Raw genomic sequence first — 57,671 nt, 5'->3', positions numbered from 1 at the left:
GCAGGATGTCGCGCACGACAGCAACATGGTTGCCATACAGGCGGGCGGCCTCCACAACATCGACGCGAGCTGCCTCGTCCGCTGCGGCCTCCCAGGCATCCTGAAGAGCGGGAAGCACTGCCGCCAGACTGCTCCGGGCAGCGTCCTCAGCGCCTGCATGGGCCTGCATGGCAGCCACCGCCTGCGCCAATTGCATGGCGCGGCTGAGCGGGTCGTTGATGCCTGATGCCAGGGTGCCCGCTTCTTCGAGCTGTTGCCGGGCGGCGCTGGTCAGTCCGGCATCAACGTGGATCTCAGCCAGGCGGCTGAGCACGTCGACGCGCACCTGGTCGGGCACCATGCCGGCGGCGGCGCGAGCATTGACGGTGTCGGCGCAGCTGCTGATGCGATCAGCGGCCAGAGCATCGTCACCCAGTTGCAATGACAAGATGGCGGCGCGAATACAGCCACGCTCGAACATCTGTTCGGCACGACGTTGGCTGGTGGTGCCGGTGGCTTCAGCGGCATCAAGAAAGGCATCGCTCTGGCTCAGGGACCAGGCGCGGTCGGCCAGCAGCCGAGCCGTGTCGAACTCTTCATTGTCCAGAGCCAGAGAGAACAGATTGCGAGTGCCAATCACCCGGTCCTTGAGGCCGGTATAGGTCGGTCGGTTTCCCACACCGTTACCGGAGTGGGTGTAGGCGTTCATCAGCTCTACCGGCGAGCTGATATCATGGGTCAGTGTGTCCATGGCGCCATCGAAGTCGCCTTCGACAATCTGGTTGCGCACCACAAAAATCAGCGCTGCGTTACGCACTTCAGTGCGGTAGTGATCAGTAAACAGCAGATCGAGCATCTCTTGATAGGCGTCATCCAGACCGTAGGTCGGGTAAACCGGTGCGATGAACTTCGCATAGGCACTCATGGAAATGAGTGCAGTGGTTGCCATGGGGCCTTCGTGGCAACCGCGGCTGGTGAAATAGCTGGCAAAGTTGTCTGTCGCCTGGATGGCGTCCTGCGCCAGGCCGAGACGCCGGTAATGATCGCCGTACATGGCGGTGTATTGCGATGCAAGCAGGCAGGAGGCCACCATAGATGAGCCGACACCGGGGAAATTGTCGGTCAGGTCCTGCAGAAGGTTCACGGCGGCGACGGCCTGTTGTTGAGCCAGGCCGGTCAGGCCGGCATTTTCGGCGGCGGTGACCCGTTCGTTGGCCAGATTGAGCACCGCAGACGTCAAGGTGCTGTAGTTGCCATTGAAGGGCTTTTGCTGGCCGCCCTGGGCCAGGATGAAGTCGCTGATCGGGGCCAGCGCCTGCTCGGCGCGTTCCGTTTCACCGGCATTGCTGAAATCTGTGCTCAGGCTGCGTAACAAAAAGGTTTCGTTGGATCCGATATTGGACAGGCCAATGGCGTCGATATGTGCTTCAGTAATCGCCAGTACTTCATCAAGCAGGGCGAGACCACGCTCGCGTGCTTCGAAGGTCTGAGTCAGGGCGGCAAGGCCGGCAGCCCGGAACCCCCGCGCTTTGGTGAGCGGGTCGAAAATACGTGTGCTGACCATCAATTCGGCTTCGTCGATCAGCCCGGCTTCGGCCAGCCCCTCGGCGATCTTGTTGAAAATCGGATCAAGCACGGTGTCGTCGTTGACGCCGCGGAACAGCTGTTCGGCCAGGAAGTACGGCGACTGGTCAGAATTGAGGAAGTAGCGGATGCGCGCTGCATTGTCCTGCCCCAGTATTTCACCCATGGCGAGCGGCAGTTGTGTATCAATGACGCGCAGATCGGCCAGCGCGGCGATACGGGCATCGTCGCCCAGCGCTTCCGGTGCCACAAACCCTGCGACCAGATCGCCGGTGTCAATGTCGTACTCGCGCAGGGTATAGCGTGCGATGTTGGCAAAGGTGGCGGACTCGGGTTGCAGGCCGCGCTCGCCGTTGGCGTGCCAGAGTTGCTGCGCCAGTGCATTGAGCGCATCGCCGTCCAGTGTGTCGGCGGGCGTGCCAAGCTGTTCTGACAGGAAGTGTTCCAGCGCCAGACGAATCTGTGTGCGGTTGAAGGCCTGACGCAATGCGCCGGCGTCGTCGGCGTCGAGCTGTTGCAGCACGGCGATGCGATCGGCGTCGCGGCTCAGTCGCGCGCGCAATGCGACAGGCAGGCTGTCATCCGCGCTCAATAACCCGGCGGTTGCCGCCACATCACCGCCGCTGGCGATAAGCGCCTGGGTGAGCAGGGACAGGCCGTCATTCTGCGTGCGCAGGCTGGCCAGCAACTGGCCGATCAACAGGTTGGCCTGTTGTGCGCGGGGGTGACTCGCGGGGTTGTCGAGGCCGGCGCGCAAGTGCCCGCCAAACCAGTTGTCGAGGGCGGCATCGCTGCCCTGGGTCCTGCGCAGATGTGCGGACAGCGTGGACAATGGCGAGAGAATCCGGGGGCCATCAGGGGTGGTGTCGCCAAGCAGCCGCAGCAGGGTCACGCCCTGCATGTCGAGACCGGTGTTGTTGACCACGCCGCCAGTGGCGGACAGATACCAGCCCGGTTGCGGGGTGGTCGGGGTGCTTACGCTGAACTGTCCACTCTGGTCGCTGACCACGACAGATGAGCGGGCGCTGTCGGCGTCGTCACGCAGCAGCACACGGGCATTGCTGGCGCCGGGCACATCCACTTGGCCGGTCAGGCTGGTCTGCGGCGGTGGCGTAGTGCCGCCGCTACCGCCGCCGCCACCGCACGCTTGCAGGCCGACAAGCGCGAGCATGCCTGAGAGAAGGAGTCCCAGCCGCTGGTGGCGGCGCGTGAGCTGAGCAGGTTTCATGGGTAAGGCCTCATCATGTCAGGGCAGCGAAGGAGGTTCGCGGCGGTTTTCTCCGGGGCTGGGCGAGATGGCCTTCAGGAAGGCCTCGAGATCGCTGATCTCCGACGCGCTCAGTGCCAGGGGCTGGATCAGTGGTGACAGTTTTGGAAATTTCGGGTCGTCGTGCTGACCCTCGAGTGCGTTGTTCTGCCACCAGCCGATGTTGTAGAGGTGCAGCAGGCTTCTCAGGTCGGGGGCGATGCCGGTGTGCATCCAGGGGCCGGTCAGGGCGGTGCCACGCAGTGGCGGTACGCGGAACGCTGTCATGTCCTGTGGCGCGCCGGTGACGCGATGACGCCCCTCATAGCCGCCGCTGTGTTGATAGACTGCGGTCCCGAGATGGTGGAACGTCTCGTCGGAAAACAGTGCGCCGCTGTGGCAGTTCATGCAGCGGGCCTGGGTGCGAAACAGATGCAGGCCGCGGACTTGGGCATCCGAGAGGCTTTCGCGGTCACCGCGCAGGAAGCGATCGAATGGCGTGTTCGGCGTATTGATGGTGCGGACGAAGTCCGCAATAGCACCGGCGATCCTGTCGAACGTCACCGCGTCGTCATCGAAGGCGGCTTCGAACAGGGGGCGATAGCCGTCTGTCTCCGCAATCCTGCGCACGGCCTGTGCCTCGGTGGCATTCATTTCGATCGGGTTCAGTATGCTGGCCTTGGCCTGTTCTTCCAGCGAGCCGACGCGGCCATCCCAGAAGATGTGGGTCAGGTAGCCGGTGTTCATGATCGACGGTGTATTGCGGTGCCCGCGTTGCCGGTCGTGGCCAAAGGGCAGGCGTCGGCCATCGGCCCAGCCCATATCCGGGTCATGGCAGCTTGCACAGGCGATCTGCCCGGAGCTTGATAACCGGGGGTCGAAGAACAGCTTCTGGCCCAGGTCGCGCTTCGCGGGGGCGATGTCGGCACGGGGGGGCAGTTCGCCCAGGGGCTGCCAGGCCACGCCATCGTCCACATGCGGGGCGGGCCAGCAGCTCACGGGCTGCTCATAGAGTGCCCGCAGAGGCAGGTTTGTCCTACCCTCTGCAGTCTCGTTCTCCGTCAGGCATGCGCTGCCCGTGGCAATGGTTGCCCAGCATGTTGCCTTGACCAACAGAGCGGCCGCCACAGCGCGAATGAAGTGAAGAGGGTGCATGTCAGCAAGCCAGAAAGTAATCAGCGCGCCTGTGTCAGCATCAGACCGGGCACGTTATCGTTAAGAGTAATGATAACAATTATCATTTATGTTAATGGCAATGTGCCATCACGGTCAACAACCGTAAAAAAGCTGCCCGGAAGGGCGCGGCAAACCGGCGCCAAAACAGGTAAACAAGCGGGCGCCGGGGCTTGTGCCCCTCTGGGGCGGTCTATACAATGCGCGGTCAGCCAAACAGGTTGGGGGTCGAAACCGGCGCCGGGCAACGTCCCGGGCGCGCAGCAGTGTTTCGACAGACGAGAACAGACCGGAGGTAGTCCACATTAAAAGTGGCGGCAAGGGCGACAAACGCGCCCGCATCAATGAGCAGATTCAGGTAAGCCAGGTTCGCCTTATCGATGACGAGGGTGAACAGATAGGCATCGTCAATCTGGAAGAGGCCATCGCAGCGGCCCAGGCCAAAGACCTGGATCTGGTGGAAATCTCCCCGGACGCGGAGCCACCGGTCTGCCGCATGATGGACTACGGCAAGCATCTGTTTGATCTCAAGCAGAAGCTGAAAGAAGGGCGCAAGAAGCAGCGCCAGACGCAAGTGAAGGAAATGAAATTCCGTCCCGGCACGGACGATGGCGATTATCAGGTGAAATTGCGTAACCTGATTCGCTTTCTTGAGGCCGGTGACAAAGCCAAGGTAACCGTCAGGTTCCGAGGCCGTGAGATGGCGCACCAGAACCTGGGGCTTGAATTGCTTCAGCGGGTGGAAGCGGATCTTGCGGAGATAGGGCAGGTCGAGCAGCGTCCGAATATGGAAGGCCGACAGATGATCATGATCATCGCGCCCCATCGCAAGAACAAGTAACCGGATCGCCGGGTACTTGCTGAACACTACCTAACGAATACAGTTGAGAGAGATCATGCCAAAGATCAAATCAAATCGCGGGGCCGCCAAGCGTTTCAAGAAAACCGCCTCCGGTTTCAAGCGTAAGCAGGCATTCAAAAACCATATCCTGACGAAGAAATCCAACAAGCGGATTCGTCAGCTCCGGCCGAAGTCCGAGGTGCATGCCTCTGATGTGGCGCTGGTGAAGCGCATGTTGCCGGGTGTCTGAGACGCCTGCATTCAACGCTGGATAATTTAACGGTTTTTGGAGAACTGAAATGGCTCGAGTAAAGCGTGGTGTGCAGGCCCGTCGCCGGCACAAGAAAATTCTGAAACTGGCTAAAGGCTACTATGGTGCCCGCAGCCGTGTGTACCGTGTTGCTGTGCAGGCCGTTACCAAGGCTGGCCAGTACGCGTACCGTGACCGTAAGGCACGCAAGCGTCAGTTCCGTCGTCTGTGGATTGTGCGTATCAATGCCGGTGCGCGTATGCACGGTATGTCGTACAGCCGCATGATCAATGGCCTGAAGAAAGCGGCCATCGAGATCGACCGCAAGGTCCTGTCCGATCTGGCGATCCGCGACCAGGTTGCGTTTGGCGCGCTGGCTGAGAAAGCCAAAGCGAGCCTCGCCGCCTGAACGTCTGCGTAGACTGAACGCGCATGACAGCAACCTGCCGGGGAATTGACCCTCCGGCAGGCGATAACGGGGGAAGAGCTCGCGCTCTTCCCCCGTTTTTTTTGGAGAAACGATGGATAACCTGGAAGCGTTGACCAACCAAGCCCTGAAGGCAGTCGCTGAGGCGGCGGATCTGCGCGCACTGGATGACGTGCGGGTGCAGTACCTGGGCAAGAAAGGCGAGATCAGTGCGTTGCTGAAAGGGCTGGGCAAGCTGTCCGCCGAAGAGCGGCCGCAGGCGGGGGCCTTGATCAACGAAGCGCGCGATCAGGTGCAGGCGGCGCTGGACACGCGCAAGCAGGCCATGAATGCCGCGGCGCTGGCAGAAAAGCTGGCGGGTGAGCGTGTGGATGTCACGTTGCCCGGGCGCGGTGAGCAGCCTGGCGGGCTGCATCCGGTGACGCGTACGCGCCGCCGTATCGAGGATTTCTTTGCCGGGCTCGGCTATGCCGTGTCCGAAGGCCCGGAGGTGGAGGATGACTTCCACAACTTCGAGGCGCTGAACATTCCCGGGCATCACCCGGCGCGTGCCATGCACGATACTTTTTATTTTCCGGACGGCCATCTGCTGCGCACCCATACCTCACCGGTACAGATACGGGTGATGGAAAACGGTGCGCCGCCGTTTCGTATCATCGCGCCGGGCCGCGTGTATCGCTGTGACTCGGATCTGACCCACACGCCGATGTTCCATCAGGTGGAAGGGTTGCTGGTGGACGAGGGCATCACCTTTGCGGATCTGCGCGGCACGGTTGCGGCGTTTCTGCGTGCCTTTTTTGAAGTGGACGATCTGGCGGTGCGATTCCGTCCGTCCTATTTCCCCTTCACCGAGCCGTCTGCGGAAGTGGATATCGGCTGTACGCATTGTGGCGGCAAGGGCTGCCGCGTATGCAAACAGACCGGCTGGCTGGAAGTGATGGGCTGCGGCATGGTGCACCCGACGGTGCTCAAGCATGGCGGCGTGGACCCGGAGCGATACAGTGGTTTCGCTTTCGGCATGGGCGTGGAGCGTCTGGCGATGCTGCGTTATGGCGTCAAGGATCTGCGTATGTTCTTCGAAAACGACGTGCGTTTTCTCGCTCAGTTCCGCTGATCAAAGGATAAAAGACAATGTTGATTATCGAATCCTGGTTGCGCGAATGGGCTGATCCGGCGCTGGATACCGAATCGCTGGCGCACCAGTTGAGCATGGCCGGTCTGGAAGTGGACGGTGTGACCCCGGCGGCACCGCCGTTTTCCGGCGTGGTGGTGGGCGAAGTAAAGACCACGGCGCCGCATCCGGACGCGGACAAGCTGACGGTGTGTGAAGTCAGCGACGGCACCGAGGTGTTCCCGGTGGTCTGTGGCGCGCCGAACGTGCGGGCCGGGTTGAAAGTGCCTTTTGCCCGAGTAGGTGCCGAACTGCCCGGCGATTTCCGCATCAAGAAAGCCAAGCTGCGCGGGCAGCCCTCGCTGGGCATGCTGTGCGGTGCCTCGGAGCTGGGCCTGGAAGATCTGATTGACGGCCTGCTGGAGTTGCCGGCGGATGCGCCGGTGGGTACGGATATTCGTGAGTACCTGCAGCTGGACGACCAGATCATCGAAGTGGATCTGACGCCGAACCGGGCAGACTGTCTGAGCGTGCGAGGCATCGCCCGGGAAGTCAGCGTACTCAATCGAGTGCCCTTCAATGTGCCGGCGATAGCGCCCGTTGCGCCAACGATTGACGATACATTTGCCGTGACGGTCAGTGCGCCCGAGGCGTGCCCCCGCTATCAGGGGCGCGTGATTCGGGGGATTGATCCCACCGCGCAAACGCCCTTGTGGATGGTGGAGCGGTTGCGTCGCTCCGGGTTGCGGCCCATTGATCCGGTGGTGGATGTCACCAATTACGTGCTGCTGGAGCTGGGGCAGCCGCTGCATGCCTTTGATCTGGGCAAGCTGAAGGGCGGCATTGATGTGCGCCTGGCACAGGCCGGCGAGTCGTTGACGCTGCTGGATGAGCAAACCGTCACCCTGAAAGACGACACCCTGGTGATTGCAGACGCTAATGGCCCGCTGGCCATGGCGGGTGTCATGGGCGGCGCGGCCTCGGCGGTATCGGATGGCACGCGGGATATTTTTCTGGAGTGCGCCTTCTTTGCGCCGCTGGCCATTGCCGGCAAGGCGCGGGGCTACGGGTTGCATACGGATTCCTCCCATCGCTTCGAGCGCGGGGTTGATCCACAGCTGCAGGCGCAGGCCATGGCGCGGGCAACGGCGCTGATTCTGGCCATCGCCGGCGGTCAGGCCGGGCCTGTGGTTGAGGTGGCTGCCGAGGCACATTTGCCAACGCCGGTGCCGATTGCCTTGTCTGCGGCGCGGGTTGAAGCGGTACTGGGGTTGTCACTGGATGCGGCGGAGATCGCCGATATTCTGGCGCGCCTGGGCATGGATGTGGTTGATACGGGTGCCGACACCTGGCAGGTCACCGGGCCGAGCTGGCGCTTCGATATGGCGATCGAGGCTGATCTGATCGAAGAGCTGGCGCGGGTGCACGGTTATGATCGGCTGCCCAGCCGGTTGCCGGCCATCCAGGGCGCGGCGATTTCCGAGCCGGAAACCCGCCTGCCAGCCCGGCGCTTGTCCGATCTGCTGGCTGCGCGGGGGTATGCTGAGGCGATTACCTATACCTTTGTGGACCCTGCCATGCAGGCAGCTCTGGCGCCAGAGCTGACGCCGCTGGCGCTGGCGAATCCGATTTCCAGTGAGTTGGCCGTCATGCGCAGCACGCTGTGGGCCGGCTTGCTGACCACGGCGCAACGCAACCTGAACCGGCAGATCAGCCGCTTGCGGCTGTTCGAGCAGGGCCTGCGCTTCGTGCCCGGCGCGGGCGAGGGCGGCGGTTTGTTGCAGGAGCCGATGCTGGCAGGGCTGGTGTTCGGCACGGCGCGGCCCCAGCATTTCGATGATCTCACCGACGGCAAGCCGCGGCGCGTGGACTTCCTCGACGTGAAAGCGGACGTGGAAGCGCTGTTAGCGGCCACCGGCGGCGCGGCAGTCTATCGTTTCGAGGCGGCGGAACAGCATGTGCTCCATCCCGGCCAGTGTGCGCGCATCGTCCGTGACGGTGTCGAGGCCGGCTGGCTGGGCAAGTTGCACCCGGGGTTGGCGGCGACGCTGGATCTGCCCGCGGATATCTATCTTTTTGAGCTCCGAAAAGACGTCATTACGCAGGTATCTGTGCCGAAGTTCTCCGAATTGTCGGAATATCCGTCGGTGCGTCGAGACCTGGCACTGGTGGTGCCGGAAGCCGTACCGGCCGGTGCCCTGTTGGAGAGCGCCCGCAAGGCCTGCGACGAACGGCTGAGGGATATTCAGCTTTTCGATGTATATCAGGGAGATAACATCGAAAAAGGTCACAAGAGCCTGGCTTTGGGCTTGACCTTCCAGGACCGTTCGAGCACGCTAGGGGAGGCTGACATCAACCTGCTTTTGGCAGGGGTACTATCCCAGCTAAAACAAGAATTTAACGCTTCTTTAAGAGAATGATTCGAGGGCTCCTGGATGGCAGCGCTGACCAAAGCGGATATGGCCGAACGGCTCTTTGTTGAGCTCGGACTGAACAAACGTGAAGCCAAGGAAATGGTGGAAATGTTTTTCGAGGAAATCCGCCATGCTCTGGAGAACAACATCCAGGTGAAGCTTTCCGGCTTCGGCAATTTCGATCTGCGGGACAAGAGTGAGCGTCCCGGCCGGAACCCGAAGACCGGCGAAGAGATTCCCATCACGGCGCGCCGTGTGGTGACTTTTCGACCGGGACAGAAACTAAAACAACGAGTTGAAGCATATGCTGGAACCAAGCAATAACGACCAGCTCCCGGCGATCCCTGGCAAGCGTTATTTCACCATTGGTGAGGTGAGCGATCTTTGCGATGTGAAGCCGCACGTGCTGCGTTACTGGGAACAGGAATTCCCGCAACTCAAGCCGGTCAAGCGGCGGGGTAACAGGCGTTATTATCAGCGCCAGGACGTGCTGATGATTCGGCAGATTCGCAGCCTGCTGTACGAGCAGGGGTACACCATTGGTGGCGCCCGTCTGCAGCTGACGGAAGGTGCCAACGGCGATCAGGCGACGCACTATCATCAGCTGATCCGGCAGATGATCACGGAACTGGAAGACGTGCTGGACGTATTGCGCGCCTGACAGTTCAAAGGACTGTTTGCCAAAGGACTGTTTGCAGGCGGCGCTGAATCCGTTATGATTGCCGCCGCTCTGGTTAACCCCGATCCACACGACAGATCAGAGCAGTCTCGGGGCGTAGCGCAGCCTGGTAGCGCACTTGCATGGGGTGCAAGGGGTCGAAGGTTCAAATCCTTCCGTCCCGACCAACATAGCCCTTTCGGGCATCACAGAAAGGCCGCCTCATACGCGGCCTTTTTGCTGTGCAGATATCTGACAGGCGCCGGTTATGAAAGACCAGATCTATGCTCACCCGGTGGATGCCATCGCACGCTTCAGTTTCGATGCGCAGGTGGCGGCGGTGTTCCCGGATATGATCCGGCGCTCGGTGCCGGGCTACGGCACCATCATCGACATGATTGGTGTCCTGGCGGCGCGCTATGCCCGCCCGGGTACGCACTTGTATGATCTGGGCGCTTCCCTCGGCGCAGCAACGTTGGCCATGGCACACCTGCTGCCGCATCGGGATTGCCAGTTGGTAGCCGTCGACAATTCCAGCGCCATGATCGAACGGGCCCGGCAATTGCTGGCCGTTGAAGCGCCGGATATCCCGGTGCAGCTGCGCTGTGAAGACGTGCGAGACACGGTGCTGGAGTCGGCGTCAGTCGCGGTGCTCAATTTTACTCTCCAGTTTCTGCCGGTTGCCGATCGGGATGCGTTGATACAGCGTATCGCGCGTGCCCAGCAGCCCGGCGACATCCTGATCCTGTCCGAAAAGATTCGCTTCCCGGATGCCGAGGAAGACGCCCTGCAACAGGCGTTGCACCATGCCTTCAAGCGCAACAACGGTTACAGCGATCTGGAAATCAGCCAGAAGCGTACAGCACTGGAAAATGTCTTGATCCCGGAAACCCTGGCGGAGCACGAACAGCGGCTTGCCGAGGCGGGCTATCGCAGTGTGCATGTGTGGTTTCGCTGCTTCAATTTCATGTCACTGGTGGCAGTCCGTTGAGCGTTGTGTCGAAAGATGTGTTGCGCACCTACCACCGCGCCTTGACGGAAGCGGTGGCGCCTCTGACTCCCTGGGTAGAAACGCTGGACACGCTGACACGGGAGCGTTTGATCGACGCGCCCCACGGTGATCTGCCGCGCTGGCTGTCTGCGCTGGAAAAGCTGCCGCCCGTAACGGCACGCTGTGATGTCGATGCCGCGACGGTGACGCTGAGCAGCACCGGTGATCCGCTCACACCGACACAGCAAATGTCACTGGAGCAGGGGCTGCGGGAACTGATGCCCTGGCGCAAGGGGCCTTTCAACTTCTTCGATACCTTTATTGATACCGAGTGGCGCTCAGACTGGAAATGGCAGCGCCTCAGTGCCCATATCAGCTCGCTTGCCGGGCGCAGGGTGCTGGATGTCGGCTGCGGCTCCGGTTATCACTGCTGGCGCATGCTCGGCGCCGGCGCCGATTTCGTGCTCGGCATCGATCCCACTATTCTGTTTCTGGTGCAGTATCTGGCGGTAAAGCGGTACGCCCCCGAGGCGCCGGTGTGGTTTGCGCCGTTGCGCATGGAGGAGTTGCCGGGTGAGGCCGAGGCCTTCGATACCGTTTTTTCCATGGGCGTGTTGTATCACCGCCGCTCTCCGCTGGATCATCTGCTGGAGCTGCGTGCTGCGCTGGCGCCTGGCGGCGAGCTGGTGTTGGAAACGCTGGTTGTGGCGGGCGACGCACAAACCGTGTTGATGCCGGAAGATCGCTACGCGGCCATGCGGAACGTGTTTTTTCTGCCCAGTACCGGGATGCTTGAGGTGTGGCTGCGGCGCACCGGTTTTACTGATGTGCGGGTGGTGGACGTGTCGCCGACAACGACGCAGGAGCAGCGTGCCACCGACTGGATGCAGTTTCAGTCGCTGGCAGATTTTCTTGATGCGTCCGGGCAGACGCGGGAAGGTTATCCGCCACCGGTGCGAGCGGTACTGGTGGCGCGCAAAGCGTGATGGCTAACGGCTGGTGCTGAGTATCAGCTCATCCATCAGCGCCATACGCTCACTCTCGTTCAGGTCTGCGAGGAGACGTTTGAGCTGCTCCGGGGTGCTGGTGTTGTTGGGCAGTACATCTGTCAATGCGGGCAGATGATGGTAGCGGTCGTGACTGAAGGCGGGCGCTGGCGTGTCCAGTGCAGCTTTCATGGCGAGGCTGACGTTGATGTCTTCGGCGCCCTGGGTTGCGGTATGCAGGGTGCGCATCATCAGTTTGCGCGGGTCTTCTCGCTGGTCGCCACTGAGTGTGTGCAGGCCCAGCCGTAATTGCATCCGCAATACCTGGCCCTGATAACGGAAGCTGTGGCGTGAGAGTTGCGCCAGTATGCGGTGAGCAAGACGCCGGGCGCCCCGCGGCGGTGTATCCGGAAGGCAAAAGACCAGACGCCCGTCACCCCAGGCACAGATCCAGTCTTCGGTACGTTTACAACGGCCGATCTGTTCGTTCAGCAGCCTTTGCATGCGTCGGGCAAGCTCATGGCCGTATTCACTGGCCAGAGCTTCGAAATTCGCCACATAGATGGCGAGCAGATTCAGTGGCAGGGCGCGTCGCTCACAGAATGCGATCTGGCATTCAAGGGCCTCATCGAGCATGCGCAGTTGCGCACTGATGCTCAAACCGCTGCGGGTGCTTGCACCGGCAGCGCCGATATTGAGTGAGTCATTGGACGTACTGGCAGACATGACGGCGACCTTCTGTCAGGAATCAGTTGTTGATGAAGCGTCCAGGGAGCCTGGCGGGCACGCGAAAACAGGCATGTCGCCGCACAAACTAACGAATGGCAGTCTGAGCATAGCCAGCTCCATCTGATGGAGCCATAGGCGCTTTCAGCACGTAACAAAGCTACATCAAGTCTTAACGCGGGGTGACTGTCCGCGAAGGCTCGCAGCGGACGGCAATCAGCTTATAATGTGCAACGTACGCCGGGTGGGTGGTGACGTGGCGAGTAACAGGCTGGCTATGATGGAGAGCAACATGGATTGGATAATGATGCTGGCAACAGCCTTGCTGGCGGCGCTGATGACGCTGATCGCCCTGGCCTTGTGGCTGAAGTTCGTGGTCAGTCCGAACGTCGCTCGCGATCTGGAGGTCCTGCTGAAAGATCAGGCGGAGCAGGCCGCAGACCTTATGGCTGTGAAGGTGGAAGAGGCGGTGCGCCGGGGGATTGTGGATGGCGTGACGTCGCTGCCTACCCGGGAAGTACTGCAGGGCACGACACGTAATATCGCGCGCACCAGTGTGGAGATTGTGGAGGAGCGGCTGGGGTCGTTGTTTGGTCGCAAGAAGAAGTGATGGTGGGGGCGGTTGTTTCGGTGCGCTGGTGCGCTGGTGCGCCAGTCCGATTCGCTGCGCTCAGCACACCCTACGATATCGCCTGTGGACGTAGGGTGTGCTGAGCAAAGCGAAGCGCACCACGCCACACCATCTAATAACGATGCCCGAAAAGCAGCCGCGACAGCAGAAAGGTCAGGCCGATGCTGCCCAGCAGCACGGCCTGGCCGGTGGCCGAGGCGGCAGCGGCAATAGGCAGCAGCCCGCCGAGCGTGGCCAGGGCGCCAAGTAGCAGCAGCATACCCAGCATCAGGCAGGCGGCATCCAGGCGCCGTTCCCGGCGCAGCCCGCGCTTCAATCCGCGCAGTTCATCCAGAATCTCCTCCTGCAGCAGCCGTTGGCGGCCCAGCTCATTGGCGAGCTGGCCCACCTCTTCCGGCAGCCCTTGCAGACGTGCCAGCCAGCCCGGGTCTTCCTTGCGTAGCAGGGACAACAGATCATTCAGGCGGACATGGTCGTCGAGCCAGTTGCGGGTGACGCCCCAGAGGCTGAATTCGCTGACAGCCTCGCTGATCATCTGAATGCGGTCTTCGGGGCCCAGAATGCGGATCTGGTCTTCTTCGGGCATCGCCGTGTTGGGCGCCAGCAGCCACTGGAGCAGGGCGCCCATGGCCCCGCGTACGCGGATGTGAACGTAGCCCTCGAATTCCGGCAGGACTTCGATGCCGTCTTCGTAGATCAACAGGTAAACAATGGCCATGGGGCGTTCAGTGCGCACCCGGATGGCGGTGCCGTGCAGCAGGCGCAAGCGCTCTGCAGCGCGTGGCTCATGGGCCAGCGCCTGATTGATCAGGGTTTCCAGAGTGCCATGCACCAGAAACCGGGCCAGGGATGGTTGTTCGTGCTCCATTGTGCTGATTCGTGTATCCCCCAAAACCACATTCTACACACAGCTCGTCGGCTGAACCCATAGACTACGCAAAATTACACGGTAATGCCTTACCTTCAGCCGCTAACGGGCTATACTAACCAATTGGTTACGCCACCCCGGTGGTTATTCTGGGCCAATGTCCAGACTAGTCGCTGGCCGGTTGCAATGTTTGCCGGGGTCCGGAGCGTTTTTTTGCCCCGGGGGTTATACAAGAGCGTGAGGTGCGGCTGAATTCCTCGGGAAGGGGAGCTGTTTTATCTATGCTGGAATCGCTGTTTTCGCACCCGGATTTCTGGAAGTACGTCAGTATTCCTTTCATCGCGGGCACGGTCGGTTGGGTCACCAACTGGATGGCTGTGCAAATGACGTTCTATCCGCTGGAGTTCATCGGCATCCGTCCGATATTCGGCTGGCAGGGGATCATTCCGTCCAAAGCCGAGAAGATGTCGGGCATCCTTGTCGACCAGACGCTTTCCAAGATCGGCAGTATTGAAGAATTCTTCCAGCAGATGGAACCGGAGAAGATCTCTGCCCATCTGACCCGGAGCATTCAGGGCCGGATCGAGGAATACACCGACGAAGTCATGACCGAGCGCAACGCCGTGCTGTGGGAGAACCTGCCCATGCTGGTGCGGCGGCGGGTTTACAGCCGTGCTCGCCGGGCGATCCCGGAAGTCATGGACAATGTCGTGGATGACATCAGCAAGCACGTGGAAGAGCTGGTGGACCTCAAGCACATGATCAGTTCCCAGATGCGTGAAGACAAAGCGCTGATGGTGAAGATGTTCCGCGAGGTGGGTGACCCGGAGTTCCGCTTTGTCATCAATTCCGGCATCTATTTCGGTTTCCTGTTCGGCCTGTGCCAGATTCCCGTGTTCATCTATTTCCCCGGTAACTGGGTCATGCCGTTTTTCGGCTTCCTGGTCGGCGTGGCGACCAACTGGCTGGCGCTGAATGTGATTTTCCGCCCGCTTAACCCGGTACGGGTGGGGCCATTCCGGATTCAGGGGCTGTTTCTCAAGCGACAGAAAGATGTGGCCGAGAGTTTTGCCCGCCTGACCACCACCGAAGTCGTGACCCTGCGCAATATCATGTATCAGGTCATCAATGGACCGCGGGCCGACCGCACCAAAGCACTGATCAAACGCCACATGCGCCCGCTGCTTGAGGGCGGCGTGGTGCGTACTGCGGCGCAGCTGACGGTGGGCCCCGGCGGTTACGCCGACCTGAAAAAGGCAGTGGAAGAGAAGGCTGTGGATCTGGCCGTACTGCCATTCGAGGACCCGACCTTCAACCGGGAGCGCGGTGCCATTGTTGAACGCATCATGCGTGAACGGATGGAGGAACTCTCCTCCGAGGAATTTCAGGCGCTGTTGCGGCCGGCATTCCAGGAAGATGAATGGATTCTGATTATGGTGGGTGGCGCGCTGGGCATGATGGCCGGTTTCATTCAGTTGTTCCTGATTTTCGGCGTGACCTGACATGGAGCAGGCCGCCGTGGATCAGACCATCGAGGTCACTACACTGACCTTGTTCTGGCTCCTCACCGGTGCCGCGCTGGTGTCTTCCGCCATCACCTTGCTGGTCGTTTTTCTGGTCGTGCATTTCCATGTGGCGCCCAGGCTGGAGGAACGTGTGGATCAGCGCCTGCAGCAAGGCGCCGCCGATCTTGAAGAGCGCTTGCGTCAGCGCGTACTGGGCCTGGTAACAGGCGGCAGAGCGGTCAAGGACCTGGCCCGGGGCATGGGGCTATTCTCATCACGGCCACCCCCCGAAGACCCTTGAGAGCGAATTTACTCCCTCCTGTAAGATTGTTCGACAGAATCCTGCGGCTCCCCACACCAACCCTCGTAGACTACTCGCATATTGAATTGCGCTGATCCACTGTTGTTGTTTGTTTTGATTTGCCTTGGGTCACTGACCCGCATCCGCACTGCATTGGCTTGTGGAATCCTTACCTCGGAGACAGTTCATGCCTGACAGCAAGACGCCCGACCACAAGCAGGAAGAAGAGACGCAGAAAGAGGACAAGCTGAAGTCGATTCGGCTCAGCGGTGGTTCTCTGGATCTGCGTAAATACACCAACCAGATATGGCTGGCTGGCCTGGGCGCTTTCGCCAAGGCGGAAGAAGAGGGCAGCCGCTTTTTCGACACGCTGGTGGATACTGGACGTGATCTTGAGTCCAAGACCCGTGACAAGTCAGAGTCGCGCGTGGAGGAGATCAAGGAGAAGGTCCGGCACCGCACTGGCGAGACGATGGACAAGATGGAAAAGGCGTTTGACGAGCGGCTGAACAAAGCCCTGTCGCGCCTCGGTATTCCCAACAAGCGCGAAGTAGAAGCGCTTCAGAGGCGGGTGCACGAACTGACCGCCGCACTGGATGAAATGTCCAGCTCCGAGTCCGGCAAGAAGAAGCCGGGCAAGGAAAAAGGGTAACGATGTTGTAGCGCACACCGCTATCCCCTTAGTGGTGTATTTACGGGCCTCAATCCCCTTGAGGCCCTTTTTTTTGTCCTGCGTTCGGGGCACCCGATGCTCTCCGGGTAGCGGATGGAATACCTCTGTTACAGCCATGTCATCTTCCGATCAAAAAAGCGTCAAGAGGTGGAGGGGGCCCAAGCGATGGTAGTTCCACGGAATTGTCCGAGACTTACCAACAAAGTTATCCACAGATTCTGTGGACAAAAAGAGGGGCAATTCGGGTGCCTGGTGGGTATTTGTGCACAATGGAAACGCGTTGAAAATCGATCTTCACTTTAGTGGATTGTCCTCATGTTCTCTGTGCAAAAATAACTATAACCATCTGAATATATTGAATATTAATATTATTCGCCATGCGGTGTCACTAAAGGTGACACCTGTCGGTGACAGTGAAGGTAACGTTGTCCCGTAATAGTGCACAGAATTATCCACAAGGGGGCGGCCGGTATTTTTATGCACAGCTGTAGTGGGCTGTGGTCAAGTCAATTATTGTTGCCTTATCGCGGATTTACGAAGATATCTGGCCGACGGTGGCGCTTGGGTGTCAGCCTGAAACTGGGTGTCCTTCGGCCGGTGGGTCACCCTCCATCGAGTACGCGTTGAGCCGGGGTATGCCCTTCCGGGACCGCTCAAGCCGTCCCTGGGCGCTCGCGCTTTGGCCATCCATGGCCAAAGAGGTCCCTCCAGGGCATACCCCGGCTCAACGCTGGCAGTAAATTCGAAGTATGGTGGTTTTATCAACTTTCTAGAGGAACAAAACCGTCAGTTGGCTTCCAGCTTGTTAACCAGGCTGCGCGTGACGGCCCTCGGGGGGCGGGAAAGGTTTTCAGGACTGTTTGAGGCAGGATGCCGAAACCAAGCCCCCAGGGATGGGTCCACGGCGTGTCCTGAAAACCTTTCCCGCCCCCCGAGGGCCATAACCACCAAACCAATGCCGAATGGAAAGCACCAGAAACGGGCACCTTCCGCCAATACGCGATGATGAGCCACAAAAAAGGGCCTCCGAAGAGGCCCTCTGGTACTGCTCAGGGAGGATCAGAAGCGGTATTTGCCGCCGTCGATGCCCTGCTGGATCTCGGGGGTGAGGCGTTGGTAGCAGTCCTCACCGGGCAGCAAGACGTAGACCGGATCGCTGTGCGCGCCCAGATCGTACTTCTCTTCCTTCAGCTTGTTCTTCTGGTGCTTGAACGTGCCGGTGGTGTCCACAGGGTGGTTGGCGATGCGCAGGAAGACCGGCGTCGCATAGTGCGGCAACTCACGTTGCAGGTACGCACACAGACCCTTGTAGTCGAAGGCCTCGAAGTCCTCGGTATTCAGGCGAATTTCTGCCATGCCCGCCCGGCCGTTGGTGTTGGGGATCTCGACACCATAGACCACGGTTTCGACGATGCCCTCGGCGCCGTCCAGGATCTGCTCCACCTCGGTGGTGGACACGTTCTCGCCTTTCCAGCGGAAGGTGTCGCCCAGACGGTCGACGAACTGCGCATGCTTGAAGCCGATGTCCCGCATCATGTCGCCGGTGTCGAAATAGGCATCGCCCTTGGCGAAGACATTACGCAGGATCGACTTCTCGGTCTTGGCCTTGTCCGTGTAGCCGTCAAACGGGGTCTTGTCGGTGATCTCACCGATCAGCAGGCCCGGCTCGCCCTTGTCGGCCTTGATCATGAAGCCGTCGCTGCCGCGCACCGGCTCTTCCTTCTCCTTGTCGTACTTGACGATGGCATAGCTCACCGGGGAGAAGCCGACGGTATTGTCGAAGTTGAAGATGTTGGTAAACGCCACGTTGCCTTCCGAGGAGGCATACAGCTCCACTACGCGCTCGATGCCGAAGCGGGCCTTGAAGGCTTTCCAGATGCTTGGACGCAGGCCGTTGCCGACGATGACGTGGACCTTGTTGTCCTTGTCATTGGGGCGGGCAGGCTGCTCGTGCAGGTAACGGCACAGCTCGCCCACGTAGGCGAAGGCGGTGCACTCATATTTGCGCACGTCGTCCCAGAAGCGGCTGGCGGAGAATTTGCGTGCCAGCACCAGACCAGCACCGGCAGCGATCGCCGAAGCCCAGCTGATCACCATGCCGGTGGCATGGTAGAAGGGCAGGGTGGAGTACATGCGGTCGTCTTTCTTCAGACGCACGGCGGCAAAACCGAAGGCGCCGTAGGCTTTTTCCCAACGACCGTTGTTGAACACCACCGCCTTTGGCAGGCCGGTGGTACCGGAGGTATAGATGTAGAACAGCGGGTCGTTGAGGAAGATCTTGCTGGCTTGCTCCGGGTTTTCAGAGGAGCAGTCGCGGATCACGTCAGCCAGGTTCTTGTAGCCTTCCGGTGCGCTGCCGGTGTCTTCCAGGGTGTCGCGGTCGGCCCACCAGTAAAAGCGGTCAGCATCCAGTTCCAGCTGGTCGCGGACTTCAGCAATGGCGCTGGTCAGCTCTTCGCCAATGATGGCGGCTTTGGGCTTGACCAGATTGAAGCTGTGTACCAGTACCTTGCCGCGTTGGGAGGTGTTGATCAGGGCCGAGCAGACGCCGATCTTGGCGGCGCCGACAACTGTCGCCAGCAGTTCAGGGCGGTTCTCGACATCCACCGCGATGCTGTCACCTTTTTTCAGGCCGATGGAGGAGAGGTAGTCAGCGATACGGTTGGCCCACGCATTGAACTGCCGATAGGTCAGTTGTGTGTCCTGGTAGATCAGGGCAACGCCGTTGGGGTTCATTTCGGTGGCGGTCTGAATGGCCAGCCCGAGGCCCAGTGGGCGGGTGGTGTCAGACAGCTTTCCGTACTTGGAGCCCTTGACGATACCGGGCAGGTTGGCGAATACCGTCGGCAGCTTGCTCAGCAGCTTGGGCAACGTAATGACGTCGGCGTTGCTCATGAATATCTCCGTTTATTGTCTGTGCGGTTGTCTGTACACCGGGCTGTGTATTGCTTCAGCGCGGCGGCAGTGTCTTGCATTTCGGGAAATCGGGCCCGCAATGCCTGCTGGGAGCAGGCGCGGGCCAAGCATGTACAAGGTCCAGTACCTTAACCGGCGGGCCCTCGCAGGGCAAGCTGGCTCAGGCTTCCGGGGCGTCCGGGGTAATAGAAAGCAGGATCTGTTTACCCTTTACCTGATCGCCGTTACGCACTGTCACGGACGCAACAATACCGTCCACATCAGACGTCAGACTGTGCTCGATTTTCATGGCCTCGAGCAACACCATGACTTGACCTTTGCTCACCTGGTCGCCTTCTGCGCAGCGTACATCGAGGACGGCGCCGTCCATGGGCGCACGAATCTGGCCGGTGCCGGCGCCAGCAGTCGTGGCGGGGGGCGCATGAGTCACGTCGCTGATACTGAACACCTGTCCTGCATCATCGAGCCAGAGTTGTGTCCCGTCCCGGTGCCAGGCCGGTTGGCGTATCACGCCATCCACTTCGATGGATTGGTTGTCGATGCATTGGTTGCTGGCGCCCAGTCGCACGGTGTGCTGCTGGTCGCCGACGGTGACATCAAGCACGCCGGGACCCGCAGTGGCGGACACGGCAAGCGATACGGTTTGCCGGGTGTCGCCCTGCAGCAGCACCAGGCGCTGTGTGTGCGGGCCGCTGTTGCGCCAATGTCGAGTGGTCACCGGAGACTGACTGCTGAGCAGGACGGCAGCGATGGCCCAGTGGTGGCTCTGCGGTGCCAGTGCATGCATGCCGGCATCATCGGCAAAGTCCGCACCGATAAAGGCGGTGGTGGCCGCGCCCTCGGCGAAGACCGGGTGGCGCAGAATGGCGGCCAGGAAGCGACGGTTATCGGTGACACCAAAAAGGTGCGTGTCCTCGACGGCGCGGATCAGGCGTCTGCGGGCGTCCTCGCGGGTGTCGCCCCAGGCGATGATCTTGGCCAGCATGGGATCGTAGTGGCTGCCGACGCGATAGCCGGCGCGCAGGCCGTGATCAATGCGCACGCCTTCGCCTGAGGCGGGCTGCCAGGCCAGTACCGGACCAGTCTGCGGCATGAAACCTGCGGCGGGGTCTTCGGCGTACAGGCGCACTTCCATGGCATGGCCATTGAGTTGCACCTGGTCCTGGGTCAGCGGCAGTGTCTCACCGCGGGCCACGCGAATCTGCCAGGCGACCAGATCCAGGCCGGTGATCAGTTCGGTGACCGGGTGTTCTACTTGCAGGCGCGTGTTCATTTCCAGGAAGAAGAAGTCGCCTTTATCGTCGAGCAGGAATTCCACTGTGCCGGCGCCCACATAGTCGCAGGCTTTGGCGGCCTGGACGGCGGCTTCGCCCATGCGTGCGCGCAGGGCGTCGTCGACGGCCGGGGAGGGCGCTTCTTCTACCACTTTCTGGTGCCGGCGCTGCACCGAGCAGTCACGTTCGCCCAGATGAATGACGTTGCCGTGGGTGTCACCGAAGACCTGGATTTCCACATGGCGCGGGCGCATGACGGCGCGCTCGAGAATCAGTTCGTCGCTGCCGAAGGCGTTCTTTGCCTCGGAGCGGGCGCTGCGCAGCTGTTCCGGAATGTCGCTGGCATCGGTAACCACGCGCATGCCACGGCCGCCGCCACCGGCGGATGCTTTAATCATTAGCGGCAGACCGATGCGTTTTGCTTCCTTCAGCAGTTGCTCGTCGCTCTGTTCTTCGCCTTCATAGCCGGGAATGCAGGGCACACCGGCGTCCTGCATGGCGATCTTGGACAGGCGTTTGGAGCCCATCAGGTGAATCGCGTCCACCGGCGGGCCGATGAAGACGATGCCTGCAGCCTGGCAGGCGCGGGCAAACTCAGCGTTCTCGGACATGAAGCCATAGCCGGGATGCACTGCGTTGGCGCCGGTGCGGCGAGCGGCGTCCAGGATGGCGGTCATGTTGAGATAGGACTGGCTGGCCGTGGCCTCGCCGATGCAGACGGCCTCGTCGGCGAGCTGCACGTGCAGGGCGTCGCGGTCGGCGTCGGAAAATACGGCTACCGTGCGGTAGCCCAGGTCCCGGGCCGTACGAATCACCCGGCAGGCGATTTCACCACGGTTGGCAATCAGGATCTTGTCGAAAGAGGTCGGTGCGCTTGCGCTCATACCTGGGCTACCTGTTCTGGCGGTTCCGGAATCAATTATTCAGCCCATGTGGGCAGGCGTTTCTGTACAAAGGCCATGGTGCCTTCGGTGCCTTCGTCGCTGGCGACGGCGCGGGCAAAATCCTCGGCGGCCTGGTCCAGCACCTGGTCCAGCGGCTGGCTCAGGGTGTTGAGGACCAGCTGCTTGGTCTGGCGATTGGCCTCCGGGGCGCAGCGACGAATCTGCTGCAATGTCTCGGCCAGCCGGGCATCCAGCTGCTCTGCGGGCAGGCTTTCATGCACGATGCCGAGCCGCGCGGCTTCGGCGCCGTTGAAGCGGGCACCGGTCAGGGCCAGACGACGGGCCTGGGTCAGGCCGACACGTTGCACCACGAAGGGGGCGATTTGTGCCGGGATTACCCCCAGGCCGGTTTCCGGCAGGCCGAACTGGGCTGTGTCGGCGGCCAGCGCCACATCGGACACGCAGGCGAGGCCGAAGCCACCGCCGAGCACAGCGCCTTCGAGCACGGCCACGATCACCTGAGGCTGCTGATTGGCGCGGGTGATCATTTCGCCAAAGCGGCGATTGAGATTGCGGAACGCCCGGGCATCGCCGGAGGCGGCCTGGGCGCGCGCGCCGGCCATGTCCTTGATGTCGCCACCGGCGCAGAAGTGCCCTTCGGCGCCGCGCAGGACGACAGCACGGATGTGAGTGTCTGCCGCGATGGCGTCGAACACCGCCATCAGCTCGTTGACCATGGCGAGACTCATGGCGTTACGGGCTTTGGGGCGATTCAGCGTCACATGCAGAAACGGTCCGTCCTGATGCAGGATCAGGGTTTCTGTTGCGGGCAGTGTTGTGGGCAATGTCGTGGTGCTGGGTGCCATAACGTACTCCGTTGAACACCAGCCGCCTCAGCGCTTTTCAGGGCGGCGGCTGGTGCGAGTCGGCTTGTCTTATTTCTTTTTCTTGCCTGGTAGAATGTCCATCGTCTTGCAGATGATGCCGAGCATGATCTCGTCGGCGCCGCCGCCGATGGAGGCCAGGCGGCCATCACGCCAGGCGCGGGAGGCGGGGTTTTCCCACATGTAGCCGTTGCCGCCCCAGTACTGGATGCAGGCGTCGGCGACTTCCCGGGACAGGCGGCCGGCCTTGAGTTTGGCCATGGACGCCAGTTGCAACACGTCCTTGCCGCTGACGTACTCTTCGCAGGCGCGCCAGATCAGGCTGCGCAGCAGTTCCACTTCGGTTTTCAGTTCTGCCAGGCGGAAATGCACGCTCTGGTTGTCCAGCAATGGCATACCAAAGATTTCACGCTCACGAGCATAGTCGGCGGTCAGCTGGATCAGTTTGTCATAGCCCTTCAGGCCGGAGACGGCGCCCCACAGACGTTCCTCCTGGAACTGGATCATCTGCATCATGAAGCCCATGCCTTCGGCGCCGATCAGGTTGCGCTGCGGCACCCGCACATTGTCGAAGAACACCTGCGCGGTCTGTGAGGAACGCATGCCCAGCTTGTTCAGCGGCTTGTCCACGGTGATGCCGCCGGCATCTTTCGGCACGACGATCAGTGACTTGTTCATGTGCGGCTTGCCATCGGAGGTGTTGGCCAGCAGGCAGAAGAAGTCAGCGGTGGGGGAATTGGTGATCCACATCTTGGTGCCGTTGATGACATAGTCATCGCCGTCTTTTTTCGCGGTGGTCTTGATGGCGGCTACATCGGAGCCAGCATGGGGTTCGCTGACGGCAATGCTGGCCACCATGTCGCCGGCAATGGCGGGGGCCAGATACTGTTTGCGCAGCTCATCGGAACCAAAGCGGGCCAGCGCCGGAGTGGCCATGTCGGTCTGCACGCCGATGGACAAGGGCACACCGCCGCAGTCGCACAGGCCCAGCTCTTCCGCCACGGCCAGGTTGTAGGAATAGTCCAGACCCAGGCCGCCGAATTCTACGGGCTTGCTGACGCCCAGCAGGCCCAGGTCGCCCATTTTCTTGAAGATTTCATGGGTGGGAAAGGCGCCTGCGGCTTCCCATTCCTCGACGTGCGGGTTCAATTCTTTTTCAACAAAGTTGCGCATGGTGCGGCGCATTTCTTCATGTTCCTGAGTCAACAACATGGAATGTCTCCTGTAATGAACATCGGGCTGTAATGAACGCCTGGCGGTTCAGAGGCGGGCAACGCCAAAGGTAATGGGATTAAGTGGGCGACGTGCTGCTTCGCGGCAGACGTCCAGGACAAAGGACACCACTTTGCGCGTGTCGCGCGGGTCAATGATGCCGTCGTCCCACATATGCGCGGTGGCATACAGGGCCGTGGACTGACTATCGAGCTTCTGCGCGGTGCTTTGTTGCAGCATCTCGAGGACTTTTTCGTCGGGCTCCATGCCCATGGCGCGTTGTTTCTGCTCGGCGACGATGCGCAGCACCATACCGGCCTGCTGGCCGCCCATGACGGCAACGCGGCTGTTGGGCCAGGCAAAGATGAAGCGCGGGTCAAGACCGCGGCCGCACATGGCATAGTTGCCAGCACCATAGGAGCCACCGATGACAATGCTGATCTTCGGTACGCTGGCGTTGGCCACTGCCTGAATCATCTTGGAGCCGTGCTTGATGATGCCGCCCTGTTCCGGTTCGGTGCCCACCAGGAAGCCGGTGGTGTTATGCAGGAACAGCAACGGGCGGTTGCTTTGCTCGCACAGCTGGATGAACTGTGCGGCCTTGGCGGCGCCCTGATGGGTGATCGGGCCGTTATTGCCGATCACGCCCACCGGGTAGCCTTCCATCATGATCCAGCCGCAGACTGTGTGCGCATCCCAGTCGTTCTTGAAATCGAGAAAGTCGGAATCGTCGGCGATGCGGGCGATGATTTCGCGCACGTCGTAGGGCTTGCGCGCATCGTCGGGCACGACGCCCAGCAGTTCTTCGGCGTCATAGCGAGGCGGATTGAAGGTTTTTTCCGGCACCGGCGGAAGCTGATCCTGCCAGCCGATCTTTGCCATGATATCCCGCGCCATGCGGATGCCGTCGGCATCATTTTCGGCAACATATTCAGCGGTGCCGGCCACCCCGGCGTGCATCTCGGCGCCACCCAGCTCCTCATCGGTTGCGACTTCGCCGGTGGCGGCTTTCAACAGCGGCGGGCCAGCCAGAAACATCTTCGCCTGATTGCGCACCATGATGCAGTAATCAGACAGGCCGGGTTGATACGCGCCGCCGGCGGTGGCGTTGCCGTGCACCACGGTGATCTGTGGAATGCCCAGCGCGGACAGGCGCGCTTGATTGGCAAAGGTGCGTGCGCCCTCAACAAAGATGTCGGCGGCGTAGTTGAGATTGGCGCCGCCGGATTCGGATAGCGACACGATGGGCAGTTTGTTTTCCCGGGCGATTTCCTGCAAACGCAGGCTCTTGCGCAGGCCCGCGGGGGTGATGGTGCCACCCTTGATGGCGGAGTTGCTGGCCGCGATCAGGGCGCGAACGCCACTGACGTAGCCGATACCGGCGATACTGCCGCCGCCGGCTTCGGTGCCGTCACGATCGTCGTGCATCATGTAGCCGGCCAGGCTCTGCAGTGCCAGGAACGGGGAGCCGGGGTCCAGCACGCGGGCAACCCGGTCATTGGGCAGCAGCTTGCCGCGCTTTTCGAATTTTTCGCGTTGGGCTTCCGCTTTTTCCACGACTTTCTGTTCGATGGCGCGGAATTCTTCCACCGCGCGCCGCATGGCTGCGCAGTGCCGGGCAAATGCGTCGCCGTTGACATCCAGTTGCGTCTCAATCACTGGCATCGCTGTTCTCCTGAGCCTGATCGCCGTGCTGGAAAAGCGCCGGAGCTACGGCACGGTGGAAGCCGTCAAACGGCTTGCTGTTGTTGTGCTCGGGCAGCGGCCAGATGGCGATGTTGCCCTGGCTGGCCGCGCCGTCGACACGCAGTGTGTCGCCACTGATAAAGGCGGCGGCGTCACAGAGCAGGAAGCAGATGGCGCCGGAGATTTCCGCTTCTTCGCCAAGCCGCTTCAAGGGCACGGCGGCTCTGAGGGTGCGGATGGTCTGCTTGAAGCTTTCCGGGTAAGTGTCCATGCCGCTGGAGGCAATCCAGCCGGGGGCAACCGCGTTGACGCGCACGCCGGCGCAGCCCCATTCGTAGGCAGCGGTGCGGGTGAAGTTTTCCATGCCCGCCCGGGCCGCGCCGGAATGGCCCATGCCGGGCATGCCGCCCCACATGTCAGCGATGATATTGACGATGCTGCCGCCGCTCTGGTTCATGCCCTGGGTGAAGACTTCACGTGCCATCAGAAAACCGCCGGTAAGGTTGGTGCGAATCACCGTCTCCCAGCCTTTCTGGTTGATGAAGGCGAGGGGGGAGGGGAACTGGCCGCCGGCGTTATTGACCAGGCCATGCACTTCACCGACGGCACTGAAGATCTCCGCCACGGTGGCTTTTACTTTTTCTTCTTCACGAATGTCGCAGGTGAACCACAGGGCGGTGCCGCCGTCTTCGGTAATTTCCGCTTGCACGGTTTTCAGCTTGTCTTCCTTGCGACCCACCAGCACCACGCGGGCGCCGAGGCTGGCCAGCTCATGGGCGGTGCAGCGGCCGATGCCGCTGCCGCCGCCGGTGACGATGATGTTGCGACCGGCGAACAGGTCGGGGCGGAATACGGAGCGGTAAGACATCAGTGGTTCACCTCTTTGGCGATCTGGTCAGAAACAGGCACAGGAAAATCGAGCAGTTGCTGGGCAAACGCCTTGCCCTGGGGATCAATCCGCAAGGAGGCAATGCCGCCACCGCCGAGGGCGTTCCTGAGCAGGAAGTTGAAGGCATTGAAGCCCGGCAGGGTCCAGCGTTCCACGCTGCTGTGTTCAGCGTCCAGCACATGCTGCATGTAGTGGGCGACGGCGTCGCTTGTTAGCGCGGCGTTGATGAACGGCAGGTAGGCCGCCTTGCGCGCGATCACGCCGATATTGGCGTGGTTGCCCTTGTCGCCGCTGCGCGCCCAGGCCAACCGAATCAGTGGCACAGTGGTGTTGCCGGTGGCGCTGTCATAGCTGTGATCAGCGGGCAGGGCGGCCGTGTCGAACGGGACGCCGGTGGGCACGCTGACAGGCAGCTGCTCGCCGCCCATGTCCACCTGGTTGTGCACCTTGTCCTTGCTGACCAGGGTGGAGAACAGACGGATGCGCGGAAAGGGTTTGGGCCGGCCGCCCACGATGCCGGTCAGGCCCGGCGCCATGCCGGTGGCCGCCTGGGCGATTTCCCGGGCAAATACACCCAGCGCCTTGCGGTCATTGTGCATGGCGGCAATCTTGACGATCACCTCGCGGGTGTCGCTGCGTTGGCCCTGCGCCCCATAGGTGGCTTCAGTGCCCAGCAATTCCACCGAGGTGTCGCGGAAGTCGTCCATGCCGAGCTGTTTCAACAGGCCGCTGGTCTTGCGCAGAATGGCGTCGGCGACGGCCTGGCCTTTGCGGGCTGCATCTATGCCGCCGATCATGAAGCTGGCGGTGATGCGCTGACCGTCGGGCCAGGTAGCGGACACCTTGTACTGATCTGTGGGCGGGCGGCCGCGGGCGCCGGTCACGCGCACCTGATTGTCGCCCACCTGTTCGAGCTGTACCTGCGTGAAATCACATACGACATCAGGCAATAAATAGGCGCGCGGGTCGCCGATCTCGTAGACGATCTGCTCGCCCACTGTCGCCGGGGTGATCAGACCACCAGTGTTGTCCGGCTTGCACACGACGAAGCTGCCATCGGCGGCGCACTCGGCCACCGGGAAGCCCATGTTGTGATAATCGGGCACCTGCTCCCAGTCGGTGAAGTTGCCGCCGGTGCACTGGGCGCCGCATTCGATGACGTGGCCCGCCAGTGAGCCCTGGGCAAGCTTGTCATAATCGTCGTCGGCCCAGCCGAATTCATGCATCAGCGGGCCGAGCACCAGCGCGGAGTCGGCGATACGCCCCGTCAGCACGATATCGGCACCGGCATCCAGGGCGGCCTTGATGGGCAGGGCGCCCAGATAGGCGTTCATGGTCAGAGTCATGGGGGGCAGGGCTTGCCCGGTTTCCATTTCGACGGCATCGGCGAATTCGTTACGGCGTGTATTGATGTCGTCGCCTTCTACCAGGGCGATCTTCAGGTCGACACCGGCGGCGCTGAAGGCGTCTTCCAGTGCTTTGCGGCAGGCGTGCGGATTGACGCCGCCGGCGTTGCTGATCACCTTGATGCCCTTGTCGCGGATATCTTTGGCCAGCGGTGTCATCACCTGGGTCACGAAATCGTGGGCGTAGCCCATGCTCGGGTCTTTCATGCGCGCGCCGGCCATGATCGAGAGGGTCACTTCGGCCAGATAGTCGAACACCAGATAGTCGAGGCGTGTCTGGCGTACCAGCTGGAAGGCGGCGGTATTGGTGTCACCCCAGAAACCGGCGGCGCAGCCGATGCGTACAGGTCCGGTGCTCATGCTCTGCTCCTTGGAGACCGTATGAAGATAATGAGCGGAACGTTACCAAGCAAGCGCTTGGTTTGTAAAGCGCCCTGAAGCATAATAAGGTGATTCGAGGCAGGTAGCGGCGCTGGCAACGCGTATTGCACAAATGCGGTCAGTGCTGATAATTGCGCCAGCAGTGGCGCGAAGCACACTCGACAGGGTACGCGACAGCACAACAGGGGATTTCAATGGCGCAGGCACACGCAACACGGTCGGTAACCGGTGGTATCCACGGGATGGACGACTCACCGCGCGGCAAGCTGCTCAGCGCCGCTGCCAGGCTGTTCCGCGACAAGGGCTTCGATCGCACTACGGTGCGGGACATCGCCCGGGAAGTGGGCATCCAGAGTGGCAGTATCTTTCATCATTTCCCGACCAAGGACGATATCCTGTTTGCGGTCATGATGGAGGTGATCCGCTTCAATACGGCCCGTCTGCGTGATGCCTGTACCGAGTACCCCGAGCCGCTGCCCCGGCTGGAGGCGCTGATCCGCGCTGAGCTGCAATCGATTATCGGCGATACCAGTGAGGCCATGAGCGTGCTGGTCTACGAATGGCGTTGCCTGTCGGAGGACCGTCAACAGGAGGTGCTGGCCCTGCGCGCGGTGTACGAAGAGATCTGGACGGACTGTCTGGAGGCCCTGCGCGCCCAGGGGTTGCTTGAGGATGATGCCTTTGTGGTGCGACGACTGATTACCGGGATGGCAAGCTGGGCGAATACCTGGTTTGACCAGCATGGCAGCCTGAGCCTGGAGGCGCTGGCGCATATCATCGTGCGGCGGGTCATTGGTGAGCCCCGTGATCGGTAATGTGACGCCCTGGGGCGACCAGGGGTACACCATCCTGGAGGAAGGGGAGCTCAACCCGGGCACCCATCGGCTGGAGGTGAGGCACTATCTGGTGGCGGATCGTAGCGGGGAGACCCTGCCGCAGCGATTTCCCAGCCTGGAGGTGGCGCGCTCCTATATCGAAGAGATAGGGAAGGCATAGCATATCCCTGAATTGAGTGATAAATCGGCGCTTCGCTGTTTTTTTGAGCGAACAGCAGCAACCCGCGGTAGTTTGGTGAAAACTAAGGTGAAAAAGCCGTTGACACCCCCGCGGAAATCCCTAGAATGGCGGCCTCTTTCGGGTGGTTAGCTCAGCTGGGAGAGCACCTGCCTTACAAGCAGGGGGTCGGCGGTTCGATCCCGTCACCACCCACCAGTTTTACCCTGGCCTGCAGTACCGGTCAGGTTGTGTGCAAGGTAAGACGTTTTAAAGAGTGGAGCGGTAGTTCAGTTGGTTAGAATACCGGCCTGTCACGCCGGGGGTCGCGGGTTCGAGTCCCGTCCGCTCCGCCACTCTTTAAACGCTTTCTTCCTCCCCGAACATTCTCAGAACATCCTCAGATCCTCGAATCCGATCCCTGACAGTCGCCTGTTCTCCCTGGCCGTTTGTGCCTGAACCTTTCGTTTCATCTTCTTGTCACACCTGTCGGTGCATGCTGTGTACTGTCACTCACTATAAAGGAGAGCAAGATGGACGAAGTTATTGACGAACGGCTGGAGGAGCGCCTCTGGCTTGAAGCCCTCGAAGACGAGGATAACGAGGATACAGACGACGGCTACGAGTTATAGCTGTCGTCTTGCTGTTTGCGACCACATCCGCACCAACCTCTCTCATTCCCCGATTCTTCGCCATCGCCACCGCCGCAGCATCATGCCTGGCTTGCAATCCGCCCGGTTCGCGCGCTGCGTCACACTGAGGCGATCCCCTGCGCCGGCTATCTTTCCTTTATCTGCAATCCGCGTCACACTCTCAGAAAATTGCCTGACTATAATCAGCCTCGGATCTCTGCTGTCTCAGAGTTCCCGCTAATGGCCCAGGGCAGATGATAACAAGGAAGCCGCTATGAATATGTCGTCCGTCACCTCCGAGGCTGTGCTGTTTTTTGGTGAGCGGGGCGTCACCAAGAGCATGCTTTACTCTGATTTCGAGGCGATTCTCGACGGCATGGTCGGTGTCCCGGAATTTGCCGACGAGGAAATGCGCGGCGCTTACTGCATGGTGGATGCGCGCCTCACCGTTGTGGGCATGGTGTTGTTCCTGATCAACTTCGATGAGGACGGCATGGCTGACACGGCCTGGAACGTCCCGCTTCGACATCTGGCCGAGCATGGTGGGCCCGGCCCTGACATGGGGGCTGGCCCAATCCGTCTGGCCTGCCGCAGCCAGTGTCCCGTGGCCTGGCATCAGGAGCAACTCTGGGACCCGGCGATGAAGCCCGGTGCCAACGATTTCGTTTTCGTGCGGGATGTGCTGCGTGAGCGTGGCCGCAAGATGGGGCTCTACGTGGACGATTCTGCGCCGCCCCCGCCGCTGACCCCGCCGCCCGTGGTCAATGCGCCGCAACAGATTCCCACGGTGGCGCCCGCCGCAGAATCGCGCAAGGCCGAGCAGGAACGTGTACGGCTGGCGCGTACCATCAAGGAGCTGCGCCTGCGGGTGCAGACGCTGGAGAACGGTCACCGGGAAGAGGTGGCGCAGTTGCGCTACGCGCAGCAGCAGAAAGAAGAGATTCTCAGCACCCAGCTGGAAAAGGTGCTGATGCAGTTCAAGACCCTGAAATCCCAGAACGAAGCGTTGCGCGAGCAGAATGTGTCCCTCAAAGAGCAGGTGGGTTCCCTGAATCACAGTCTTGAGGAGCAGGCGCGCAAGCAGGCCAATCAGGGCGGCGAGATCGAGATTCTCACGGAGCAATACCGGCTTGCCCTGGCGCAGCGTCTGGAAGAGGAGCGCGCCAGGCTGGTCGAGCAGATGCATGCCAAGGAACTGGAAGTGCTGGATCGGGAAGAGAAGATTTCGGCACTGGAGCAAGACCTGCGTGAGGCGCGTCGTGAGCAGATCAAGATGGCCAATTCCGGCGCCCAGAAGTTACTGGAAAAACTGCAGGCGCTGGGCCTCAACTTCATCGCGTTTCATCCGGGGGCGGGTCATGTGTCGATCAGTGCCCAGGAGATTTCCGATTACATGCAGAACCCCATCGCCTATGCGGCACGCAAGTGTCTGGTGACGGAAGAGCATTACCGCGCCTGGTTGCGCCACTACGAAAACCCGGTGTGCCAGGTAGAGTGCGAAAATAGTCAGATTTGTGGCAAACGCGTCATACGTGTTGATGTACCCAACCAGTTCAAACCCGGCGCTTCAGACCGCAATGCCAACCGTTGCCCCAAATGCCGCTCCGACAGCGCCATCGATAACGTGCTGAAGTTCAAATAGTCATGTTGGGCAGCACATGAAGTGTGCGCCATGTCACGGATGGAGAAGATAAACCGGCCGCGCTTGCCTTAAGGCTGTATAGCCGAGCAAGCTGGCATACAAGCTGCTTCCAACATTGCGCGTAAGACATTGTGCGCTATATAAGGAGAACAGAGTCATGGGTCAGGGCCCGTCCATCGACAAGAGCCTGCTGCAAACATTCGTACCCGTGAACGCCCTCAGCGGCGAGCATCTGGAGCGGCTGCTGGATCAGCAGGAGGTGCGTCAGTATCAGCCCGGCGAGCTGCTGTTCGATATTGGCGACCGGGATAACACTACCGTGTACCTGCTGAGCGGGGAGGTGGAACTGGAGACGGCTGACGGTGCTTCGCAACGTGTGTCGGCCGGTGGTGTGGAGTCCTGGCATCCGCTGGACCATCATCAGCCACGGCGCAGCAGAGCGCGAGCGATCACCGCTGTGTCGGTGGTGCTGTTCGACAGTTTTCGTCTGGATACTTTGCTGGCCTGGGATCAGTCCGTGGGCTATGTGGTACTGGATATCAATGCCAATGCCGCCTATGAAGGTGACCGGGAGTGGATGATTCGCCTGCTCAAGTCGCCGTTGTTCTATCAGGTACCGCCGAGCAACATCTTCGAGATATTCCGCCGCCTGAAGCCGCGCAAGATGAAGACAGGCGAGGTCATTATCCGCCAGGGGGATGACGCTGATTGTTGCTTCATCATCAAGGACGGTATCTGTGAGGTATCGGTGCTGGTGTCCGGTGCATCCGAGATGACGCCGGTAGCCATGCTGGAAGCAGGGCAGTGGTTTGGTGAGGAGGCGTTGCTGACCGGTGCGCCGCGCAATGCCACCATTACCATGGCCACCGACGGTGTGGTGATGCGCCTGGATCGTGCGGACTTCGACGAGTTGCTGCGAGAGCCGGCGGTGGATTCCATCGGCGCCGGTGACGCCCTGGAGCGGGTATCGGCGGGTGCGCGCTGGCTCGATGTGCGTACCCCGGACGAGTATGCCCAAGGGCATCTGCCCGCTGCATTGAACATGCCGTTGAATGTCCTGCGGCTGAAAAGCCGGTTGCTGGACCCTTCACGCACCTATGTGGTGTATTGCGACACCGGTCGTCGCAGCACCTCCGCGGCGTTTCTGCTGCGACATGCCGGTATCCGCGTGCATCTGCTCGAGGGTGGCCTCAACGCCAGCCCTGACGTGCTGCAGCTCGGGGACTGATTCCAGGCCGCGTGCTGCATGGCGCTGAAGCCCGGATAAACGTTACCATGTGCCCCTGAAATGCGCTGCGGCGTGTGACGGGGCAACAGTCGCTCCCATGGGTTGCCAGGCCCGTCATATCTCCCCGCAGTAACCCGTCAGCTGGCACTGCCCGTCGCAGAGCCCCCATGCAGAGGCGTTTCGAGTGCCACGCGATACATTCCGCAATATCGGCCTGGTTGCCCGCTCCGGCAGCGAACAGGCGTTGTACTCCCTGCGCCAGCTGGTGCATTTTCTGCAACAGCGTGGCTGTAACGTCATTCTCGAGAAAACGCTGACGCCGGAGCTGGCCGATCTTGGGCTGCAGGCGGGTTCCCGCAAGCAGATCGGACAATCCTGTGATCTCGTCATTGTGGTCGGTGGTGATGGCTGCCTGCTTGGCGCGGCGCGCACCTTTGCCGGCTATGACGTGCCGGTGCTGGGTATCAACCGGGGGCGGCTGGGTTTTCTCACCGACGTGCTGCCAGCAGAGCTGGAGCAGCGTGTCGGGCAGGTGCTGGATGGCGACTATCTGGTGGAATCCCGCTTTTTGCTTGATATGGAGCTCAATCGTGGTCGCAGTGTGGCGGGCCACGGTGCCGCGCTCAATGACGTGGTGCTGCTGTCCGGGGATAGCGTGCACATGATTGAGTTCGAGCTGTTTATCGACGGCCTGTTTGTCTACAACCAGCGCTCGGACGGCCTGATTATCAGCACGCCGACAGGCTCGACCGCCTATGCGTTGTCCTGTGGCGGGCCGATCATGCATCCGGCGATTGATGCCATGGCGCTGGTGCCATTGAACCCGCACACGCTGACGAGTCGACCGCTGGTGGTCGGTGGCAACAGCGAGATCAAGCTGCGGGTGACGTCGTTCCGGCAGGAGCCTCTGGTGAGCTGTGATGGCCAGCAGGGCATACGCGTTGAGCGGGATGATGTCATCGCAATACGCAAGAAGCCCCAGCGTCTGAAGCTGCTGCATCCGCCGGGGCATGATTTTTACGAGGCCTGTCGCTCCAAGCTCGGCTGGAGCAGCCGGCTGGGACAGGACTGACAGACGCATTCGGCGCGCTGCAACTGCATACAATACACCCCCGCAGGACCCCCTTAGTCTGGTCAAGGTGACGGTAATGACCCCACAGAGTTTCGAAGAACTGATTGACGGCATGACCATGGAGGTCTGGCACAACATGCGCCGTGCCGTGGAAACCGGCCGCTGGCCGGATGGCCGTGTGCTGAGTGCCGAGCAACGTGAATTGAGTCTGCAGGCAGTGATCGCCTGGGAACTGCGCAACAATGTGCCGGAAGCCGAGCGCACCGGCTATGTGGCACCGGCTGGCTGCAGCAGCCATGCTGATGAAGCGCAACCCGTGACGCTGCGCGCATCCCGCGACAACACACCCGGCCAGGAGGGCGATGACCATGCGTGATGGACAAGCGGCCCAATCGGCCATTCGGCTGGCGGATTATCGCCCCCCGGCGTTTCTCGTTGACCAGGTGACCCTGGATGTGGATCTGCGCGAGACCGGTACCCGCGTCAGCGCCAGCCTGACGCTGCGGCGTAACCCGGCGCCCGAGGCAGAGCAGGGTGACTGTGTGCTGGACGGTGTGGCGCTGACGCCTGAGCGCATTGCGGTGAATGGCGAGCAGCTGGCCGATGATCGCTGGCACTACGATGGCCGCCATCTGACACTGCGGGCTTTGCCGGATCAGTGCACGCTGGACACCGTGGTGACGATTGCCCCGGAGACCAATACCGCACTGGAAGGCCTGTACGTATCGAAAGGCATGTTCTGCACGCAATGCGAGGCCGAGGGTTTTCGGCGCATTACCTTTTTTCCGGACCGGCCGGATGTGCTGAGCCGTTTCGTGACGACGGTGCGTGCTGACAAGGCGGCGTTCCCGGTGCTGTTGTCCAACGGCAATCCCGTCGCGCGCGGTGACGAGGGCAGCGACAGACACTGGGTGCGTTGGGAAGATCCGTTCCCCAAACCCTGTTATCTGTTCGCGCTGGTGGCGGGCGATCTGGCCTGTCTGGACGATGTGTACCGCACCGGGTCCGGCCGGGACATCAGTTTGCAGATTTACGCCGAGCCGCGGGATCTGAACAAGCTGGACCATGCCATGGCGTCGCTGAAAGCGGCCATGGCCTGGGACGAGAAGACCTACGGCCTGGAATACGATCTGGATATCTACATGATCGTCGCCGTCAGTCATTTCAATATGGGCGCGATGGAAAACAAGGGCCTGAATATTTTCAACACGGCCTGTGTGCTGGCGCACCCGGCCACGACCACTGACGCCGGCTTCCAGCGCGTCGAAGCCGTCGTGGCGCATGAGTATTTCCACAACTGGTCCGGCAACCGGGTGACCTGCCGTGACTGGTTTCAGTTGAGCCTCAAGGAAGGCTTTACGGTGTTCCGTGACCAGACATTCTCTGGCGACATGAATTCTGCCACGGTCAAACGGGTCGAGGACGTCGACATGCTGCGTGCCGTGCAGTTTGCCGAGGATCGCGGTCCCATGGCGCATCCGGTACGCCCGGCCGAGTATCAGAAAATCGATAACTTCTACACCGTCACGATCTACGAAAAGGGCGCCGAGCTGGTGCGCATGCAGCACGAGTTGCTGGGGCCGGAGGCGTTTCGACGGGGCACAGATCTGTATTTCAGCCGCTTCGATGGCCAGGCGGTGACCACCGATGATTTTGTCGATTGCATGGAGCAGGCCGGCGGGCAGGATCTGAGCCAGTTCCGGCGCTGGTACAGCCAGGCCGGTACACCGCAGCTGACGGTGCAGGATAGCTATGACGGCACCACCTACACCTTGACCCTCAAGCAATCCACGCCGGCGACACCTGGGCAACCCGAAAAGTTGCCACTGCTGGTGCCGGTGGCGATGGCGTTGCTGGGCGCGGACGGGCAGCCCTTGCCGCTTTCTGCAGACGGTCAGACAGAGACGGTGTTGCAGCTCACTGAAGCGCAACAGCAGGTCAGCTTCGAGGTGCCAGAGCGGCCCGTGCCCTCCCTGTTGCGCGGTTTTTCTGCGCCGGTGGAGTTGAATTACGACTACAGCACGGAGCAACTGCGGTTTCTGCTTGCCCACGATACGGACGGCTATTGCCGCTGGGATGCTGCGCAGCGCCTGTATCACGGTGCTGTGCAGCGCCTGCTCGACGAACCCCGGCAAGCAGAGGCAGAAGCTGCCGCACTGGTCCCGGCGCTGGAGCAGGTGCTGGCGCGCGCGGCGGATGATCCCGCAGCGACGGCGCTGTTGCTGACCATACCTGGCGAAGTCGCTTTGGCGGATCGTTTGCCGGTACTGGATGTGGATGGCGTGCATGAGGCGCGTGCGGCACTGGTTTCGGCGCTCGGGCGACAACTGGCGGCGCAGTGGTGGGTGCAGGTGGAGGCCAACGAGACCTCCGGGCCCTACCGCCCGGCGGCGGACGATATCGGCCGCCGCAGCCTGCGCCACCGCGCGCTGGGCTATCTGGCTGCGGCCGGTGACAAGCAGATGGCTGATTTCCTGGGCGACTTATGCCGCAATGCCGACAATATGACCGATGAGCTGGGAGCGCTGCGGCTGTTGTGCCATTACCGTCTCGCAGGCAGCGAGGCTGCCCTGGCGGCGTTCGCCGAACGCTGGCGGGATGAAGCGCTGGTGATGGATCAGTGGTTTGCCGTGCAGGCCAGTGTGCCGGGCGCTGCCACCCTGTCGCGGGTCGAGGCCTTGCTGGCCCATGATGATTTTGACTGGCGTGTGCCCAATCGAGTGCGCGGCCTGCTGGGCACGTTTGCGGGCGCCAATCCGACGGCGTTGCATGCTGCGGACGGCAAGGGATATGAGCTGTATACCCAATGCCTGGCGCGGCTGGATACGGTGAACCCCCAGGTGGCTGCGCGCATGGCCAACGCCTGCGCCCGACTGCCGCGATTGCCGGTTCCCCGGCAGACACTGCTGGCCCAGGCGCTGGAACAGTTGCTCGCCGGCACGGTTTCGGACAACCTGCGGGAGGTACTGGAAAGAATTCTGGCCTCCCGGGATTGATCCGGGAGGCGGGATGCTGCGCAGCCGGACTGTTGCGCAGTGGTAGGGGTAGACAAGTGTGAAGGCTTGTCTGCCGGGCAGAGGACCGGAAAGTCATGGTTTACTGTGGCTAATCGGTCAAAATTAGGTTTGAATATACGAAAATAAACCTAGACACCCCCCGTGGGGCGTCTGGTAAAAAGGGAGAGCGTTCCGGTAAGCATTGGCCGGATCGTCAAAATAACAAGGCGCTAACGCTACAAGCCTCGCAATCATGGAGTTGCGTAATGAAGAACAAGACCATGCTGAAGTCACGTCTGGCGGTATCCATCGCCAGTGCGTCACTGTTCGGTGCCCTGGCCATACCAGCCCAGGCCATTCAACTACAATTCGATAACCCCAATATTTCCGGTCGTCTGGATACCACGCTGTCTGCCGGGGCGCTGTTTCGAACCCAGGGACAAAAAAGAGAGCTGGCGGCTATCGAGGATCCATTGGTGATGGCCCAGCGTGGTTACGCCACGCAGCTGAACAAGAACGACGGCAACAACAATTTCGATACCGGTCTGGCGTCACTGGTCGGGCGTATCTCGTCGGAACTGGCCCTGGATTTCGGTTCGAACTACGGCTTGTTCGTGCGTGGTACATCTTTCTATGATGCTGTGATCATGGAAGGGGGCCATGACGGCGGGATCATTGATGTGGGTGTCCCGGGTCCGCGTCCCGGCTTTGGTGGTGTGAACCGCTATGCCGATTTCTCGCAGCATCCGAACAACGGGATGGGCGACCGTTTCAGCCGCCAGACGAAGGACTGGGCCGGGCAACGTAACCAGTTGCTGGACGCCTACATCTGGGGCGAGTTCATGGTCGCGGACAGACCGCTGACTGTGCGTGCCGGCCGCCAGGTCATCAACTGGGGTGAGGCGCTGTTCATCCAGAATGGTATCAACACCGCCAACTACATTGATCTTGCCGCACTGCGACAGCCGGGTGCCGAGATCCGTGAGGCGCTTCTGCCACTGACATCACTGTATTTCTCCTACGGTCTGACGATGAACCTCACTGCTGAGGCGTTCTATCAGTTTGACTGGAAGAATACGGAGGATGCGCCGGCGGGCAGCTTCTACTCTACCAACGATGCTTTCCCTGGTCGTGGTGCTAACAACGTCGTGGTTGATGGTCGTTTGTTGGCTGCGGGTTCATCCCCCCCCAACCCCGCTTTGGCGGACGCAGCAGCAGCATACACCCGCGCCAACTATGGTATGACCGGCATCAATGGCTACCAGTATGAGCAGACACAGCTGACGGTAAATCGTACCCGCGACGACGATGCCAGTGACAGCGGTCAGTTCGGGCTCGCGTTCCGCTACTTTGCTGACGCCTTGAACGGCACTGAATTCGGGCTCTTCTACACCCGGACCCATGCCAAGCTGCCGGTGGTCGGTTCTCAGTTCGGTGAACTGGACGCTGCCCGTTGTGATGCTGCAGCCATGGAACTCGCTGGCCTCAACTGCGCTCAGCTTGGTGCGATTGATCCAGCGGCGGCAGTTGGCCTGAATGTCATTCAGCAGATTGACTCCACCAACTACCACATGGCCTATGTCGAAGACGTTGACATGTTCGGTCTGAGCTTCAGTTCCAATATCGGCAACATGGCGCTGTCCGGTGAAATTGCTTACCGGCCCAAGCAACCGGTGATCAACGAGGTGGGTGACAACCTGATTCAGGCGCTGGCCCAGACGGCGCAGGGTGTGGTGTTGGGCACCGCTACGGTGGGCGATCTTACTAACCATTGTATTCGTGCAAGCCTCGGTGGCAGCTGTCTTGATCAGAGCACCCCGATTGACCGCGACACCATCTACTATGCCTATGATGAAGCGAAGATGACCAATGCCTCGCTGGTCAGCATCTTCAACCTCGGTTCACACGCAGGTGCCAGCAACGTGGTATTCCTGTTGGAAGTCGGTGCAGAGCATGCTGGTGGCCTGGATAGCCGCGACCCCAACGGCAACAAGCTTTACTACAACTCCACCGCAGCCATTCAACTTGGCGAAGCCCAGAATCGCACGCCCAATGACGTATACCGTACTTATCTGGATGAGTTCTCCTGGGGTTACCGGTCCGTGCTGCGTGCAACCTATAGCGACGTTCTCGCCGGTGTTTCCGCCGCACCTTTCCTGAACTTTGCGCATGACGTCGAAGGCAATTCGGTCATTGGCGGCAACTTCATGGAGAACCGCAAGGCCGGTACGCTGGGTGTGAACTTCGCGTATCAGAACAACCTGGAGGTGGGTCTTGCTGCTACGGCATTCTGGGGTGCGGGCTACAGCAACAAGCTGCGCGATCGGAACAACGTCGCCCTGTCCATGCGGTACGCGTTCTAAATAACAAAATGCCGGAGGTATTACCTTCGGCAAAGAATTCTGACGGAGAGTGACATGCTGAAAAAAATATCATTCGTTGGAAGTGCGCTGGCTTTGTCGCTGGCGCTGGCTTCCGGGGTCCAGGCAGGTGTTTCTGCGCAGGAGGCTGCGCGCCTCGGCAATGACCTGACACCGCTGGGTGGTCTCAAGCGGGGTAACGGTGCGGATGTAAGCACCCCGGACGGCATTCCCGCCTGGACCGGCTTTGATCGTGGCCAGATACCCAGTTCCTATACACGGCCGGGGCAGCATCACCCGGATCCGTTCCCCAATGACCAGGTATTGCTGAACATCAACAACCAGAACAAGGGGCAGTACGAAAGCCGCCTGCCTCGCGGTGTTCAGGCCTTGATGGAAACCTATCCGGATACGTTCAGCATCAACGTATACCGCAGCCGTCGCACCACCTCGGCACCGGATTGGGTCTATGAGAACACCAAGAAGAACGCTCAGACTGCCAAGCTCGGTGCAACTGGCATTACCGGCGCTTTCGGCGGGACACCGTTCCCGATTCCTCATGGCTCCAATGAGGAAAGAGCGCAGCAGGTGATCTGGAACCACATCATGCGCTGGCGCGGCATTTACATTGTTCGTCGTGCTTCAGAAGTGGCCGTTCAGCGTAACGGCTCCTACTCGCTGGTGACGTCGCAGCAGGAAGTGTACTTCCGCTATTACGATCCGGAACTGTCTGAAGACGCACTGGACAACATCATCTTCTACTACCTGTCCTTCACCATGGCGCCTGCGCGTCTGGCGGGCGGTGCGGTACTGGTGCATGAAACCCTGGATCAGCGTAAATTGCCGCGTCAGGCGTGGGGCTATAATGCCGGCACCCGTCGCGTTCAGCGCTCACCAAACCTGTCATTCGATACGCCTATCGCCGCATCTGATGGCTTGCGCACCGCGGATGACACGGACATGTACAACGGTTCTCCGGAGCGCTACAACTGGAAACTGTTGCACGATCAGCCGGTGGAAATGTACATCCCGTACAACAACTACCGCATTGATGATCCGTCGGTGAAATACAGTGATCTGCTGATGACCGGCCACGTCAATCCTGAGCACGCGCGCTGGGAGCTGCACCGGGTATGGGTGGTTGAAGCGACCCTGAAGCCGGGCGAGCGGCACATCTATGAGCGTCGCGTGTTCTACATCGACGAAGATTCCTGGCAGATTGCTGTGATCGACCAGTATGACCGTCGTGGCGACCTGTGGCGTGTCAGCATGGCCTTCATCAAGAACTACTACGAAGTGCCATCACAGTGGACCGCGCTGGATACCTTCCATGATCTGCGTGCACGCCGCTATCACGTACAGTTCCTGTCCAACGAAGAGTCCTCGGCTCTGGACTTTACTCAGCCAGCTCCGGGTGATCAGTACTTCCACCCGGCGGCGTTGCGACGTCGCGGCCGATAAGTTCGGTTACCGAATGGAACATGTTGTATCGGTTTTTCGTATTAATATGAAGTGAACTGCCGGGCACGCGCACTGCGTGCCCGGTTTTTTCAGTTTGTGTACAGGATTGACGGCCTTAGCTGGGTAACCTCATGAAATATTTCTTTGCGCTTGGCCTGATGGCCATTTTCAGTACCGCGCAGGCGGATGCGGTGGGAGCCGATGATCCGTTGTTGCGTGGAACGATTTATGTCGATATTGCACGTGCCGGGGATCGTGTTGTGGCGGTGGGGGATCGCGGTCACATTGTGTACTCAGATGATGAAGGCAAAACCTGGCGTCAGGGCGAAACGCCCACCCGCGTATTGCTGACGTCCGTGTGCTTTTCTGATGCACAGCATGGCTGGGCAGTAGGGCATGACGCGGTGGTGCTGGGCACACGCGACGGTGGCCAGACCTGGGCCAAGCAGTACAGTGACGAGATCATCGTCGATGCCATGGATGACGATGATGAGTATTACGATGATGACGACTACTACGATGACGACCTGTATGGCGACGACCTGTTCGGCGATGCGGGCCCTATCGATACCTCTGGCGCCCCGTTACTGGACGTGTGGTGCGATACGCCTGACCGGGCGGTAGCGGTGGGTGGTTATGGTTATCTGGTGGAAACCACCGACGGTGGTGACAGCTGGGAGCGGCTTTCTGGCCGCTTGCCGGATGACGAGGGTTGGCATCTCTACGCGATTGCGCCGCTGGACGGCGAGCCGAATACGCTGATCATTGCCGGTGAGCGCGGCACCCTGTTCCGTTCCCGTGACCGCGGGCAGGAATGGGAGCGTCTGGAAAGCCCGTATCACGGCACTTTCTTCGGCATTACCAGTTCGGATTCCCGCACCTTGCTGGTGCATGGCCTGCAGGGCAATGTCTGGCTGAGCCGGGATCGTGGCGACAGCTGGCAGCGTGTCAGCAGCGGTGTACGCAGCGGCGTGAACGATGGCGCCGTGTTGGCGGACGGCACGATTGTGCTGGTCGGCAACGCTGGTGCAATGCTGACCAGCCGGGATCAGGGCGCCATGTTGTCCCTGCGCTTTCTGAGTGGAAGACAGACCGTATCCGCAGTGCTGGCCCGCAAGGGCGGTGGTGTGATTATTGCCGGCGCGGGTGGTTTGCGCGTGCTTGAAGACGTTCGATAACGGCGGGGATCAGAATAATGACGGGTAAATTTTCATCCGCAATGGCCCGGGGACTGTTCTCCATTCGTCCTCTGGTCTTGTTCGTATTTGTTGCCGTGACAATCTTTCTCGGTATTCAGGCCGCTGGCATCCAGGTCAACACGGATGTGCGCAAGATGGTGCCCATCAACCACCCCTACATCCAGAATTTCCTGGAACATCGCAATGATGTTGAACTGGGTAACGATGTCCGGGTGATCGTGGCTGATGTCAGTAATGAGGATATCTTCAACGAAGCCTACATGACTGCACTCCGTGAAATCACGGACGAGGTTTTTGCGCTGGAAGGTGTCGACCCCTCCAAGATCAGTTCCCTGTGGACACCGGATACCCGGTGGGCGGAGGTGACCGAAGACGGGTTTGAGGGTGGCGAAATCATCCCGCCGACCTACGATGGTACCGCAGAGAGCCTTGAGCTGTTGCGCACCAATGTGCTGCGTTCACGCCATGTCGGCCGTCTGGTCGCGGATGATTTCCGCTCCAGTATCGTGCATGCCAACCTGCTGGATGTGCTTGCCGCGGACTCCAGTGTGGATATCCCCGAGCTGTCTGCCGCGCTTGACGATATTCGTGAGCGCTATCAGGCGCAGTACCCCGACATTCGCATTCATATCGTCGGTGCGGCCAAGATGGCCGGCGACGTCATGGCTGCTGCGGCTGAGGTAGCACTGTTCTTCTTCGTGACCATGGCCCTGACAGCGCTGTTGCTGTTGATTGATACGCGCAGTCTGAGAGCTTCTGTCGTCGTAACCGCCTGTTCATTCATTGCAGTGGTCTGGCAGCTGGGGATCGTGGCAGCGCTCGGTTTTACCATCGACCCTTACTCGATGCTGGTACCGTTCCTTGTGTTTGCCATCGCCGTGAGTCATGGGGTGCAGGTCGTCAATGCGCTGTCCAACTTCGCAGCGGACGGGCTGGACAAACTAGGTGCGGCGTCATCGACCTTTGCGGCGTTGGCGGTGCCGGGTATTGTGGCGCTCGTCAGTGATGGTATTGGTTTTCTGACGCTGTATATCATCGAAATTGGCGTGATTCGTGAATTGGCGATTGCCGCCAGTGTCGGTGTTGCGGTCATCATTCTGACCAACCTGGTCATCGTACCGATCGTACTGTCTTACCTGGGCGTAGGTGAATCTGCCATCAGCAAGATCCGTATCAAGCGTGACGGATCACATCCGCTGGCGAATTTCTTCACGCGCTTCACGCGTCCCGGTTGGGCTGCGGCTTCCATCCTTCTTGCGGTGGTGGGTTACGCAGGCGGTATGTGGATAGCCAAGGACATTCAGGTGGGTGATCTGGATAAAGGTGCCCCCGAGCTCTGGCCAGATCCCTGCGAGGATATGGATTGTCCGCGCGGCTACATCCCGGATCGGAAGTTCCAGTACAACCACGACGTGAATATTCTCGTGGCCAATTACAGCGTCAGCGCGGACGTGCTGGTGGTGATTGGCAAAACGCCGATGGAAGGCTGCAACAGCTACGGTGCCATGCAGCAGATCGATGATCTGACCTGGGAACTGCAGCAGGTGCCCGGTGTGCAGGATGTGACGACTATCGCCTCTACGGCGAAGTTGATCAGCGCCAATACGAACGAAGGTAACCTCAAGTGGGCGACTATCTCCCGCGATCAGTTTGCATTGAACAATGCCATGATTTTCATGCCGGACTCGCTGTATAACCTGGATTGCAGCGTTACACCGCTTTATGTGTTCCTGGATGATCATCGCGCAGAAACGTTGAACAACATCACTGAGGCAGTGGCGGCATACGCCGAGAAGCACAACAATCCTGACGTGATCGAGTTCAAACTGGCGTCGGGTAACGCCGGGGTGGAAGCCGCGACCAACCAGACCATCGCCGCCAACCAGTACCGCATGCTGGCGCTGGTCTATGGTGTGGTATCCATCCTTTGCCTGATTGCCTTCCGCTCTATCCGTGCGGTGCTGTGTATCATCATTCCGCTGGGTCTGACGTCCATTCTCTGTCAGGCACTGATGACCTGGATGGGCATTGGCGTGAAGGTGGCGACACTGCCAGTGATCGCGCTGGGTGTGGGTATCGGGGTGGACTACGGTATCTATATCTATAACCGATTGGCGAGCTACCTGAAGCAAGGGTTGCCACTGGAAGAGGCTTATGCCGAAACGCTCAAAACCACGGGTAAGGCGGTTGCCTTTACCGGTCTGGCGTTGGCGGTTGGTGTGGTCTTCTGGGTGTTCTCATCCATCAAGTTCCAGGCCGATATGGGTATCCTGCTGACCTTCATGTTCTTGTGGAACATGATCGGGGCGCTCTGGCTGTTGCCGGCCCTGGCGCGCTTCCTGCTCAAGCCGGAAGAGATGGCTGCGAAGGCGGCACGCCAGCGCTGAGGCAAGAAGCGCTGGATCGACCCGGAAAACGCCCCGCTCAGCGGGGCGTTTTTTTTGTGCCGCCGCACCATGAGTGCTCAGTTCTCAATGACTTACGCTGCCATTGGCCAATGTAATTGAACCTGCTGATGTATGCATTGAGCCCGGATCATGTAACGGTTTGAATCCGGTCGATGCCCCGCCAGGATTGCGAAAAATACGGCAAATACAGGCTAAATGCCCGCAAATGTATCGCTCCCGGCCGCTTTTTGCCCTCAAACAAAAGACAACAAAACGTCACTCATCTCTGTGGTTTACGCTCCGGTATTTGTTTTGAATTGGCGGTATCAGAGCTGTCCTGACTCGTCTTTCACGGTGAGTCCCCAAAAAAAGCGGCTCGATAACAAAAAGTGCTGATTGCTACGACATTTGACGGAGGCTTGCACCATGCCGTGTCCAGACCTTAAGCCAGATTTCAAACGACGCAGACTGGCGTCTGCATTGACCGGGATTTCACTGGGGGCGATGGCGAGCTTGCCGGCCCACAGTTTCGAGTTTGACTTTCAGAACCCTGACTGGAGCGGCGGCCTGAATACCACGCTCTCGGTGGGTGCTCTTTGGCGTACGCAAGGCCAGGCCAGGGAGTTGGCGGCGAACGAGGAAGTACTGTTGATGGCGGAAAGGGGCTACAGCACCCAGCTCAACAAAAACGACGCCAACAATAATTTCGATCCGGGCCTGGCATCGCTGGTCGGCAAGATTACGCCGGAATTGTCATTGGGCTACCGTGATTACGGGCTGTTCATTCGCGGTACCGGTTTCTACGACGTGATGATCATGGATTCCTTCCATGATGGTGGCCAGCTGATCGCAGCGGCGCCGCAACCGGTCAACGGCATCAATCGTTATGCGACAGCCTCGGATTACGCGAACAACGGCGCCGGGGGGCGTTTTACCCCGGAAGCGCGTAGCGATGCCGGGCGCCGTGTCCGGCTGCTGGATGCCTATGCATTTGGCAATTTCAACTTTTTCGACCGTCCATTGCAGCTGCGTGCCGGTCGCCAGGTGATCAACTGGGGTGAGGCGCTGTTTATTCAGAACGGTATCAACACAGCCAACTATATCGAGTTGGCCTCTTTGCGCTTGCCAGGGGCTGAACTGAAAGAAGCATTGCTGCCCCTGGCCTCGGTGTTCGCCTCATATGGGGTGACGCTGAACCTGACCGCAGAGGCGTTTTACCAGTTTGAATGGAAGAACACCGAAGACGCGCCGGTGGGCACTTTCTTTTCTACCCATGATGCGTTCCCCGGGCGTGGCGCCAACAACGTGATCGTCGATGGCCGTCTGGTAGGTCGGGCGGTCGAAGAGCAGCTCGCAGAGCTGGTGCCCTTGCCGTTGCCCGGGGTGCTGCCCACCGGCTCTGATATTGCCGACGGGTTCGCGGATTATACGGATGCGACCTACGGTCCGTCCGGGCCCGGATATCAGTACGAGCAGACACAGGTCACGGTAAACCGGGGACCGGATCAGAAGGCCAGCGATGATGGTCAGTTTGGTCTCGCCTTCCGCTATTTCGCTGATCGACTTGGCGGTACAGAGTTCGGCGTTTACTACACGCGGACTCATACCAAGTTGCCAGTGGTAGGTGCGCGCTTCAACAAGATCAACAGTGATGGCAACCTGGCGAATACCCTGCTGAACCCACGGGGTGCCGCGCGGGATGTGGCTGAAAGTATCGATAACACCGAGTACGCGATGGTGTATCTCGACGAAATCGACATGTTCGGGGTCAGCTTCAGCTCCAACATCGGCACTATCGCGCTGTCCGGTGAAGTGGCATATCGTCCCAAGCAGCCGATCATCAATGAAGTGGGTGACAACCTGATCCAGAATCTTGCTGTTGTAGCAGCAGGGGCTGGCCTGACCGGCGCTACACCGACGATTCGTGATCTGACCGCGCACTGCGTACGTGCATCTGTGGGTGGCAGCTGTCTGGACGGTGATACGGAAGTTGTCGAGGGTCAATTCTACTACGCTTACGATGAAGTCGAGACGTTCAATACCTCTATCGTCAGTATCTTCAACTTCGGGCCGCGCTTCGGTACGGATGATCTGCTGATGCTGGTTGAATTGGGTGCTGAGTACCTGACTAATCTGGAGAGCCATGCACCGGACGGCACCCGTCTCCACTACAACTCAACGGCGGCTATCTCGCTGGCTGAAGCCGAGATTCGCACACCGAACGATCCCTTCAAGACTTACCTGGATGATTTTTCCTGGGGTTACCGCGCCGCGCTGCGTGGCACCTACAACGATCTTTTCTCCGGCATTTCCATGCAGCCGACACTGGTATTTGCCCACGACGTGGATGGTAACTCCCCGCTTGGTGGAAACTTCATGGAAAATCGCAAGGCCGGTACGCTTTCATTGAACTTTGTTTACCGCTCGAACTTCGAAGTAGGTGTATCCGGCACGATGTTCTGGGGCGCGGGCTACAGCAACAAACTGCGGGATCGCAATAATGCGGCCCTGGCGTTGAAGTACTCATTCTGAACCTGAGGGCACTGGCCGCGACGCAGGTGGCCAGCGCTGATCAACGGAGATGCGACATGTTGAACAAGACGATCATGATGGGCGGTGTTGTGGCCCTTGCACTTACCCTGAGCACCGGGGCTCAGGCGGCGGTTTCCGCGCAGGAAGCAGCCAAGCTGGGTGACACGCTCACCGCGTTTGGTGCGCCGAAAGCCGGTAACGGTGTAGAGGCCGGATCACCGTTGGCGATTCCTGCCTGGCGCGGTTTCCCTGCGTCGGATAAGCCGTCCGCTTACACGCGCCCCGGGCAGCATCACCCCGATCCGTTCCCGAACGACAAGGTGCTGCTGACCATCAACAATGATAACAAGGCCGAGTATGCCGAGCGTCTTCCTTTAGGCGTGAAAGCGTTGATGGAGACCTATCCGGAGACCTTCCACATCAATGTCTACCAGAGCCGCCGTACCACCTCTGCGCCGGACTGGGTCTACGACAACACGAAGAAGAATGCTTCCTCGGCGCAGCTCGGTGATAGCGGTGTCTCAGGCGCGTTCGGTGGGATCCCGTTCCCGATTTTGCACGGCAACAATGAAGAGCAGGCGCGCCAGGCAATCTGGAATCACATCCTGCGCTGGCGCGGACAGTATGTGGTGCGTCGCGCCTCGGAAGTGGCGGTACAGCGTAACGGTCGCTATACCCTGGTGACATCGCAGCAGGAAGTCTATTTCCGTTACTACAATCCGGAGCTGTCTGAAGCACAACTGGATAACATCATCTTCTACTTTATCTCCGAGACGCTGGCACCTGCGCGCCTTGCCGGTGGTGCAGTGCTGGTGCATGAAACGCTGGATCAGCAGAAACTGGCGCGGCAAGCCTGGGGCTATAACGAAGGCACCCGGCGTGTGCAGCGTTCCCCTAACGTCGCCTACGATCAGCCGATCTCTGCCGCAGATGGCTTGCGGACTGCCGATGATACTGACATGTACAACGGCGCCCTTGATCGCTACGACTGGCGTCTGGTGCACGACGAGCCGGTGGAGATGTTTATCCCGTACAACAACTACCGCCTGGACAGCCCTGACCTCGAGTACTCGGATATCCTGCTGCCCGGTCACGTGAACCCGGATCACACCCGTTGGGAACTGCATCGTGTATGGGTCGTGGATGCCACACTGAAATCCGGCCAACGGCACATCTATGAGCGTCGTACTTTCTACATTGATGCGGATTCCTGGCAGGTCGCTGTCGCCGATCAGTACGACCGTCGTGGTGAAATGTGGCGGGTGAGCCTGGCGCACATCAAGAATTTCTATGAAGTGCCCACCCAGTGGACCGCGATGGATGTCTTCCATGACCTGCGCTCACGCCGCTACCACGTGCAGCAGCTGACCAATGAAGCATCCCACAACCTGATTTTCGATCGCGCGTATCCGGGGGATTCCCACTTCAGCCCGGCGGGCCTGCGCCGTCGCGGTAACTGATTCGGGTTAAACTGGACTATGCCGGCTGGTACGCTGGCTGGCGCCCTCCGGGGCGCCTATAATGCGCCGGGTCTGTATAGGCCCGGTGTTTTTTTATGCTCTACGATCTTGCCAAACCGCTGCTGTTTACCCTTTCCGGCGAACAAGCCCACGATATGACGCTGGCCATGCTACGCCGGGGGCTGGGGCGTCTGTACCCCGCCTGTGTGCCGGATCGGCCGTGCCAGGTGATGGGGCTGTCTTTCCCCAATCCAGTGGGTCTGGCGGCGGGGCTGGACAAGAACGGTGACTGTATCGACGGACTCGCCAGCCTGGGTTTCGGTTTTATTGAAGTCGGTACTGTCACGCCGAAGCCGCAGCCCGGCAACCCGAAACCTCGCATGTTCCGCTTGCCAGCGGCGAACGCGTTGATCAACCGCATGGGGTTCAACAATCTGGGCCTGGATTATCTGATGCAGGCGGTGGCCCGGCGCCGCTTTGACGGCATCCTGGGCATCAATATCGGCAAGAACGTCTTCACGCCAGTGGAGCAGGCGGTGGATGACTACCTGATCTGCCTGGATCGGGTGCACGCAGAGGCGTCCTATGTGGTCGTCAACGTCTCTTCGCCCAATACCCCGGGGTTGCGTAGCCTGCAACATGGCGACGCCCTGGAGCGCCTGCTGGGCACTCTGCGCGAGCGGCAGACGCTGCTGGATCAGCAGGCCGGGCGTCGCGTGCCGCTGGTGATCAAGATAGCACCGGACAATGACAGCGACGGCCTGGCCGCCATGGCCGAGGCGTTTGTGCGCCACGGTATGGATGGGGTCACCGTGGGCAATACGACGGTATCCCGCCCGGGTGTTGAAGCGTTGCGTCATGGCGGCGAGCAGGGTGGCCTCAGTGGCGCGCCGCTGAAGCCGTTGGCAGACACTGCACTGGCCGGGATGGCTCGTGCCCTGGACGGGCGCATCCCGCTGATCGGGGTGGGCGGCATCCTCTCTGGTAGCGATGTGGCCGACAAGAAGCGATTGGGGGCAGATCTGGTCCAGCTGTATACCGGTCTGATCTATCGCGGCCCGGGACTGGTCGCTGAGGCGGTCAAGGCCTGGTAGAGGTCCAATATAAGGAAAGGGCCCTGGAGGGGCCCTGTTGAGCGCTTGCGCGCCTTGGGTAAAAGGGGTCGAACGGGGAATCGGGTTGTCAGCCCATATTCTTCAGATTCTGTACGCTGGCGACGCCGGTATAGCCCTGAATATGGTCGGTGCGGCCTTCACGCCAGCCATTTATCCAGCTGGAGCGTGGAATCAGTGCATCGAATGGGCAACGGTCCTGTGATTTGCCGTTAAGGCCGGCGTTGTAGCCTTTGCTGTAAGCTCGATCAAAGCGATCACGTTTCTGTCTTTTCATCTACTGTTTCCCCTTGCCTGGTAGCAGTGATTCAAGTGACATCGACAGGCAAATGTGCCTGCGAAATTCAGTATGTATAACGCCGGACAGCGTCGTCGAATATCCAGTAGCGATATGCAAGGCTGTCTTTAGACGGATGGCTTATAAGCCACGGTACGACACGCTTTCCGCGATCACGGGGCGTGCTCGACAACGGATGAACTATGAATTTTGTGATTACGTGCCTGCCGGGCCTGGCACCGTTGCTGGCTCGGGAACTGGAAAGCTTTGGCCTGTCAGTGCAGGAGCAGGGCGGGGCGGCGGTATTGCTGGACGGCGATCAGGAGGCGGCCATGCGGGTCTGCCTGCATGCGCGCCTGGCGGAGCGGGTTCTGCTGCCGGTGGCGCGCCATGAGGGAGACCCCATGGACGCTGCGGATGCGCTGGCTGCGGCCTTCGACTGGGCCGCTCATGCCGCCGGTGCGCCAGCGCTCCACCTGCGGGTAGATCACGAGCGTGGGGTGCGGGGAGACAGCCGCGTGACGCGCAATCGCTTCCTTCACGCTGCAGCACAAGCCCGTGGCATGGATCGCCTGATTACCCGGGACAGCCCGGAAGCGGCGCTGTGTCTGCGCATGCAGGTCGGTGCAGCGGTCAGCGAACTGTTTGTGGACTTCAGCGGGGAGTCCCTGCAGCGGCGGGGCTATCGGCTGGCTGGTGGGCTGGCGCCGCTGCGGGAGACGCTGGCCGCTGGCATGCTGGTGGCGGCAGGTTGGATGCAGCCGCATCCCGCCGAGGCTGCTGAGGCAGGCGCTGCCGCACCTGCATTGCGTCTGGTAGACCCGTTTTGCGGTAGCGGTACGTTGCTGATCGAGGCGGCCTGCATGGCTCTGCATATCGCACCGGGCCTGACCCGCAGTGAATTCGGCCTGCTCCACTGGCCGGGCACGGATCAGGCACTCTGGCAACGTCTGCGGGAGGAGGCCCGTGCCGCGCGTCGCGCGCCGCCGGCCGGTCTCTCCCTGAAGGGCTTTGATGCCGATGCGAAAGTGCTACAGCAGGCCCGCAGCAATGCCGAGCGAGCCGGTGTCGCGGAGGTAATCCACTTCGAGCGCCGCGAACTGGGCAGTCTCCGGGCCCGTGATTTCGGTATCAAGCCGGGGGCGGATACAGCCCCGGAAGACGCGGGCCTGGTGGTGACCAACCCGCCCTGGGGGGAGCGGCTGGAGGACCAGGAGCAGGCGGCCTGGCTTTATTACGCACTGGGGCGGACCCTGTCGCGGGTAGCGCCGGATTGGCGCGCGCTGGTCGTCGCTCATCGGGTCGAGATACTGGACCGCACCGGCATGGCCATGGAGGCGCAGTGGCGAGTCCGTAACGGCCAGATGATGGCCTATCTGCGCGCCATGCGGCCCCAGCGCAAAGCCTTGCCGGCGCCGCTGCGGGTGAGCGGTGAGGCGGCGTTTGAAGTGCCGGAGCAGGCTCAGGCGCTGGTCAACCGGCTGCGCAAGAACAGCCGTCAGCTGCGGCGCTGGCTGGACCAGTCCGGCGTGCAGGCCTATCGCCTTTATGACCGGGATCTGCCCGAGTTCAATGTCTCCATTGATATCTACGGGGACAGGGTGCTGGTGCATGAGTATACGCCGCCCAAAAGCATTGATCCGGCGGCAGCCGAGCAGCGCCGGGTATGGGCGGTGAGCGCCGTGCGCGCTGCCCTGGGTGTGCATCGCGAGCAGGTATTCCTGCGCACGCGCAGCCAGCAGAGTGGCAAGCATCAGTACCAGAAGCTGGATCAGGCCGGCGACTATATGGTGGTGGAGGAGGGCGCAGCGCGGTTGCTGGTCAATCTGCGCGACTACCTCGACAGTGGCCTGTTTCTGGATCATCGCCCCATGCGTCTGCGCCTGGGTGAAGAAGCGCGCGGTAAACGTTTTCTGAATCTGTTCGGTTACACCGGCGCCGCCACCGTCCATGCTGCCCTGGGTGGTGCCAGCAAGACCGTGACCGTGGATGCGTCTCGCCGCTATCTGGATTGGGCAGGCTGTAACCTTGCTGCCAACGGTTTTTCCACGGCACAGCATGCGCTGGAGCGAGCCGACGTGACACGCTGGATTACCGACACCAAAGAACAGTTTGATCTGGTGTTCTGTGACCCGCCGACATTTTCCAACAGCAAAAGCCGGGATGATTTTGTGGTGCAGCGGGATCATTGCGAACTGATCCGGCTGATCATGCGGCGGCTGGAGCCGGGTGGCGTGCTTTATTTTTCCTGCAACTTTCGTGGTTTTGTACTGGATGAGCAGGTGCAACGCTGGTACGAGGTGGAAGATATCAGCCGCTGGAGCATTCCGGATGATTTTCGCCGCAACATGAAAATTCACCATTGCTACGCCATTCGTCTTCGGGAGCCGAAATGAGCTTGTCAGCAAAACGGGTAGACATCGAGTTATTGACGACGTCAGGTTGCCATTTGTGTGAACAGGCTGAGGCGCTGGTGCGACAGGCCTTGCCTGGCGTCGAGATCATCAAGGTGGATATTGCCGAGCGGGATGCCCTGATCGAGCAGTACGGCACCCTGATACCGGTGCTCCGGTACCAGGGGCGCGAACTGTGTTGGCCGTTCGGGTTGCTGGATATCCGCGAACGGCTTCTGGTGTAGTCAGCTTGCGAGTTCAGTCATCACTGTCGACGCAGATGGCGAAGATGCCCATCGGTATCGGTTCGCTGCCGTCGTTGTAGATCCGGATCCGCCATACGTCCTGGCCCTGAGCATTGCTGTCAGGATAGCTTTGCTGGAGGCGAATATCACCAAGGTGGGCCGTGTCGGCAGAGGGCGCCCAGGGGCCACCATGCAACACACGCTGCCCTTCAGCGCAGCTCATGCTGCGTTCGCCATAACTGCCCGCTGCGATACGTTGGTCAGGGCGTATCTGGTAACTGGTACGCGTGGAAAGGCCGCGCAAGGGTGATGAGCATTGTGCCTCTCTCCAGGTCAGGGTGTTCTCCGTCGGTCCACCTTCATGCAGCAGAGCAGTTTCCCATGTGCCGTTTTGTTCCCCCGGCTGGGAGAAAATCGTTAGGAAGACGCCATGGTCGTCCAGGCCGGGGCCGTCTCCACCGACGAGCATGACGAGATCTTCGGGGCAGAGGGTCGTATATGCCCTGTGTTCCCCCACGGCGGGGTACTGGCCCCGGAAGGGGCCGCTACGCGCATAGCCGGCCGGGGCATCCGCACAGATAACGTGCTGGCGGGCGGTGACTGCCTGCGTGGTATTGTGGTTTTGCATTCCGCTGGACCAGCCGCTCAGGCCGCTGCCTGATGTGCTGCTACGCTGATGCCGGATTTGCAATGCTGCGGTGTCAGTTTCCCCGCTGCCCAGCTGGATGCCGCCGCCGACGGCAATCTGGTCCTCGGGGCACCAGGTATTTTCCCGAGCCTCATCTTGTGCGGCGATGCTGACGGTCTGCTCGACAATAGTGTAGCCGGCCACGCCCTCCAGAGGCGTCACATCAACTTCATTCGAAGCGGCACTCTCCCTCGCGTCGACGGTGGCTGTTACGACAAAATAATAGGGAGTGCCATTCTCCAGGCCAGCCGCGGTATGTGGTGATGTGGCGTCAGTGACCATGTCCCAGTCACCGGTGCCACCGGGATTATTGATGTCAATGCTCGCCTGGGTAGAGTAGTAAAGCGTATAGCTTGTGGCGTCTTCGACAGGTTGCCATGTCAACTCGGCCTTGCCGTTCATTGCGTTGGCTTCAAGGTTCTGCGGCACGGCAACGGGGGATGAGTTGCCAGAGGATGAGGAGCCGCCACATCCGACGAGAAAGGCGATTGCCGCAGTAATGAATATTATTGCCGGAAATATCCGAACTGGTGTCGTGTTCATGACGAGTTGCTCCATGCATCATGTGAAATGACATGCTGCATTAGACACAGTGGCAGACCTGTGCGCCTATCCCCCGACTGGGGTAGCCGGGTCTCCCCCATGGGGCCGGTCGAGCAGCCTGTGGGGGGGTGGGTTAGCCGTAACGGGGGATTCCCTGTTTTGCCTGTAGATGCTATTCAAGACGGTTGCTCCGTTTCGGGGGGCTCCGTCGTGTGGAGAGACGCGTGCAGCGTGATGAAATAAGAGACCCGCGAGGCAGCAGATGGCGTTATCGGTCTGCCGCCCCGCTGCAGGGCCTGATGGCCTGTTCCCTTTTGCTTTTGCTGGCCGTCGTGCTGGCCGCCTGGCTGGCGCAGCGTGGTCCCTGGCTGGGCCTGACTTTGTCTCCGCAGGCCGGTGAGGGGTTACGGGTCACGGCGGTTGATGAGCGTGGGCCTCTGGCCGGTCGCGTACAGCCCGGCGATGTGCTGCATGGGTTGCAGGCGTCGGGGGCACTGATTTCCCTGCGAGATCATGATCATCACCTGCAACCCCATGCCATGGCGACCTACGAGGGCTATGAGGCGTATCTGGATCACGAGGATCAGGTCTATGCGGCGTTGCGCGAGCCGAGCGTTACGCTGCTGTTCCATGACCAGGCGCCGTTGCAGGTCGTGCCGATGCAGGGGCGGCCGCTGTCGGCGCTGCCCCTGTCGTTCTGGTTGCTGCATCTGTATGGCGCGCTGGCCTGCCTGATCGGCCTGTCGGTCTGGGTGTTCCGGCCGCGGTTGTGGGCGGCCAGATTGTTGGCCCTTTCCGGTGTGGCCATGTTTGTGGCCACCTGGCAGCACAGTTTCTGGGAGGATCGTGAGCTGGCGTTGCCTGGCGCCATGTTCCATCTGTTGATGCGAGGCAATCATCTGGCCATGCATCTGTTGTTGGGTGCCATGATGGTGCTGCTGGTCGTTTACCCGCAGCGCTTGAAGCACAGCGGCCGAATTATCGCCTGCCTGGTGAGCGGCATTGTGCTGGTGCAACTGAATGAAACGCTGCAGCTATTCGAGTTTCCGTTACACACCTTTTATCTTCCTTTGCTGGTTTATTACCTGATCGGTGCCGCGCTGGTGGTCGTGCAATGGCGGCGCGCCAGTGATCGACCCGGTGACAGAGCGGCGTTGCGCTGGGTGTATCTCTCCATCTTGCTGGCGATGGGCGTGGGAACCGTCGTGTATATCCTGCCGCTGGCGCTCGATTTGCCGCCGGTGGTGGGGGCCTCGACCATGGTCGGGTTGGTGATCACGCTCTATCTGGGTTTTGCCTTCGGTATCTTGCGTTATCGCCTGTTTGAACTGGAGCGCTGGTGGTTTGTCGCCTGGGCCTGGTTCCTGGGCGGGCTGACGGTCGTGTTGGTGGATCTGGCGGTGGTCACCCTGTTCGGTCTCAATCACAGTCATGGGCTGGCGCTGGCGATCATCGCGGTTGGCTGGGTGTACTTTCCCATCAGACAGTGGTTGTGGCGACACCTGGCAGTGTCGGCGGAAGTCAGCATGGAGCGTCATTTGCCGGGTTTTGTCGAAGCACTTTTCACCTGTTCCGAGGACAGGGTGCCGGCATTGTGGTTGCGACAGCTGCGGGAGGTGTTTCAGCCGCTGGCGGTGGAATTTACGGCGCAACATGTCGAGCAGGTGCAACTGGCTGACAATGGGGCTCGGCTGCTGGTGCCGGTATTGGGGGATGAAAAAGGTGGCATCAGTCTGCGTTATGCGCAAGGCGGACGCCGTCTGATGGGGCGGCGGGACGCCGAAATAGCCCAGGCGTTGTACATGACCGCTCAACGGATCGACATGGTGCGGCGTGCCCGGGAATCCGGTGCGGACCAGGAACGTCAGCGCATCATGCGTGATCTTCATGACGATGTGGGTGGCCGTCTGCTGACGCTGATACATCAGGCACCGGACGGCCATTACGAAGGGTTGGCGCGTACTACGCTGGGCGCTTTGCGGGAGAGTATCTACACGCTGGACGAGCAGCGCCGTTTTCACCTGGATGAACTGCTCGGGGCCTGGCAGGACGATGCCTGGCAGCGACTGATTCCGGTGGGTGCGACGCTTGAATGTCAGTGGCCGGATGATGGTGATGATATCTGTCTGTCGCCGCGTCATTACGTGAATTTACGTCGTGTGCTGGACGAGGCACTGACCAATGCACTCAAGCATGGCGTCCCGTCCCGGCTGCATTTTCGGGCGGCCGTGGACGATCATGGATTACGGATGTCGTTGACCAACGAATTGCCAGTGGACGATGCGCCGCGCTGGCGCGATGGTCTGCCAGGTCGTGGTCTCAGCAATATACGCACCCGGGTGCAAGAACTGGGAGGTGAACTGTATCTGTATTGCCAGATCACCAGGCCGCAGCGTTTTTGTCTGGAGGTCTGTCTGCAGCGTAGCGATCTGGCGTAGTGCATTGGCATGCCTCATTGTTGTTCATGGTGTGGGTGAGAGAAGGGTTAGCCCGAACCGGGCATTGAGTAGCATGCGGCCTGACGATCTAATGGTTCCACCAAATATGATCACCAGGAGAAAAAAATGGGCCGGAGGGTGTTGGTCTCGTCCTTGCTACTTTTCATGCTGACCGCTGCGGGTTGTGGAGGAAGTAGCAGTTCCTCGAGCAATGACGGTCCTGGTGGTGGCCCGGGCGATGGGCTGGGTCAGGTTACGTTGACAGCCTCCGGCGCTGTGACAGGTCAGTTCAGCGGGATGATGGATTTTCATTATATGGATTTTGATGATTTCGGCGTTGATGGCGCGCGCTGGGAGTTGTCCGGCCATGACGGCAACGGTGGTGGTCAATCGTTCAGCCTGCTCATGGCGATCGAGTCGCTTGCTGACGGAGGCGCCGGTATTGCGCGGCCGCCAGTTGGCTCCTACGACATTGGTTTTGAAGCCAACAGTACCGAGGTGTTCACCACCATTTTTACCCATATCGGAGCAGGTGGCGTCATGGACACCAGCGAATATGTATCTGATGCCGATACCTGGACGGGGACGCTGACGATCACCGAGTCCAGTGCTGATGCCGTAAAAGGGACCTTCAATGCGGATCTTTTCCAGGAAGATTTCTGCACGGCCGAAGGATGTACGGGGGATAGCATCAATATAAACGGCGAGTTCACAGCGCACGAGCGGGTATTTTGAGCATGAAGACGTTAAAACGATTCGTTCTGATTGGCGCGCCGATTTTTCTTGCCAGCGCCTGTGCAACATTACCGCCTTCGGAAATTGATCCCGCCTGGCACGGTGATGTGCGGGTGGCACCTCTGGGCGCCGTACATCTGATGGACGAGAGCCAGCGCCTGGTGGTCTCCAGCAACAAGTCGGTGTACCTGATCGATGCCAATGATGGGCAGCGCGTCGCCGCGTTTCCCGAATCGTTCTGGGATGCCTTCCTGCGCGCAGGGACGAGTGTTGACGTCGAAGTGCAAAGCGGACGCCGTACTGAGTCTGTTTCCCTTGATTCGCTGCTCTGGTCGGATGTGTACGACATTGCCGCCCTTGAGGCGTCATCGACATTCTGGATGTTTGACTATCGCAAAGCGCAGGAGCGTATCGTTGCAGTGGATGCGCGCAGCGGCGAGCAGCTCTGGGCGTCCTCCGATTACGCCTATAGCCTGAACAAGTATGAAGGTCTGATTCAGGAGGCGGCAGGTCGCGCCGGGCGTGCTTTGGCCGGAGCGCTGGGCGCTCAGCATGAAGCGGAGACCCCGGAGACGCGACGCGCGCGCCTGGCGGCCTTCATGGAACGTGTGGTGCACGAAATTCCCGGTTCGCAGGATGTCTTTTTCAAGACCTTCGACGGACTGCTGCTGATGGATCCCCGTACCGGCCGGGTCAAGGCGCGTTTTGCGGACTTCCAGGGTGCCGGGATTGCTGACGTGCATGTCTTGCCCGGTGGGGATTATCTGGTGTTGAGCGGACACACCAGTATCGGCGAGCTGTCATTGTCGCAGGGCAACTCATTGGCGCGTATCCGCCCCAACGGGCAGCTTCGGTGGTTGGCACAGCACAGCGGTCGTCGCACCGGGGGGCTGATTGTTGAAGGCGATATCGCTCTGGTGGATGGCAGCCCGCTGGAGGCTTTCGACCTGCGCCATGGCAATAAACTGTGGCAAGCCGCGAATAACCGGCGTGATGAAAACGACCACCATGTCGTCGTGGACGGCGGTAGCGTCTATATCGCCAGCGCGGTGGCCGGTGGGACAGCGGGTGCCTTGGGCGGCATGCTCGGCGACGCAGCAGTGATCCCTGAGGCGGTCGTGGAAAGGCGTGACCTGCGCACCGGCGAGCGGCGCTGGGCCAGTGCGCCGGCCCGTGGTCAGTACAATGGACTGACAGTGCATCAGGGAACGGTACTGGTGACGGGCCATGGCCGTATCTTCGGTGGCAGTGTCGGCGTGCGGGCATTGAGCGCCGACACCGGCGGCGTTTTGTGGCAACAGGAAGACCTGGCGTCAACCTGGCGTACAGGACCCATGGTGGTCAGCCCGCCGATTGTCAAAGGTGATCTGGTTATCGTGGTG

45 protein-coding genes and 3 tRNA genes (2 of these 48 only partly in view) are annotated in these 57,671 nt (G+C 60.4%); 35 read left to right on the top strand and 13 right to left on the bottom strand.

Going from position 1 to position 57,671, the window contains the following annotated elements:
* Both K8B33_RS03290 and K8B33_RS03285 read right to left on the bottom strand, forming a co-directional pair.
* Positions 1 to 2,791, bottom strand: partial view of a hypothetical protein gene (locus K8B33_RS03290; RefSeq protein WP_223423249.1) — the 5' portion only. 500 nt of this gene lie to the left of the window's left edge; the window shows 2,791 of its 3,291 coding nt (coding positions 1-2,791); the start codon lies at positions 2,789 to 2,791; the stop codon falls past the left edge of the window.
* Positions 2,792 to 2,809: 18 nt separating this feature from the next.
* A complete protein-coding gene (locus K8B33_RS03285) occupies positions 2,810 to 3,808 on the bottom strand; it encodes a cytochrome-c peroxidase (RefSeq protein WP_223423247.1) in 999 nt (332 codons plus the stop codon).
* 349 nt (positions 3,809 to 4,157) lie between these two features.
* Here K8B33_RS03285 and infC point away from each other — a divergent pair, with 349 nt between their 5' ends.
* From infC to cmoB, 10 genes are all read left to right on the top strand, one after another.
* Positions 4,158 to 4,823, top strand: coding sequence for a translation initiation factor IF-3 (gene infC / locus K8B33_RS03280; RefSeq protein WP_449697241.1), 666 nt, complete (start codon positions 4,158 to 4,160; stop codon positions 4,821 to 4,823).
* A 55-nt stretch (positions 4,824 to 4,878) separates the two neighbouring features.
* Complete coding sequence (gene rpmI, locus K8B33_RS03275) at positions 4,879 to 5,073, top strand: 50S ribosomal protein L35 (protein ID WP_223423244.1); 195 nt, start codon at positions 4,879 to 4,881, stop codon at positions 5,071 to 5,073.
* A gap of 49 nt (positions 5,074 to 5,122) precedes the next feature.
* Positions 5,123 to 5,482, top strand: a complete 360-nt coding sequence (rplT, locus tag K8B33_RS03270; protein ID WP_223423242.1) for a 50S ribosomal protein L20 — start codon at positions 5,123 to 5,125, stop codon at positions 5,480 to 5,482.
* Between the two features lie 112 nt (positions 5,483 to 5,594).
* On the top strand, positions 5,595 to 6,614 hold the full coding sequence (pheS, locus tag K8B33_RS03265) for a phenylalanine--tRNA ligase subunit alpha (RefSeq protein ID WP_223423240.1): 1,020 nt from the start codon (positions 5,595 to 5,597) through the stop codon (positions 6,612 to 6,614).
* Positions 6,615 to 6,631: 17 nt separating this feature from the next.
* Positions 6,632 to 9,031, top strand: a complete 2,400-nt coding sequence (gene pheT / locus K8B33_RS03260; protein ID WP_223423238.1) for a phenylalanine--tRNA ligase subunit beta — start codon at positions 6,632 to 6,634, stop codon at positions 9,029 to 9,031.
* A gap of 15 nt (positions 9,032 to 9,046) precedes the next feature.
* Positions 9,047 to 9,349, top strand: a complete 303-nt coding sequence (gene ihfA / locus K8B33_RS03255) for an integration host factor subunit alpha (protein WP_223423236.1) — start codon at positions 9,047 to 9,049, stop codon at positions 9,347 to 9,349.
* Complete coding sequence (locus K8B33_RS03250; RefSeq protein WP_223423234.1) at positions 9,330 to 9,686, top strand: MerR family transcriptional regulator; 357 nt, start codon at positions 9,330 to 9,332, stop codon at positions 9,684 to 9,686. Before ihfA ends, K8B33_RS03250 begins: the two co-directional genes overlap by 20 nt.
* Before the next feature lie 108 nt (positions 9,687 to 9,794).
* Positions 9,795 to 9,871, top strand: a tRNA-Pro gene (locus tag K8B33_RS03245).
* Between the two features lie 80 nt (positions 9,872 to 9,951).
* The gene (cmoA, locus tag K8B33_RS03240; protein WP_223423232.1) at positions 9,952 to 10,674 is read left to right on the top strand and encodes a carboxy-S-adenosyl-L-methionine synthase CmoA; all 723 of its coding nucleotides are present in this window, start codon (positions 9,952 to 9,954) and stop codon (positions 10,672 to 10,674) included.
* A gap of 5 nt (positions 10,675 to 10,679) precedes the next feature.
* The gene (gene cmoB / locus K8B33_RS03235) at positions 10,680 to 11,660 is read left to right on the top strand and encodes a tRNA 5-methoxyuridine(34)/uridine 5-oxyacetic acid(34) synthase CmoB (RefSeq protein WP_223424496.1); all 981 of its coding nucleotides are present in this window, start codon (positions 10,680 to 10,682) and stop codon (positions 11,658 to 11,660) included.
* 3 nt (positions 11,661 to 11,663) lie between these two features.
* Here the strand turns inward: cmoB and K8B33_RS03230 are convergent, their stop codons facing one another.
* Positions 11,664 to 12,386 carry a GGDEF domain-containing protein gene (locus tag K8B33_RS03230; RefSeq protein ID WP_223423229.1) on the bottom strand — a complete coding sequence of 241 codons (723 nt, stop codon included), beginning with the start codon at positions 12,384 to 12,386 and terminating at the stop codon, positions 11,664 to 11,666.
* Positions 12,387 to 12,678: 292 nt separating this feature from the next.
* Here K8B33_RS03230 and K8B33_RS03225 point away from each other — a divergent pair, with 292 nt between their 5' ends.
* Positions 12,679 to 12,996, top strand: a complete 318-nt coding sequence (locus K8B33_RS03225; protein WP_223423227.1) for a hypothetical protein — start codon at positions 12,679 to 12,681, stop codon at positions 12,994 to 12,996.
* Between the two features lie 133 nt (positions 12,997 to 13,129).
* Here K8B33_RS03225 and K8B33_RS03220 read toward each other — a convergent pair whose 3' ends face one another.
* The gene (locus tag K8B33_RS03220) at positions 13,130 to 13,885 is read right to left on the bottom strand and encodes a hypothetical protein (protein WP_223423225.1); all 756 of its coding nucleotides are present in this window, start codon (positions 13,883 to 13,885) and stop codon (positions 13,130 to 13,132) included.
* Positions 13,886 to 14,166: 281 nt separating this feature from the next.
* Here K8B33_RS03220 and K8B33_RS03215 point away from each other — a divergent pair, with 281 nt between their 5' ends.
* The 3 genes from K8B33_RS03215 to K8B33_RS03205 all read left to right on the top strand — a co-directional run bounded on the left by K8B33_RS03215 (position 14,167) and on the right by K8B33_RS03205 (position 16,343).
* Complete coding sequence (locus K8B33_RS03215) at positions 14,167 to 15,387, top strand: hypothetical protein (RefSeq protein WP_223423223.1); 1,221 nt, start codon at positions 14,167 to 14,169, stop codon at positions 15,385 to 15,387.
* Position 15,388: 1 nt separating this feature from the next.
* Entirely contained in the window at positions 15,389 to 15,691 is a 303-nt protein-coding gene (locus K8B33_RS03210) for a hypothetical protein (protein ID WP_223423221.1), read from the top strand.
* Positions 15,692 to 15,878: 187 nt separating this feature from the next.
* A complete protein-coding gene (locus K8B33_RS03205) occupies positions 15,879 to 16,343 on the top strand; it encodes a phasin family protein (protein ID WP_223423219.1) in 465 nt (154 codons plus the stop codon).
* Between the two features lie 1,080 nt (positions 16,344 to 17,423).
* Here K8B33_RS03205 and K8B33_RS03200 read toward each other — a convergent pair.
* The 7 genes from K8B33_RS03200 to K8B33_RS03170 form a co-directional block, all read right to left on the bottom strand.
* Positions 17,424 to 19,259 (bottom strand): long-chain-acyl-CoA synthetase, encoded by a 1,836-nt coding sequence (locus tag K8B33_RS03200; RefSeq protein ID WP_223423217.1) that lies wholly within the window; start codon positions 19,257 to 19,259, stop codon positions 17,424 to 17,426.
* 181 nt (positions 19,260 to 19,440) lie between these two features.
* A complete protein-coding gene (locus tag K8B33_RS03195; protein ID WP_223423214.1) occupies positions 19,441 to 21,438 on the bottom strand; it encodes an acetyl-CoA carboxylase biotin carboxylase subunit in 1,998 nt (665 codons plus the stop codon).
* Positions 21,439 to 21,473: 35 nt separating this feature from the next.
* The gene (locus tag K8B33_RS03190; RefSeq protein ID WP_223423212.1) at positions 21,474 to 22,304 is read right to left on the bottom strand and encodes an enoyl-CoA hydratase/isomerase family protein; all 831 of its coding nucleotides are present in this window, start codon (positions 22,302 to 22,304) and stop codon (positions 21,474 to 21,476) included.
* A 69-nt stretch (positions 22,305 to 22,373) separates the two neighbouring features.
* Entirely contained in the window at positions 22,374 to 23,534 is a 1,161-nt protein-coding gene (locus K8B33_RS03185) for an acyl-CoA dehydrogenase family protein (protein ID WP_223423210.1), read from the bottom strand.
* Positions 23,535 to 23,582: 48 nt separating this feature from the next.
* A complete protein-coding gene (locus K8B33_RS03180) occupies positions 23,583 to 25,199 on the bottom strand; it encodes an acyl-CoA carboxylase subunit beta (protein WP_223423208.1) in 1,617 nt (538 codons plus the stop codon).
* Positions 25,186 to 26,088 carry an SDR family oxidoreductase gene (locus tag K8B33_RS03175; protein ID WP_223423206.1) on the bottom strand — a complete coding sequence of 301 codons (903 nt, stop codon included), beginning with the start codon at positions 26,086 to 26,088 and terminating at the stop codon, positions 25,186 to 25,188. The genes K8B33_RS03180 and K8B33_RS03175 overlap by 14 nt, the downstream gene beginning before the upstream one ends.
* On the bottom strand, positions 26,088 to 27,875 hold the full coding sequence (locus K8B33_RS03170) for an acyclic terpene utilization AtuA family protein (RefSeq protein WP_223423203.1): 1,788 nt from the start codon (positions 27,873 to 27,875) through the stop codon (positions 26,088 to 26,090). Before K8B33_RS03170 ends, K8B33_RS03175 begins: the two co-directional genes overlap by 1 nt.
* Before the next feature lie 215 nt (positions 27,876 to 28,090).
* Between K8B33_RS03170 and K8B33_RS03165 the strand changes: the two genes are divergently transcribed.
* From K8B33_RS03165 to K8B33_RS03090, 16 genes are all read left to right on the top strand, one after another.
* The gene (locus tag K8B33_RS03165; RefSeq protein ID WP_223423200.1) at positions 28,091 to 28,711 is read left to right on the top strand and encodes a TetR/AcrR family transcriptional regulator; all 621 of its coding nucleotides are present in this window, start codon (positions 28,091 to 28,093) and stop codon (positions 28,709 to 28,711) included.
* On the top strand, positions 28,701 to 28,892 hold the full coding sequence (locus K8B33_RS03160; RefSeq protein WP_223423198.1) for a hypothetical protein: 192 nt from the start codon (positions 28,701 to 28,703) through the stop codon (positions 28,890 to 28,892). The genes K8B33_RS03165 and K8B33_RS03160 overlap by 11 nt, the downstream gene beginning before the upstream one ends.
* Before the next feature lie 140 nt (positions 28,893 to 29,032).
* A tRNA-Val gene (locus tag K8B33_RS03155) sits at positions 29,033 to 29,108 on the top strand.
* Between the two features lie 60 nt (positions 29,109 to 29,168).
* Positions 29,169 to 29,245, top strand: a tRNA-Asp gene (locus K8B33_RS03150).
* Positions 29,246 to 29,795: 550 nt separating this feature from the next.
* Positions 29,796 to 31,163, top strand: coding sequence for a hypothetical protein (locus tag K8B33_RS03145; protein WP_223423196.1), 1,368 nt, complete (start codon positions 29,796 to 29,798; stop codon positions 31,161 to 31,163).
* Positions 31,164 to 31,320: 157 nt separating this feature from the next.
* Positions 31,321 to 32,391 carry a cyclic nucleotide-binding domain-containing protein gene (locus K8B33_RS03140; RefSeq protein WP_223423194.1) on the top strand — a complete coding sequence of 357 codons (1,071 nt, stop codon included), beginning with the start codon at positions 31,321 to 31,323 and terminating at the stop codon, positions 32,389 to 32,391.
* A gap of 184 nt (positions 32,392 to 32,575) precedes the next feature.
* A complete protein-coding gene (locus K8B33_RS03135; RefSeq protein ID WP_223423191.1) occupies positions 32,576 to 33,463 on the top strand; it encodes an NAD(+) kinase in 888 nt (295 codons plus the stop codon).
* Positions 33,464 to 33,539: 76 nt separating this feature from the next.
* Entirely contained in the window at positions 33,540 to 33,839 is a 300-nt protein-coding gene (locus K8B33_RS03130) for a YeaC family protein (protein WP_223423188.1), read from the top strand.
* A complete protein-coding gene (pepN, locus tag K8B33_RS03125) occupies positions 33,832 to 36,459 on the top strand; it encodes an aminopeptidase N (protein ID WP_223423186.1) in 2,628 nt (875 codons plus the stop codon). The genes K8B33_RS03130 and pepN overlap by 8 nt, the downstream gene beginning before the upstream one ends.
* Positions 36,460 to 36,725: 266 nt before the next feature.
* Entirely contained in the window at positions 36,726 to 38,822 is a 2,097-nt protein-coding gene (locus K8B33_RS03120) for a DUF1302 domain-containing protein (RefSeq protein ID WP_223423183.1), read from the top strand.
* 54 nt (positions 38,823 to 38,876) lie between these two features.
* Positions 38,877 to 40,280, top strand: coding sequence for a DUF1329 domain-containing protein (locus K8B33_RS03115; protein ID WP_223423180.1), 1,404 nt, complete (start codon positions 38,877 to 38,879; stop codon positions 40,278 to 40,280).
* A gap of 131 nt (positions 40,281 to 40,411) precedes the next feature.
* Positions 40,412 to 41,458 carry a WD40/YVTN/BNR-like repeat-containing protein gene (locus tag K8B33_RS03110; RefSeq protein WP_223423178.1) on the top strand — a complete coding sequence of 349 codons (1,047 nt, stop codon included), beginning with the start codon at positions 40,412 to 40,414 and terminating at the stop codon, positions 41,456 to 41,458.
* A gap of 17 nt (positions 41,459 to 41,475) precedes the next feature.
* Positions 41,476 to 43,866 (top strand): efflux RND transporter permease subunit, encoded by a 2,391-nt coding sequence (locus K8B33_RS03105; protein ID WP_223423176.1) that lies wholly within the window; start codon positions 41,476 to 41,478, stop codon positions 43,864 to 43,866.
* Between the two features lie 480 nt (positions 43,867 to 44,346).
* Positions 44,347 to 46,398 (top strand): DUF1302 domain-containing protein, encoded by a 2,052-nt coding sequence (locus K8B33_RS03100; RefSeq protein WP_223423174.1) that lies wholly within the window; start codon positions 44,347 to 44,349, stop codon positions 46,396 to 46,398.
* 56 nt (positions 46,399 to 46,454) lie between these two features.
* Entirely contained in the window at positions 46,455 to 47,858 is a 1,404-nt protein-coding gene (locus K8B33_RS03095; protein WP_223423171.1) for a DUF1329 domain-containing protein, read from the top strand.
* Positions 47,859 to 47,953: 95 nt separating this feature from the next.
* Positions 47,954 to 48,952, top strand: a complete 999-nt coding sequence (locus K8B33_RS03090; protein WP_223423169.1) for a quinone-dependent dihydroorotate dehydrogenase — start codon at positions 47,954 to 47,956, stop codon at positions 48,950 to 48,952.
* A gap of 88 nt (positions 48,953 to 49,040) precedes the next feature.
* On the opposite strand, the gene rmf is transcribed toward K8B33_RS03090, so the two are convergent.
* The gene (gene rmf / locus K8B33_RS03085) at positions 49,041 to 49,247 is read right to left on the bottom strand and encodes a ribosome modulation factor (RefSeq protein WP_223423166.1); all 207 of its coding nucleotides are present in this window, start codon (positions 49,245 to 49,247) and stop codon (positions 49,041 to 49,043) included.
* 203 nt (positions 49,248 to 49,450) lie between these two features.
* Here rmf and rlmKL point away from each other — a divergent pair, with 203 nt between their 5' ends.
* Both rlmKL and K8B33_RS03075 read left to right on the top strand, forming a co-directional pair.
* Entirely contained in the window at positions 49,451 to 51,643 is a 2,193-nt protein-coding gene (gene rlmKL / locus K8B33_RS03080) for a bifunctional 23S rRNA (guanine(2069)-N(7))-methyltransferase RlmK/23S rRNA (guanine(2445)-N(2))-methyltransferase RlmL (protein ID WP_223423164.1), read from the top strand.
* Positions 51,640 to 51,885, top strand: coding sequence for a glutaredoxin family protein (locus K8B33_RS03075; protein ID WP_223423162.1), 246 nt, complete (start codon positions 51,640 to 51,642; stop codon positions 51,883 to 51,885). Before rlmKL ends, K8B33_RS03075 begins: the two co-directional genes overlap by 4 nt.
* A gap of 13 nt (positions 51,886 to 51,898) precedes the next feature.
* On the opposite strand, the gene K8B33_RS03070 is transcribed toward K8B33_RS03075, so the two are convergent.
* Entirely contained in the window at positions 51,899 to 53,116 is a 1,218-nt protein-coding gene (locus K8B33_RS03070; protein ID WP_223423160.1) for a fibronectin type III domain-containing protein, read from the bottom strand.
* Between the two features lie 299 nt (positions 53,117 to 53,415).
* Here K8B33_RS03070 and K8B33_RS03065 point away from each other — a divergent pair, with 299 nt between their 5' ends.
* From K8B33_RS03065 to K8B33_RS03055, 3 genes are all read left to right on the top strand, one after another.
* Complete coding sequence (locus K8B33_RS03065) at positions 53,416 to 55,554, top strand: hypothetical protein (RefSeq protein WP_223423158.1); 2,139 nt, start codon at positions 53,416 to 53,418, stop codon at positions 55,552 to 55,554.
* Positions 55,555 to 55,680: 126 nt separating this feature from the next.
* Positions 55,681 to 56,289: a hypothetical protein gene (locus K8B33_RS03060; RefSeq protein WP_223423155.1), complete on the top strand. Its 609-nt coding sequence runs from the start codon at positions 55,681 to 55,683 to the stop codon at positions 56,287 to 56,289.
* A gap of 2 nt (positions 56,290 to 56,291) precedes the next feature.
* A protein-coding gene (locus K8B33_RS03055; protein ID WP_223423153.1) for an outer membrane protein assembly factor BamB family protein crosses the window boundary here: on the top strand, positions 56,292 to 57,671 show its 5' portion. It continues 417 nt past the right edge of the window; the window shows 1,380 of its 1,797 coding nt (coding positions 1-1,380); its start codon is at positions 56,292 to 56,294; its stop codon lies off the right edge, out of view.

This window comes from Alcanivorax limicola, from assembly GCF_019931215.1.
In the GTDB taxonomy this organism is placed as follows: Bacteria; Pseudomonadota; Gammaproteobacteria; order Pseudomonadales; family Alcanivoracaceae; genus Isoalcanivorax; species Isoalcanivorax limicola.
The sequence above is the reverse complement of the archived record's forward strand: the minus strand, read 5'-3'. Positions and strand labels throughout refer to the sequence as shown.

What these genes read in the sequence shown, in the direction of transcription:
- K8B33_RS03165 (WP_223423200.1), top strand. Translation starts at nt 28,091, where the DNA reads ATGGCGCAGGCACACGCAACACGGTCGGTAACCGGTGGTATCCACGGG.
- K8B33_RS03090 (WP_223423169.1), top strand. Translation starts at nt 47,954, where the DNA reads ATGCTCTACGATCTTGCCAAACCGCTGCTGTTTACCCTTTCCGGCGAA.
- rlmKL (WP_223423164.1), top strand. Translation starts at nt 49,451, where the DNA reads ATGAATTTTGTGATTACGTGCCTGCCGGGCCTGGCACCGTTGCTGGCT.
- K8B33_RS03215 (WP_223423223.1), top strand. Translation starts at nt 14,167, where the DNA reads ATGCTGGAATCGCTGTTTTCGCACCCGGATTTCTGGAAGTACGTCAGT.
- K8B33_RS03210 (WP_223423221.1), top strand. Translation starts at nt 15,389, where the DNA reads ATGGAGCAGGCCGCCGTGGATCAGACCATCGAGGTCACTACACTGACC.
- K8B33_RS03120 (WP_223423183.1), top strand. Translation starts at nt 36,726, where the DNA reads ATGAAGAACAAGACCATGCTGAAGTCACGTCTGGCGGTATCCATCGCC.
- K8B33_RS03115 (WP_223423180.1), top strand. Translation starts at nt 38,877, where the DNA reads ATGCTGAAAAAAATATCATTCGTTGGAAGTGCGCTGGCTTTGTCGCTG.
- K8B33_RS03145 (WP_223423196.1), top strand. Translation starts at nt 29,796, where the DNA reads ATGAATATGTCGTCCGTCACCTCCGAGGCTGTGCTGTTTTTTGGTGAG.
- K8B33_RS03060 (WP_223423155.1), top strand. Translation starts at nt 55,681, where the DNA reads ATGGGCCGGAGGGTGTTGGTCTCGTCCTTGCTACTTTTCATGCTGACC.
- K8B33_RS03200 (WP_223423217.1), bottom strand. Translation starts at nt 19,259, where the DNA reads ATGAGCAACGCCGACGTCATTACGTTGCCCAAGCTGCTGAGCAAGCTG.
- K8B33_RS03185 (WP_223423210.1), bottom strand. Translation starts at nt 23,534, where the DNA reads ATGTTGTTGACTCAGGAACATGAAGAAATGCGCCGCACCATGCGCAAC.
- rmf (WP_223423166.1), bottom strand. Translation starts at nt 49,247, where the DNA reads ATGAAAAGACAGAAACGTGATCGCTTTGATCGAGCTTACAGCAAAGGC.
- pepN (WP_223423186.1), top strand. Translation starts at nt 33,832, where the DNA reads ATGCGTGATGGACAAGCGGCCCAATCGGCCATTCGGCTGGCGGATTAT.
- K8B33_RS03070 (WP_223423160.1), bottom strand. Translation starts at nt 53,116, where the DNA reads ATGAACACGACACCAGTTCGGATATTTCCGGCAATAATATTCATTACT.
- K8B33_RS03095 (WP_223423171.1), top strand. Translation starts at nt 46,455, where the DNA reads ATGTTGAACAAGACGATCATGATGGGCGGTGTTGTGGCCCTTGCACTT.
- K8B33_RS03175 (WP_223423206.1), bottom strand. Translation starts at nt 26,088, where the DNA reads ATGTCTTACCGCTCCGTATTCCGCCCCGACCTGTTCGCCGGTCGCAAC.
- K8B33_RS03075 (WP_223423162.1), top strand. Translation starts at nt 51,640, where the DNA reads ATGAGCTTGTCAGCAAAACGGGTAGACATCGAGTTATTGACGACGTCA.
- K8B33_RS03195 (WP_223423214.1), bottom strand. Translation starts at nt 21,438, where the DNA reads ATGAGCGCAAGCGCACCGACCTCTTTCGACAAGATCCTGATTGCCAAC.
- K8B33_RS03220 (WP_223423225.1), bottom strand. Translation starts at nt 13,885, where the DNA reads ATGGAGCACGAACAACCATCCCTGGCCCGGTTTCTGGTGCATGGCACT.
- K8B33_RS03130 (WP_223423188.1), top strand. Translation starts at nt 33,540, where the DNA reads ATGACCCCACAGAGTTTCGAAGAACTGATTGACGGCATGACCATGGAG.
- rpmI (WP_223423244.1), top strand. Translation starts at nt 4,879, where the DNA reads ATGCCAAAGATCAAATCAAATCGCGGGGCCGCCAAGCGTTTCAAGAAA.
- pheS (WP_223423240.1), top strand. Translation starts at nt 5,595, where the DNA reads ATGGATAACCTGGAAGCGTTGACCAACCAAGCCCTGAAGGCAGTCGCT.
- ihfA (WP_223423236.1), top strand. Translation starts at nt 9,047, where the DNA reads ATGGCAGCGCTGACCAAAGCGGATATGGCCGAACGGCTCTTTGTTGAG.
- K8B33_RS03105 (WP_223423176.1), top strand. Translation starts at nt 41,476, where the DNA reads ATGACGGGTAAATTTTCATCCGCAATGGCCCGGGGACTGTTCTCCATT.
- K8B33_RS03250 (WP_223423234.1), top strand. Translation starts at nt 9,330, where the DNA reads ATGCTGGAACCAAGCAATAACGACCAGCTCCCGGCGATCCCTGGCAAG.
- K8B33_RS03205 (WP_223423219.1), top strand. Translation starts at nt 15,879, where the DNA reads ATGCCTGACAGCAAGACGCCCGACCACAAGCAGGAAGAAGAGACGCAG.
- rplT (WP_223423242.1), top strand. Translation starts at nt 5,123, where the DNA reads ATGGCTCGAGTAAAGCGTGGTGTGCAGGCCCGTCGCCGGCACAAGAAA.
- K8B33_RS03140 (WP_223423194.1), top strand. Translation starts at nt 31,321, where the DNA reads ATGGGTCAGGGCCCGTCCATCGACAAGAGCCTGCTGCAAACATTCGTA.
- pheT (WP_223423238.1), top strand. Translation starts at nt 6,632, where the DNA reads ATGTTGATTATCGAATCCTGGTTGCGCGAATGGGCTGATCCGGCGCTG.
- K8B33_RS03110 (WP_223423178.1), top strand. Translation starts at nt 40,412, where the DNA reads ATGAAATATTTCTTTGCGCTTGGCCTGATGGCCATTTTCAGTACCGCG.
- K8B33_RS03225 (WP_223423227.1), top strand. Translation starts at nt 12,679, where the DNA reads ATGGATTGGATAATGATGCTGGCAACAGCCTTGCTGGCGGCGCTGATG.
- K8B33_RS03230 (WP_223423229.1), bottom strand. Translation starts at nt 12,386, where the DNA reads ATGTCTGCCAGTACGTCCAATGACTCACTCAATATCGGCGCTGCCGGT.
- K8B33_RS03170 (WP_223423203.1), bottom strand. Translation starts at nt 27,875, where the DNA reads ATGAGCACCGGACCTGTACGCATCGGCTGCGCCGCCGGTTTCTGGGGT.
- K8B33_RS03065 (WP_223423158.1), top strand. Translation starts at nt 53,416, where the DNA reads ATGGCCTGTTCCCTTTTGCTTTTGCTGGCCGTCGTGCTGGCCGCCTGG.
- K8B33_RS03190 (WP_223423212.1), bottom strand. Translation starts at nt 22,304, where the DNA reads ATGGCACCCAGCACCACGACATTGCCCACAACACTGCCCGCAACAGAA.
- cmoA (WP_223423232.1), top strand. Translation starts at nt 9,952, where the DNA reads ATGAAAGACCAGATCTATGCTCACCCGGTGGATGCCATCGCACGCTTC.
- K8B33_RS03180 (WP_223423208.1), bottom strand. Translation starts at nt 25,199, where the DNA reads ATGCCAGTGATTGAGACGCAACTGGATGTCAACGGCGACGCATTTGCC.